Origin of the sequence: Kitasatospora sp. NPDC057940 (assembly GCF_042887425.1) — a bacterium.
Classification (GTDB): domain Bacteria; phylum Actinomycetota; class Actinomycetes; order Streptomycetales; family Streptomycetaceae; genus Kitasatospora.
Window position 1 is genome coordinate 353,348 of the sequence record NZ_JBHVPH010000003.1, and the last position, 56,152, is coordinate 409,499.

48 protein-coding genes, 1 pseudogene and 5 riboswitches (1 of these 54 only partly in view) are annotated in these 56,152 nt (G+C 73.7%); of the genes and pseudogenes, 23 read left to right on the forward strand and 26 right to left on the reverse strand.

Features of this window, described 5'->3' with window-relative positions; translation table 11 throughout:
• From aceA to ACFVTF_RS07445, 3 genes are all read left to right on the forward strand, one after another.
• Positions 1-911: the 3' portion of an isocitrate lyase gene (gene aceA / locus ACFVTF_RS07435; protein ID WP_387810358.1), read on the forward strand. It extends 385 nt beyond the left edge of the window; only the last 911 of its 1,296 coding nucleotides appear in the window; its start codon lies off the left edge, out of view; it ends in the stop codon at positions 909-911.
• A 127-nt stretch (positions 912-1,038) separates the two neighbouring features.
• Positions 1,039-2,649, forward strand: coding sequence for a malate synthase A (gene aceB, locus ACFVTF_RS07440; protein ID WP_387810362.1), 1,611 nt, complete (start codon positions 1,039-1,041; stop codon positions 2,647-2,649).
• 24 nt (positions 2,650-2,673) lie between these two features.
• Complete coding sequence (locus ACFVTF_RS07445) at positions 2,674-3,540, forward strand: 3-hydroxybutyryl-CoA dehydrogenase (RefSeq protein ID WP_387810365.1); 867 nt, start codon at positions 2,674-2,676, stop codon at positions 3,538-3,540.
• Between the two features lie 55 nt (positions 3,541-3,595).
• Here the strand turns inward: ACFVTF_RS07445 and ACFVTF_RS07450 are convergent, their stop codons facing one another.
• Together ACFVTF_RS07450 and ACFVTF_RS07455 are read right to left on the reverse strand one after the other, a co-directional pair.
• On the reverse strand, positions 3,596-4,150 hold the full coding sequence (locus ACFVTF_RS07450) for an NUDIX domain-containing protein (RefSeq protein ID WP_387810368.1): 555 nt from the start codon (positions 4,148-4,150) through the stop codon (positions 3,596-3,598).
• Positions 4,151-4,331: 181 nt separating this feature from the next.
• The gene (locus ACFVTF_RS07455; RefSeq protein WP_387810371.1) at positions 4,332-4,904 is read right to left on the reverse strand and encodes a histidine phosphatase family protein; all 573 of its coding nucleotides are present in this window, start codon (positions 4,902-4,904) and stop codon (positions 4,332-4,334) included.
• Positions 4,905-5,195: 291 nt separating this feature from the next.
• Between ACFVTF_RS07455 and ACFVTF_RS07460 the strand changes: the two genes are divergently transcribed.
• From ACFVTF_RS07460 to ACFVTF_RS07470, 3 genes are all read left to right on the forward strand, one after another.
• Entirely contained in the window at positions 5,196-5,414 is a 219-nt protein-coding gene (locus ACFVTF_RS07460) for a CbtB domain-containing protein (RefSeq protein WP_387810374.1), read from the forward strand.
• A 19-nt stretch (positions 5,415-5,433) separates the two neighbouring features.
• Positions 5,434-6,207, forward strand: a complete 774-nt coding sequence (locus ACFVTF_RS07465; protein ID WP_387810377.1) for a CbtA family protein — start codon at positions 5,434-5,436, stop codon at positions 6,205-6,207.
• Between the two features lie 150 nt (positions 6,208-6,357).
• A complete protein-coding gene (locus ACFVTF_RS07470) occupies positions 6,358-6,648 on the forward strand; it encodes an ArsR/SmtB family transcription factor (protein WP_387810380.1) in 291 nt (96 codons plus the stop codon).
• Positions 6,649-6,650: 2 nt separating this feature from the next.
• On the opposite strand, the gene ACFVTF_RS07475 is transcribed toward ACFVTF_RS07470, so the two are convergent.
• A complete protein-coding gene (locus tag ACFVTF_RS07475; protein WP_387810383.1) occupies positions 6,651-7,421 on the reverse strand; it encodes an adenosylcobinamide amidohydrolase in 771 nt (256 codons plus the stop codon).
• A 227-nt stretch (positions 7,422-7,648) separates the two neighbouring features.
• On the opposite strand from ACFVTF_RS07475, the gene ACFVTF_RS07480 reads away from it, so the two are divergent.
• The 3 genes from ACFVTF_RS07480 to ACFVTF_RS07490 are packed head-to-tail and all read left to right on the forward strand — an operon-like array spanning position 7,649 to position 11,228.
• Entirely contained in the window at positions 7,649-9,154 is a 1,506-nt protein-coding gene (locus ACFVTF_RS07480; RefSeq protein ID WP_387810386.1) for an MmgE/PrpD family protein, read from the forward strand.
• Entirely contained in the window at positions 9,154-10,059 is a 906-nt protein-coding gene (gene prpB / locus ACFVTF_RS07485) for a methylisocitrate lyase (protein WP_387810389.1), read from the forward strand. The genes ACFVTF_RS07480 and prpB overlap by 1 nt, the downstream gene beginning before the upstream one ends.
• A 20-nt stretch (positions 10,060-10,079) precedes the next feature.
• Positions 10,080-11,228, forward strand: a complete 1,149-nt coding sequence (locus ACFVTF_RS07490) for a bifunctional 2-methylcitrate synthase/citrate synthase (RefSeq protein ID WP_387810392.1) — start codon at positions 10,080-10,082, stop codon at positions 11,226-11,228.
• Here the strand turns inward: ACFVTF_RS07490 and ACFVTF_RS07495 are convergent.
• Both ACFVTF_RS07495 and folP read right to left on the reverse strand, forming a co-directional pair.
• Positions 11,174-12,715 (reverse strand): short-chain fatty acyl-CoA regulator family protein, encoded by a 1,542-nt coding sequence (locus tag ACFVTF_RS07495; protein ID WP_387810395.1) that lies wholly within the window; start codon positions 12,713-12,715, stop codon positions 11,174-11,176. The two genes, ACFVTF_RS07490 and ACFVTF_RS07495, sit on opposite strands and share 55 nt — an antisense overlap.
• A 17-nt stretch (positions 12,716-12,732) precedes the next feature.
• Positions 12,733-13,593, reverse strand: coding sequence for a dihydropteroate synthase (gene folP, locus ACFVTF_RS07500; RefSeq protein ID WP_387810398.1), 861 nt, complete (start codon positions 13,591-13,593; stop codon positions 12,733-12,735).
• A gap of 114 nt (positions 13,594-13,707) precedes the next feature.
• Here folP and metF point away from each other — a divergent pair, with 114 nt between their 5' ends.
• Entirely contained in the window at positions 13,708-14,625 is a 918-nt protein-coding gene (gene metF, locus ACFVTF_RS07505; protein WP_387810401.1) for a methylenetetrahydrofolate reductase [NAD(P)H], read from the forward strand.
• Between the two features lie 85 nt (positions 14,626-14,710).
• Here the strand turns inward: metF and metE are convergent, their stop codons facing one another.
• The 6 genes from metE to ACFVTF_RS07535 form a co-directional block, all read right to left on the reverse strand.
• Positions 14,711-17,026, reverse strand: coding sequence for a 5-methyltetrahydropteroyltriglutamate--homocysteine S-methyltransferase (gene metE / locus ACFVTF_RS07510; RefSeq protein ID WP_387810404.1), 2,316 nt, complete (start codon positions 17,024-17,026; stop codon positions 14,711-14,713).
• A gap of 164 nt (positions 17,027-17,190) precedes the next feature.
• Positions 17,191-17,413, reverse strand: a riboswitch (cobalamin riboswitch).
• A gap of 29 nt (positions 17,414-17,442) precedes the next feature.
• Positions 17,443-18,384, reverse strand: coding sequence for an ECF transporter S component (locus tag ACFVTF_RS07515; protein ID WP_387810407.1), 942 nt, complete (start codon positions 18,382-18,384; stop codon positions 17,443-17,445).
• Entirely contained in the window at positions 18,381-20,069 is a 1,689-nt protein-coding gene (locus ACFVTF_RS07520) for an ABC transporter ATP-binding protein (protein ID WP_387810410.1), read from the reverse strand. Before ACFVTF_RS07520 ends, ACFVTF_RS07515 begins: the two co-directional genes overlap by 4 nt.
• On the reverse strand, positions 20,066-21,313 hold the full coding sequence (locus ACFVTF_RS07525) for a CbiQ family ECF transporter T component (RefSeq protein ID WP_387810413.1): 1,248 nt from the start codon (positions 21,311-21,313) through the stop codon (positions 20,066-20,068). Before ACFVTF_RS07525 ends, ACFVTF_RS07520 begins: the two co-directional genes overlap by 4 nt.
• A 10-nt stretch (positions 21,314-21,323) precedes the next feature.
• Positions 21,324-22,538, reverse strand: coding sequence for a hypothetical protein (locus tag ACFVTF_RS07530; RefSeq protein ID WP_387810416.1), 1,215 nt, complete (start codon positions 22,536-22,538; stop codon positions 21,324-21,326).
• A complete protein-coding gene (locus tag ACFVTF_RS07535; protein WP_387810418.1) occupies positions 22,535-25,606 on the reverse strand; it encodes a prenyltransferase/squalene oxidase repeat-containing protein in 3,072 nt (1,023 codons plus the stop codon). The genes ACFVTF_RS07530 and ACFVTF_RS07535 overlap by 4 nt, the downstream gene beginning before the upstream one ends.
• Before the next feature lie 103 nt (positions 25,607-25,709).
• A riboswitch (cobalamin riboswitch) is annotated at positions 25,710-25,840 on the reverse strand.
• 90 nt (positions 25,841-25,930) lie between these two features.
• A riboswitch (cobalamin riboswitch) is annotated at positions 25,931-26,007 on the forward strand.
• 211 nt (positions 26,008-26,218) lie between these two features.
• Here ACFVTF_RS07535 and ACFVTF_RS07540 point away from each other — a divergent pair.
• A complete protein-coding gene (locus tag ACFVTF_RS07540; RefSeq protein WP_387810772.1) occupies positions 26,219-27,583 on the forward strand; it encodes a hypothetical protein in 1,365 nt (454 codons plus the stop codon).
• A 117-nt stretch (positions 27,584-27,700) separates the two neighbouring features.
• On the opposite strand, the gene ACFVTF_RS07545 is transcribed toward ACFVTF_RS07540, so the two are convergent.
• The 3 genes from ACFVTF_RS07545 to ACFVTF_RS07555 form a co-directional block, all read right to left on the reverse strand.
• Complete coding sequence (locus ACFVTF_RS07545; protein WP_331744207.1) at positions 27,701-28,180, reverse strand: flagellar hook-length control protein FliK; 480 nt, start codon at positions 28,178-28,180, stop codon at positions 27,701-27,703.
• A 19-nt stretch (positions 28,181-28,199) separates the two neighbouring features.
• Positions 28,200-29,282 (reverse strand): peptidase, encoded by a 1,083-nt coding sequence (locus tag ACFVTF_RS07550; RefSeq protein ID WP_387810421.1) that lies wholly within the window; start codon positions 29,280-29,282, stop codon positions 28,200-28,202.
• A gap of 99 nt (positions 29,283-29,381) precedes the next feature.
• A riboswitch (cobalamin riboswitch) is annotated at positions 29,382-29,522 on the reverse strand.
• An 86-nt stretch (positions 29,523-29,608) separates the two neighbouring features.
• Complete coding sequence (locus ACFVTF_RS07555; protein ID WP_387810424.1) at positions 29,609-29,968, reverse strand: winged helix-turn-helix transcriptional regulator; 360 nt, start codon at positions 29,966-29,968, stop codon at positions 29,609-29,611.
• Between the two features lie 112 nt (positions 29,969-30,080).
• Between ACFVTF_RS07555 and ACFVTF_RS07560 the strand changes: the two genes are divergently transcribed.
• The 3 genes from ACFVTF_RS07560 to cobF all read left to right on the forward strand — a co-directional run bounded on the left by ACFVTF_RS07560 (position 30,081) and on the right by cobF (position 32,662).
• Entirely contained in the window at positions 30,081-30,905 is an 825-nt protein-coding gene (locus ACFVTF_RS07560; protein WP_387810427.1) for a polysaccharide deacetylase family protein, read from the forward strand.
• A complete protein-coding gene (locus tag ACFVTF_RS07565; RefSeq protein WP_387810430.1) occupies positions 30,902-31,828 on the forward strand; it encodes an NmrA family NAD(P)-binding protein in 927 nt (308 codons plus the stop codon). Before ACFVTF_RS07560 ends, ACFVTF_RS07565 begins: the two co-directional genes overlap by 4 nt.
• 66 nt (positions 31,829-31,894) lie before the next feature.
• On the forward strand, positions 31,895-32,662 hold the full coding sequence (gene cobF / locus ACFVTF_RS07570) for a precorrin-6A synthase (deacetylating) (protein WP_387810433.1): 768 nt from the start codon (positions 31,895-31,897) through the stop codon (positions 32,660-32,662).
• Between the two features lie 46 nt (positions 32,663-32,708).
• Here the strand turns inward: cobF and ACFVTF_RS07575 are convergent, their stop codons facing one another.
• From ACFVTF_RS07575 to ACFVTF_RS07595, 5 genes are all read right to left on the reverse strand, one after another.
• The gene (locus ACFVTF_RS07575) at positions 32,709-33,485 is read right to left on the reverse strand and encodes an enoyl-CoA hydratase (protein WP_387810436.1); all 777 of its coding nucleotides are present in this window, start codon (positions 33,483-33,485) and stop codon (positions 32,709-32,711) included.
• Positions 33,482-34,324 carry a 3-hydroxyisobutyrate dehydrogenase gene (gene mmsB / locus ACFVTF_RS07580; RefSeq protein ID WP_387810439.1) on the reverse strand — a complete coding sequence of 281 codons (843 nt, stop codon included), beginning with the start codon at positions 34,322-34,324 and terminating at the stop codon, positions 33,482-33,484. The genes ACFVTF_RS07575 and mmsB overlap by 4 nt, the downstream gene beginning before the upstream one ends.
• Before the next feature lie 89 nt (positions 34,325-34,413).
• Positions 34,414-35,487, reverse strand: a complete 1,074-nt coding sequence (locus ACFVTF_RS07585) for an enoyl-CoA hydratase/isomerase family protein (RefSeq protein WP_387810442.1) — start codon at positions 35,485-35,487, stop codon at positions 34,414-34,416.
• A complete protein-coding gene (locus tag ACFVTF_RS07590) occupies positions 35,487-36,626 on the reverse strand; it encodes an acyl-CoA dehydrogenase family protein (RefSeq protein WP_387810445.1) in 1,140 nt (379 codons plus the stop codon). Before ACFVTF_RS07590 ends, ACFVTF_RS07585 begins: the two co-directional genes overlap by 1 nt.
• Positions 36,627-36,633: 7 nt before the next feature.
• Positions 36,634-38,133: a CoA-acylating methylmalonate-semialdehyde dehydrogenase gene (locus ACFVTF_RS07595; RefSeq protein ID WP_387810447.1), complete on the reverse strand. Its 1,500-nt coding sequence runs from the start codon at positions 38,131-38,133 to the stop codon at positions 36,634-36,636.
• A 215-nt stretch (positions 38,134-38,348) separates the two neighbouring features.
• A riboswitch (cobalamin riboswitch) is annotated at positions 38,349-38,540 on the reverse strand.
• 250 nt (positions 38,541-38,790) lie between these two features.
• Here ACFVTF_RS07595 and ACFVTF_RS07600 point away from each other — a divergent pair.
• From ACFVTF_RS07600 to ACFVTF_RS07610, 3 genes and pseudogenes are all read left to right on the forward strand, one after another.
• Positions 38,791-39,153 (forward strand): annotated as a pseudogene (locus ACFVTF_RS07600) (BlaI/MecI/CopY family transcriptional regulator); the annotation flags it as partial.
• A 128-nt stretch (positions 39,154-39,281) separates the two neighbouring features.
• The gene (locus tag ACFVTF_RS07605) at positions 39,282-40,229 is read left to right on the forward strand and encodes a M56 family metallopeptidase (RefSeq protein ID WP_387810450.1); all 948 of its coding nucleotides are present in this window, start codon (positions 39,282-39,284) and stop codon (positions 40,227-40,229) included.
• A 211-nt stretch (positions 40,230-40,440) separates the two neighbouring features.
• Positions 40,441-40,971 (forward strand): MarR family winged helix-turn-helix transcriptional regulator, encoded by a 531-nt coding sequence (locus ACFVTF_RS07610; protein WP_387810453.1) that lies wholly within the window; start codon positions 40,441-40,443, stop codon positions 40,969-40,971.
• A gap of 3 nt (positions 40,972-40,974) precedes the next feature.
• Here ACFVTF_RS07610 and ACFVTF_RS07615 read toward each other — a convergent pair whose 3' ends face one another.
• From ACFVTF_RS07615 to ACFVTF_RS07630, 4 genes are read right to left on the reverse strand one after another with little or no spacing between them, the layout of a single operon-like run.
• On the reverse strand, positions 40,975-42,444 hold the full coding sequence (locus ACFVTF_RS07615; protein ID WP_387810456.1) for an ABC transporter ATP-binding protein: 1,470 nt from the start codon (positions 42,442-42,444) through the stop codon (positions 40,975-40,977).
• Positions 42,441-43,292, reverse strand: a complete 852-nt coding sequence (locus ACFVTF_RS07620; protein WP_387810458.1) for an ABC transporter permease — start codon at positions 43,290-43,292, stop codon at positions 42,441-42,443. Before ACFVTF_RS07620 ends, ACFVTF_RS07615 begins: the two co-directional genes overlap by 4 nt.
• Entirely contained in the window at positions 43,289-44,287 is a 999-nt protein-coding gene (locus ACFVTF_RS07625) for an ABC transporter permease (RefSeq protein WP_387810461.1), read from the reverse strand. The genes ACFVTF_RS07620 and ACFVTF_RS07625 overlap by 4 nt, the downstream gene beginning before the upstream one ends.
• Positions 44,284-45,840, reverse strand: a complete 1,557-nt coding sequence (locus tag ACFVTF_RS07630) for an ABC transporter substrate-binding protein (protein ID WP_387810464.1) — start codon at positions 45,838-45,840, stop codon at positions 44,284-44,286. Before ACFVTF_RS07630 ends, ACFVTF_RS07625 begins: the two co-directional genes overlap by 4 nt.
• Before the next feature lie 383 nt (positions 45,841-46,223).
• On the opposite strand from ACFVTF_RS07630, the gene ACFVTF_RS07635 reads away from it, so the two are divergent.
• The 6 genes from ACFVTF_RS07635 (at position 46,224) to ACFVTF_RS07660 (ending at position 53,417) form a co-directional block, all read left to right on the forward strand.
• Positions 46,224-47,204 (forward strand): TauD/TfdA family dioxygenase, encoded by a 981-nt coding sequence (locus tag ACFVTF_RS07635; RefSeq protein WP_387810467.1) that lies wholly within the window; start codon positions 46,224-46,226, stop codon positions 47,202-47,204.
• Positions 47,205-47,280: 76 nt separating this feature from the next.
• Positions 47,281-48,270 (forward strand): ornithine cyclodeaminase family protein, encoded by a 990-nt coding sequence (locus tag ACFVTF_RS07640; protein ID WP_387810470.1) that lies wholly within the window; start codon positions 47,281-47,283, stop codon positions 48,268-48,270.
• The gene (locus ACFVTF_RS07645; protein WP_387810473.1) at positions 48,261-49,604 is read left to right on the forward strand and encodes a Y4yA family PLP-dependent enzyme; all 1,344 of its coding nucleotides are present in this window, start codon (positions 48,261-48,263) and stop codon (positions 49,602-49,604) included. The genes ACFVTF_RS07640 and ACFVTF_RS07645 overlap by 10 nt, the downstream gene beginning before the upstream one ends.
• 38 nt (positions 49,605-49,642) lie before the next feature.
• Positions 49,643-50,674 carry a cysteine synthase family protein gene (locus ACFVTF_RS07650; RefSeq protein WP_387810476.1) on the forward strand — a complete coding sequence of 344 codons (1,032 nt, stop codon included), beginning with the start codon at positions 49,643-49,645 and terminating at the stop codon, positions 50,672-50,674.
• 38 nt (positions 50,675-50,712) lie between these two features.
• Positions 50,713-52,191: an MATE family efflux transporter gene (locus ACFVTF_RS07655; RefSeq protein ID WP_387810775.1), complete on the forward strand. Its 1,479-nt coding sequence runs from the start codon at positions 50,713-50,715 to the stop codon at positions 52,189-52,191.
• Positions 52,192-52,475: 284 nt separating this feature from the next.
• Entirely contained in the window at positions 52,476-53,417 is a 942-nt protein-coding gene (locus ACFVTF_RS07660) for a nitrilase-related carbon-nitrogen hydrolase (protein ID WP_387810479.1), read from the forward strand.
• 115 nt (positions 53,418-53,532) lie between these two features.
• On the opposite strand, the gene ACFVTF_RS07665 is transcribed toward ACFVTF_RS07660, so the two are convergent.
• The 3 genes from ACFVTF_RS07665 to ACFVTF_RS07675 all read right to left on the reverse strand — a co-directional run bounded on the left by ACFVTF_RS07665 (position 53,533) and on the right by ACFVTF_RS07675 (position 55,981).
• Entirely contained in the window at positions 53,533-53,934 is a 402-nt protein-coding gene (locus ACFVTF_RS07665; protein ID WP_387810482.1) for a hypothetical protein, read from the reverse strand.
• 338 nt (positions 53,935-54,272) lie between these two features.
• Positions 54,273-54,971 (reverse strand): hypothetical protein, encoded by a 699-nt coding sequence (locus ACFVTF_RS07670; RefSeq protein WP_387810485.1) that lies wholly within the window; start codon positions 54,969-54,971, stop codon positions 54,273-54,275.
• A 152-nt stretch (positions 54,972-55,123) separates the two neighbouring features.
• On the reverse strand, positions 55,124-55,981 hold the full coding sequence (locus ACFVTF_RS07675) for an alpha/beta fold hydrolase (protein ID WP_387810488.1): 858 nt from the start codon (positions 55,979-55,981) through the stop codon (positions 55,124-55,126).
• Between the last annotated feature and the right edge of the window lie 171 nt (positions 55,982-56,152).

The window sequence follows — 56,152 nt, forward strand, 5'->3', positions numbered from 1 at the left end:
ACGCGCTGCTGCGCGCCGACGGGATCGACGCGGCGGAGGGGACGGACGGCGGGCCGGACTGGCTGGTGCCGATCGTCGCCGACGCGGAGGCCGGCTTCGGCGGTCCGCTGAACGCCTTCGAGCTCACCAAGGGCATGATCGCGGCCGGCGCGGCGGGCATCCACTACGAGGACCAGCTCGCCTCCGAGAAGAAGTGCGGGCACCTGGGCGGCAAGGTGCTCGTGCCCACCGCCCAGCACGTCCGCACCCTCAACTCCGCCCGCCTGGCCGCCGACATCGCCGACGTGCCGACCCTGATCGTGGCCCGCACGGACGCGCTCGCCGCCAACCTGCTGACCAGCGACGTCGACGAGCGCGACGCCCGGTTCTGCACCGGCGAGCGCACCGCCGAGGGCTTCTACCGGGTCGAGCCGGGCATGGCCCCGGTGATCTCGCGCGGCCTCGCGTTCGCCCCGTACGCGGACCTGATCTGGGTGGAGACCGGCACCCCGGACCTCGCCCAGGCCCGGGAGTTCGCCGAGGCGCTCAAGGCCGAGTACCCGGACAAGATGCTCGCCTACAACTGCTCGCCGTCCTTCAACTGGAAGGCGGCCCTGGACGACGACCAGATCGCCAAGTTCCAGCGGGAGTTGGGCGCGATGGGCTACCGCTTCCAGTTCATCACGCTGGCCGGCTTCCACGCGCTGAACCACTCGATGTTCCAGCTCGCCCGCGGCTACGCCGAGCACGGGATGACGGCCTACGTCGACCTCCAGGAGGCCGAGTTCGCGGCCGTGCCGCAGGGCTACACCGCGGTGAAGCACCAGCGCGAGGTCGGCACCGGGTACTTCGACCTGGTCTCCACCGCGCTCAACCCGAACGCCGAGACGCTGGCCCTGACCGGCTCCACCGAGGCCGAGCAGTTCCACTGAGCCGTCCCCGGCGCACTGAGCCCACCCCGGCGGCCTCTGGGGAGAGACCGCCCTTCACCCCGCCGCCCGGGGCCTCGTTGAGGGACGAGGCCCCGGGCGCCCTTCCACCCGCCACCTGGAGAACCGGATGAGCCAGCCCAGCCGCATCGACGTCCTCGGCGAGCACGAGGACCGCTTCGAGGAGATCCTCACCCCCGCCGCCCTGGACTTCGTGGCGCGCCTGCACGGGGCCTTCGCCGGCCGCCGCGCCGAACTCCTCGCCGAGCGCCGCCACCGCGCGACGGCGCTCGCCGCCGGGGGCACCCTGGACTTCCTGCCCGAGACCCGCGCCGTCCGCGAGGACCCGACCTGGCGGGTCGCCGGCGCCGGCCCCGGCCTGGCCGACCGCCGGGTGGAGATCACCGGCCCGCCCGAGCGCCGGATGGCCGTCAACGCGCTCAACTCCGGCGCCAAGGTGTGGCTGGCGGACTTCGAGGACGCCACCTCCCCCACCTGGCACAACCTGCTCTCCGGCCAGCTGAACCTGCTCGACGCGATCGAGCGCCGGATCGACGACACCACCCCGGAGGGCAAGCGGTACCGGATCGGCGACACGCCCGCCACCATCGTCGTGCGCCCGCGCGGCTGGCACCTCGACGAGCACCACCTGCTGATCGACGGCCGCCCGGCGATCGGCGCCCTGGTCGACTTCGGCCTCCACCTCTTCCACTGCGGCCGGCGGCAGATCGAGCGCGGCAGCGGCCCGTACTTCTACCTGCCCAAGCTGGAGAACCACCTCGAAGCCCGGCTGTGGAACGACGTCTTCACCTTCGCCCAGCACGAGTTGGGCATCCCGCACGGAACGATCCGCGCCACCGTGCTGATCGAGACCATCACCGCCGCGTTCGAGATGGACGAGATCCTGTACGAGCTGCGCGAGCACGCCGCCGGCCTCAACGCCGGGCGCTGGGACTACCTGTTCAGCCTGATCAAGAACTTCGCCACGCACGGCCCCCACTACGTCCTGCCCGACCGCGCCACCCTCACCATGACCCAGCCCTTCCTGCGCGCCTACACCGACCTGCTGGTGCGCACCTGCCACCGCCGCGGCGCCCACGCCATCGGCGGCATGGCCGCCGCCATCCCGCAGCGCGACCCCGCCGCCAACGAGGCGGCCCTGACCAAGGTCCGCGCCGACAAGGAGCGCGAGGCCGGCGACGGCTTCGACGGCTCCTGGGTCGCCCACCCCGGCCTCGTCGCCACCTGCCGGGCGGCCTTCGACACCGTCCTCGACGACCGCCCGCACCAGCTCGACCGCACCCGCGAGGACGTCGAGGTCACCGCCGCCGACCTGCTCGGCGTGCACAGGCTGTCCGTCGGCCTGCCGACCGAACAGGGCCTGCGCTCCAACGTCGCCGTCGCCCTGCGCTACCTGACGGCCTGGCTCGACGGCTCCGGGGCCGTCGCCGTCCTCGGCCTGATGGAGGACGTCGCCACCGCCGAGATCGCCCGCTGCCAGATCTGGCAGTGGCAGCACCACTGCTCCCGGCTGACCGGCGGATCGCTCGCCACCCCCGACCTCGTACGGCGGCTGATCGACCGTGAGCGCGCCACCCTGCTCGCCGAAGGCGCCGACCCGGCGCTCGTGGACGACGCCGTACGGATCCTGGAGGAGACCGCCCTCGGCGCCGAACTGCCCGCCTTCCTCACCACCGAGGCCTACGCCCGCCACCTCGTGCGGATCCGCACCGCGGCCTGAGCCGCCCGACCACGGAGGTATCCGATGAACGACATCCGCCGCGTAGCGGTCGTCGGCGCCGGGCAGATGGGCTCCGGCATCGCCGAGGTCTTCGCCCGCGCCGGCCTGGACACCGTCGTCTGCGAGGCCGGCCGAGGCGCCCTGCGCGCCGCCCGGGCCCGGATCGACCGCTCGCTGCACCGCGCCGTCGACCGCGGCCGGATCAACGAGCAGCAGCGCACGGACGCCTGGGCCCACCTACTGTTCGCCGACGACCTGGAAGCGCTCGCCGACCGCCAGCTCGTCGTCGAGGCCGTCGTCGAGGACGAACGGGTCAAGACCGGGGTGCTCGGCACCCTGGACAAGGTGCTCGTCGCCGACGACGCCGTCCTGGCCACCAACACCTCCGCCATCCCGGTCACCCGCCTCGGCATCACCACCGACCGCGCCTCCCACGTCCTCGGCCTGCACTTCTTCAACCCCGCCCCCGTCATGCCGCTCGTCGAACTGGTCGCCTCGCTGCACACCGCCCCGGCCGTCCTCGACCGGGTCGAGGCCTTCACCCGGGACACCCTCGGCAAGCACGTCATCCGCTCCCGCGACCGGGCCGGCTTCGTCGTCAACGCCCTGCTGGTGCCCTACCTGCTCTCCGCCGTCCGGATGGCCGAGGCCGGCCACGCCAGCCCGGCGGACATCGACGCCGGCATGGTCCACGGCTGCGCCCACCCCATGGGCCCGCTCCAACTCGCCGACCTCATCGGCCTGGACACCGTGCAGGCCATCGCCGAGTCCATGTACGAGGAGTACAAGGAACCGCTCTACGCGCCGCCGCCGCTGCTCTCCCGCATGGTCGAGGCCGGACTGCTCGGCCGCAAGAGCGGGCGCGGCTTCCACGTCCACCCCTCGGCCTGACGGCCCCTCCGCGCCCGCCACACCCACCGCCCCGGAGAACGCGCCACCCGCGCGCTCACCGGGGCGCTGTGCTGTCCCGGTCCGCCGCGGGGAGCCGGCCCCCGGCGGGGTTCGCAGGTTTCGCAGCTTCACAGGAACCCGCCGCGAGCAGGCCACGGGCACCGTCGACCGCTGGACGCACCCGCGTGGGAATCATCCCGATGAAGCCGTCCTGGCCGTCCACGAGTGTGGGGCCCACCTCGTCCAGCGGGGCGAAGCGGCAGTCGAAGACCATGCCGTCGTCGGTGCCGACGCCGCCGACGACGTGTCGCCACTCATCGGGTGCTGCCTGGTCGAGCACGGCGTGGAAGAACACCGTGACCCGTTCCACCCCCGTCTCCGGATGCGGCGACTGGTCGACCCCCAGGGCGTGAAGGTCGCGGATCACCGCGATCCCCGTCTCCTCCGAGCATTCACGCCGAGCCGCGCTCTCCAGGTCCTCTCCCGGTTCGACTCCCCCGGCCGGCACCTGGATACCGGCCTCGGGGAAGTCCCGGTGGACGAAGGACAGAAGTTCCAGTCCACTCGCCGTGGGTCTCGTGACGTACACCGCGACTCGTACGCGAGCCATGGTCCTCCTCTTCCGTGAACGTGCTCAGGAGCACAACCCCGATGAGCGGCCGTGCTCGTCGTTGGCCGGTCGGCCACCTCCTGCGCCACCAGCGATGCCAAAACGCCCGCCCACCCGGGTGGGAGCACCGCCAGTAACGAATCAGCCGACGCCCAGGCGGGGCGGTCGCGGCGACGCTGTCTCACCACGGTGCCGGACCCGCCCCGCAGCGCAGGTTCCAGCGCCCTGAGCGACCGGACAGTTCGGTGGCGGACAACGGCCGGACGTCCAGCCGCCAGAAGGCAACCGCAGGAAGGTCGAGCGCATGGACTACGGCAGCCCGAACCACAGCGGGTTCCGCCACGGCCAGGACGCGGCCGGGTTGGTCGGCCAAGGCCTCGAGCCAGCCGCCGACGCGGGCGCACAGGTCGGTGACCGACTCGCCACCGTGCGGGGCGGCCGTCGGGTCGGCGAGCCAGGACGACACCTCCGCCGGCTGGGTCGCGGCAACCTCTTCGAGGCTGAGGCCACGCCAGCTGCCGACGTCGAGGTCGGCCAGCGCCTCCGCAGGTGCAGCGGTGATGCCGAGCGCATCGGCAGTGAACCGGCAGCGGCGGGCAGGGGCCGTGAAGCACCGGGGCGCAGCCGGCAGAGAGCCCGCCGCCGCACGGGCGGCCGCCAGCCCCGCATCGTCCGGTGGAGCGTCGTCGCCGAACCGGACTTCGCGCAGTTCCGATCCGATCGCCGGCGCGACGAAGATCACCCGCACGGTCATCCGATGTCCTCCTGTCCCCTCAACCGGACCGTCGCGCGCACACGTACGGGAATTCACGGCCCGTTCCGCGCCCATCGCGCGCTCGTGAGCCGTTCCCCAGCCCCTTGGCCGGGTGCCTGCGACACGGTACCGTCCCTGCGACAACTCAAGACGACGGTGTGCGGAAGCCCGGTGAGAACCCGGCACGGTCGCGCCACTGTGAAGCCGGCCCCCGGTCGGCGAGTCAGACCCGCCTCCGTCGTCCGTGGTGCTCCATCGAACGGGACGCGTGTTCCCACAAGGAGGTCGGCCATGGCTCACCCCATAGCTCCTGCAGCCCCCGCCGCACCGGCGGTCACCCCCATCTCCGTCAAGGAGATCCTGCCCTGGGCCGTCTTCTTCGGCATCCTGCTGATGGCCCTCATCTACTTCGTCGGCGCCGAGCAGGGCGCCACCTCCCTCATCTCCGGCGAGGACGTGCACGAGTGGGTGCACGACGGTCGCCACCTGCTCGGCTTCCCCTGCCACTGACCAGGGGAAGGCCCTCTCCGTGAACTCCGCAACCGTCAGATCCCTGCTCGTCCGCGGGATGTCGGCCGGCCTCGGTGCCGGCCTGCTCGCCCTGATCGTCGCCTACCTGCTCGGCGAGCCCCGGGTGGACGCCGCGATCGCCTACGAGGACGCCCACGCCGCGGGCGCGCCCGAGATGGAGATCGTCAGCCGCGCCCTCCAGTCCACCGCCGGCCTGGCCACGGGCGTCCTGGTCTACGGCGTCTCGCTCGGCGGCATCGCCGCGCTCGCCTACTGCTTCGCCCTCGGCCGGGTCGGCCGCTTCTCCCCGCGCGCCACGGCTGCCCTGCTGTCCGGCGTCGCGCTGGTCGCGGTCTACGTCGTGCCGTTCCTCAAGTACCCGGCCAACCCGCCCTCGGTGGGCGACCCGGAGACCATCGGCAAGCGCACCACGCTGTACTTCCTGATGATGGCGCTCAGCGTGCTGCTGGCGATCACCGCGGTGATCGTCGGTAAGCGGCTCGCGCCGCGCCTGGGCAACTGGTACGCGACCGTCGTGGCCGTCCTCGGCTTTGCGGTGGCCGCCGGCCTCGCCTACGCCTTCCTGCCGGCGATCAACGAGGTGCCCGAGGACTTCTCGGCCACCCTGCTCTGGCAGTTCCGCGTCGCGGCGCTCGCCATCCAGCTCACCCTCTGGACGTCCTTCGGTCTGCTGTTCGGCCACCTCGCCGAACGGCTGCTCAGCCCGAAGCCGGCCCCGACTGCCTCCATCGCCCAGGAGGCCGCTCCGGAGGCAGCGGCCTCCGCTCACTGAGGCACTGACTTTCCCACCATCACAACGCTGAAGGCCGACCGGGCGACACCACATCGCCCGATCGGCCTTCAGCGCTCCCCAGATGAGGACGGAACACTGGACGCGGAGTTCCAGACCCCACCAGGTCGACCAGCCATCAACGAGATCGCCATGCGCGCCGCTCGCAGAGCCACGCCCGACCGGGAGCGCACGCGAACCCTGTCCGAGAGGTTCGCGCTGCTCGCCGACCCCGGCCGTCTCGCCCTGCTCATCGCGATCCACCACGCCGGGCCGATCTGCGTCACCGATCTCGCCCTCGCGACCGGGATCCGCGACACCACGGTGTCCCAAGCCCTGCGACTGCTGCGCGTCACCGGAGCGGTGTCGGCCACCAGGGAAGGCCGGACCGTCCTCTACGTGCTGCGCGATCCGCACATCGCCCAGCTTCTCGACCGCGTCTGACTTCAGGCAGTGATGCGCCCGGCCGAAAAGACGTTCCCCCTGAAGCAGTCCGGTCGAGGCCCTTGGTGCGGCACGCCCGGCCCCTCTCGACGCCGTATCCGATCACGCTCCGCCCCGTCGAGGACTGCCCGGTGAACCGCTCGGGCCAGCCGGGCGCCCCAGACCGACCGCGGGCCGCCGAAGGAGTCGGCCACCTCGCCGTCGACCGGAGTGCGAACGGCCACGCACACGGCGTCGGACGGTGTTCCGGAGCACGAGTAGCCGGCGTCCAGAAGGGCTTGCACCTTCGCCTCGGTGGCTGTCGCCAGCAGGTTCACCAGCCCCGCGTCCACCACCGGCGCAGGCACGACCGCGAGGATGTTGATCGTCCCCGGGACGTACGGACCGGTCGGTGACTCGGTAGCCGCGGCCCAGGTCGGGACGCCGATGCCGGTCGTCACCAGAGCGACGGCACCGCCTTCCTCACCCCAGGTGCAATCGTCGACCTCCGCTGCGGTCATCAAACCGACACCCGGCCCGCGCAGACCCTCGGCATCCGCCAGCTCCGCCAGGTGCCGCTCCGGGTCCATACGGCTGTAGCCCGGCCGGACCTGGGCGTTCACCACCCAGCCGCGCTCGCCGATCCCGCCGCCCAGCACGGCGCTGCTGACCATCCGCCAGCCCGGACCGGCCTTCCAGACCAACAGGTGACGACACGAGCCGTCCTCCGACCGCGCTGACCGGAGGACAGCGGGTCGCCGGATCTCGGGCACCAGGCTGTTCGCTGTGATCACCTCAGAGGCAGGGGGCGGGCCGGCTCGGTCCAGCGGCGACGTGCGGTGATCACCGGCTGATGAGGCCTTGTGGATCCTAGCCTTCCGAGACCGATCCGCAGGATCCGCAGGTTCACAGGAATCCGCCGTACGGATTCCACCGATTGGCATGCTGGATCATCGGCCGTCCGACCAGCAGGCTCGATCACGCAAGCCCCCAGAGTCGTCACTCACTCCCGAGGAGTCCCGTGATCGAGCACCACGTCCGCGTCCACCCCAGTGCCGACCGCCTGCCGCGTGAGGAGCAGCTCGCCTGGAAGCTGGCCGCCGTCGCGACCAGCACCGAGGAGCTGGACCCGGCCGGCGCGAGCATGGCCGTCAACCGGGTGATCGACAACGCGGCGGTGGCCGTCGCGTCGCTGCTGCGCCGGCCCGTGGCGGTGGCCCGCTCCCAGGCGCTCGCCCACCGCGGCGCGCCGGGCGCCCGGGTGTTCGGCAGCCCGACCCGGGTCTCGCCGGAGTGGGCGGCCTGGGCCAACGGCACGGCGGTGCGCGAGCTGGACTTCCACGACACCTACCTCGCCGCCGACTACTCCCACCCCGGCGACAACATCCCGCCGCTGCTGGCCGTCGCCCAGCACACCGGCCGCAGCGGGGCCGACCTGCTGCGCGGCATCGTCGCCGCCTACGAGGTCCATGTCGCACTGGTGCGGGGCATCTGCCTGCACGCCCACCGGATCGACCACGTCGCGCACCTGAGCGCGGCCACCGCCTGCGGGCTCGGCGCGCTGCTGCGGCTGCCGACCGAGACGGTGTACCAGGCGGTGCAGCAGGCCGTGCACACCACGACGGCCACCCGGCAGTCCCGCAAGGGCGAGATCTCCAGCTGGAAGGCCTTCGCCCCCGCCTTCGCCGGCAAGGCCGCGATCGAGGCGGTGGACCGGGCGATGCGCGGCGAGACCTCCCCGTCCCCCGTCTACGAGGGCGAGGACGGCTTCCTCGCCTGGATGCTCGACGGCCCGCAGTCCGACTACACCGTGCTGCTGCCCGCGCCCGACGAGCCGAGGCGGGCGATCCTGGACACCTACACCAAGGAGCACTCCGCCGAGTACCAGGCCCAGGCGATCATCGACCTGGCCCGGCGGCTGCGCGAGAAGGCCGGACCGCTGGGCGGCGTCCGCTCGGTCGTCCTGCACACCAGCCACCACACCCACCACGTCATCGGCTCCGGCTCGGGCGACCCGCAGAAGTACGACCCGGCCGCGAGCCGGGAGACCCTCGACCACTCGATCCCGTACATCCTCGCCGTCGCCCTGGAGGACGGCGCCTGGCACCACGAGCGCTCCTACGCCCCCGAGCGGGCCCGGCGCCCCGAGACCGTGACGCTCTGGCAGAAGATCACCACGGTCGAGGACCCGGAGTGGACCGCCCGCTACCACGACCCCGACCCGCAGCACCGGGCCTTCGGCGGCCGCGTGGTGATCACCCTGGACGACGGCACGGTGATCGAGGACGAGCTCGGCGTCGCCGACGCCCACCCCGCCGGCGCCCGCCCCTTCGACCGCCCCGCCTACCAGCGGAAGTTCCGCGCCCTCGCCGAGGGCGTCGTCTCCCCCACCGACCAGGACCGCTTCCTGGCAGCCGCCGCCGACCTCGCCGAGCTGAAGGCCGCAGACCTGGACGAGCTCTTCCCCGCCGTCGACACCGAGGCCGTGCGCGCGTTCGACGCACTCCTCCCGAAGGGCCTGTTCTGATGCTGCACACCCGCACCACCCCTGCCCAGCGCCGCCGCGCCCTGCGCGAACGCCTCGCCACCGGGCGGCTGTTGACGATGCCCGGCGCGCTCAACCCGCTCTCCGCCCGGCTCATCCAGGACCTCGGCTTCGAGGCCGCCTACCTCTCCGGCGCCGTCCTCGCCGCCGACCTCGGCCTGCCCGACATCGGCCTGACCACCGCCACCGAGGTCGCCGCCCGCGCCCAGCAGACCACCCGCGTCACCGACCTCCCGGTCCTGATCGACGCCGACACCGGCTTCGGCGAACCCATGAACGCCGCCCGCACCGTCCAGCTGATGGAGGACGCCGGCCTCGCCGGCCTGCACCTGGAGGACCAGGTCAACCCCAAGCGCTGCGGCCACCTCGACGGCAAGGCCGTCGTCCCCCGCGAGGACATGACCCGCCGCCTGCGGGCCGCCGTCGACGCCCGCCGCGACCCCGACTTCCTGCTGATGGCCCGCACCGACGCCCGCTCCGTCGAAGGACTGCGCGCCGCGATCGACCGGGCCAAGGCCTACGTCGACGCCGGAGCCGACGCGATCTTCCCCGAAGCCCTCGCCGACGAGGCCGAGTTCGAGGCCTTCCGCAAGGCCGTCGACGTCCCCCTGCTCGCCAACATGACCGAGTTCGGCAAGTCCCCGCTCCTCGACGCCCGCACCCTCCAGGACCTCGGGTACGAGATCGCGCTCTACCCCGTCACCCTGCTGCGCCTGGCCATGGGCGCGGTGGAGGACGGCCTGCGCACCCTCGCCGCCGAGGGCACCCAGGAGTCGCTGCTGCCGCGCATGCAGCCGCGCTCCCGACTGTACGAACTCCTCGGCTACGAGCAGTACGCGGCCTTCGACTCGGCCGTCTTCGACTTCACCCTCCCACCCGGCGCCTGACCCCGCATCGGAGACCAGCCATGCCCACCACCGCGCCCGGGATCCACCGCGGCCTCGCCGGTGTCGTCGTCGACACCACCGGGATCTCCACCGTCATCCAGGAGACCAACTCCCTCACCTACCGCGGCTACCCCGTCCAGGACCTCGCCGCCCGGCGCTCCTTCGAGGAGGTCGCCTACCTGCTGTGGCACGGCGAACTGCCCGACCCCGGACAGCTGCGGGAGTTCCGGGCCGGCGAGGCCGCCCTGCGCCCGCTCGACCGCACCACCGCCGAACTGCTCGCCAAACTGCCCGAGACCTGCCACCCGATGGACGTACTGCGCACCGCCGTCAGCTTCTTCGGCGCCGAGGACCCCACCGAGGACGACGGCCGCCCCGCGCCCCACCTCGCCAAGTCCCTCACCCTGCTGGCGAAACTGCCCACCGTCGTCGCCGCCGACCAGCGCCGCCGCCGGGGCCTGGCGCCCATCCCGCCGGACGCCGGGCTCGGCTACGCGGAGAACTTCTTCCACATGTGCTTCGGCGCGGTGCCCGCCCCCGAGGTGGTCCGCTGCTTCGAGATCTCCCTCGTCCTGTACGCCGAGCACAGCTTCAACGCCTCCACCTTCACCGCCCGCGTCGTCACCTCCACCCTCTCCGACCTCTACAGCGCCGTCACCGCCGCGATCGGCGCGCTCAAGGGCCCCCTGCACGGCGGCGCCAACGAGGCCGTGATGCACATGCTGGAGGAGATCGACGACCCCGCCCGGGCCGCGCAGTGGCTCGACGAGGCACTCGCCGCCAAGCGGAAGATCATGGGCTTCGGCCACCGCGTCTACCGGCACGGCGACTCCCGCGTCCCGATCATGCAGGCCGCCCTGGACGACCTGGTGGCCCGCAGCGCCGACCCCCGGACGGCCCGGCTGGCCACCCTGCACGCCGCACTGCGCGAGGCGGTGCTGGAACGCAAGGGCATCCACCCCAACCTCGACTACCCCGCCGGCCTCGCCTACCACCTGATGGGCTTCGACACCCCCGTCTTCACACCCGTCTTCGTGATGAGCCGCATCACCGGCTGGACCGCCCACATCACCGAACAGCTCGCCCACAACTCCCTGATCCGCCCGCTCGCCCGCTACGACGGCCCCGGCCAGCGCCCGGTGCCGGGGCTGTCACCGAGCACGGCGTAGGGAACGCGGCTGCGGCGGTCCGGCTCGACCGCCAGGCGCCCGCCCGCCGGCGGGCGGGCGCGCTGGGCGCAGTCACGGCGCTCGCAGATCCGGCAGCCCAGCCCGATCGGGGTGGCCGCTCCTGCGGCGTCGAGCGCGACGCCCTCGGCGTAGACCAGGCGGTGCGCGTGGCGCAGCTCGCAGCCGAGCGCGACGGCGAACTCGCTCCGCGGCGCGCGGTGGCCGAAGCCGCCGTGGGAGACGGTGCGAGCAATCCAGAAGTAGCGCTTCCCGTCCGGCATCTCGGCGACCTGGGTCAGGATCCGGCCGGGCGAGGAGAAGGCCTCGTAGACCGTCCAGAGCGGGCAGGTGCCGCCGAGGCGGGAGAAGTGGAAGTCGGTCGCGGACTGGCGCTTGGAGATGTTGCCCGCCCGGTCGGCGCGCAGGAAGGAGAACGGGACGCCGCGCCGGCCCGGGCGCTGGAGGGTGCTCAGCCGGTGGCAGACCGTCTCGAACCCGACCCCGAAGCGGGCGCCGAGCAGGTCGATGTCGTAGCGCAGTTCCTCGGCGGCCGTGTGGAAGGCGGTGTACGGCATCAGCAGGGCGCCGGCGAAGTAGTTGGCCAGGCCGATCCTGGCCAGGTCGGCGGCCTGAGGTGAGGTGAGGCCGGGCCCGGCCGCCGCCACGAGCGTGTCGAGCAGCGGCCGGTGCTCCAGCAGGGCCAGTTGGGTGGCGAGTTGGAAGGCGCGCTGGCCGTCGGCCAGCCAGGGTGAGAGCCGCAGCGTGCCGGCCGCCGGGTCGTAGCGCCGCAGGTCGCCGGGCCGGTGGTGGTCGAGCTGCCGGCGGTCGGGCCGCAGGTCGCCGGGCCGCTGATGGTCGGGCTGCCCGCGGTCGGGCCGCTGGTGGTCGGCGTCCAGCACCCGCACCCCGTGCCGCTCGCCGAGGCGGGCGGCCAGCGCGGCGGCGGTGCGGCCCGCGGTCGTCGTCGCCAGGCGCTGCGCGGTCCGCTCCGCCGCCTCGTCCAGGGCGGCTATGTGGTTGTGATGGGTGTAGAAGAAGTCCCTGACCTCGTCATGGGGTTCGGCCGGGCGGATGACCGCCCCGGTGCCGGGCTCACCGAGGTCGACGACGCGCGCGAGCGCCTCGCGGTAGCCGCAGTGCAGCGCGACCAGGGCCCGGGCCACCTCCGGGTGGTTCCGGCTCACCTCCGCGATCTCCTCCGTCGGCACGGCTCCGCCGCAGGCCTCGTCCGCGAGCGCGGTGCGCAGGTCGGTGCCGAGGCGTTCCTCCTCGGCCTCGGAGAAGAACTCCGGATCGACCCCGAGCACCTCGGCGATCCGCAGCAGCACGGCGGCGGTCAGCGGCCGCTGGCTGTGCTCGATCTGGTTGAGGTAGCTGGTCGAGATGCCGAGCTCGCGCGCCAGCTCGACCTGGTTCATGCCGTGCTCGCGGCGCAGTCGACGCAGCTTGGCGTGGGCGTAGACCTTCCGCCCGGTCGGACGTGGCATGGCGCGTGCTTCCTCTCTCAGACCCGGTTGCTTCGGATCGCGGCCTCGACCCGGACGGCGTCGGCCGTGTCGCGGACCTCGTGCACCCGCACCGCCCAGGCGCCCTGCGCGGCGGCCAGGACGCTGGCCGCCGCGGTGGCCGCGTCGCGTTCCCGGGCCGGACGGGCCTCGCCCGTCCGCGGGTCGGCCAGCAGCTCGCCCAGGAAGCGCTTGCGCGAGGCCGCCACCAGGAGCGGGCGGCCCAGTACCCGCCAGGCGTCGAGCGACGCCAGCAGCGCCCAGTCGTCCTGCCGGCGTTTGGCGAAGCCGAGGCCCGGGTCCACGATGACCTGGGAGGGGTCGACCCCGGCCGACACCACCGCGTCCATCTGCCGTGCGACCTCACGGATCACCTCGGCCGCGACGTCCTCGTACGCGGCCAGCTCGTCCATGTGGGCGGACTGCCCGCGCCAGTGCATGACGACGAAGGGCACTTTGGCCCTGGCCGCGGCGCGGGCCATGCCCGCATCGGCCCGGCCCCCGCTGACGTCGTTGATGATCCGGGCGCCGGCCTCCACCGCCTCCTCGGCGACCCGGGCCCGCATCGTGTCGATGCTGACCAGGACGCCCTTGTCGGTGAGCGAGCGCACCACCGGCAGGACCCGGCGCAGCTCCTCCTCCTCGGACACCCTGGCCGCTCCCGGCCGGGTCGACTCCCCGCCGACGTCCACGATGTCCGCGCCCTGCTCGGCCAGCAGCAGTCCACGGTCCACCGCGCGCCCCGGGTCCAGCCAGCGGCCGCCGTCCGAGAACGAGTCGGGGGTCACGTTCACGACTCCCATCACCGCGCACCGATCCCATCCGGGCAGTCCCGACAATATCTGCGAAGGTCTTTTCATGCCCCCATTGTGCCGCCCGCCCCACCCGTCCCCCAACTCACACCTCCGAGAGAATTCGTATCACAGAGTGGACACCTGAGGACTACCGACAGCCCGGCTGGTTAACCTCCTGCCATGACACTCGGAATTCCCTCCACGCGCACGGATCGGGCGACGTCCGTCCGAGAACTCCTCGCGACCGGCAGGCTTTCCTATTCCTTCGAATTCATGCCGCCCCGGAGCGCCGAGGCGGAGGTCGGACTGTGGAACGCGATCCGGCGCCTGGAAGCGCTGTCCCCCACCTTCGTCTCGGTGACCTACGGCGCCGGCGGGTCGACGCGGGAGCGGACGGTGAACGTCACCGGCCGCATCGCGCAGGAGACGACCCTCACGCCGACCGCCCACCTGACCGCGGTCGGCCACAGCGTCGCCGAGCTGCGGAACATCCTCGGCCACTACGCCGACCAGGGGGTTCGCAACATCCTGGCGCTGCGCGGCGACCCGCCGGGCGATCCGCTGGGCGCCTGGCACCGCCACCCCGACGGGGTGGAGTACGCCGCCGACCTGGTGCGGCTGATCAAGGAGTCCGGCGACTTCTGCGTCGGCGTGGCCGCCTTCCCGGACCTGCACCCGAGGTCCCCCGACTGGGATTTCGAGATCAGGCACTTCATCGAGAAGTGCCGGGCCGGAGCCGACTACGCCATCACCCAGATGTTCTTCGATGTGGACAGCTACCTCCGTTTCCGGGATCGGCTGGAATCGGCCGGATGCACCGTTCCGGTCATTCCGGAGATCATGCCCGTGACCAGTATCCGGTCACTTCGGAGGATTCCGACACTGACCACCGCCGCCATTCCCGACGAGCTTTCCGAAAGCATGCTGAAGCACCAGGACGATCCGAAGGCCGTCCGGGCGATCGGTATCGATCACGCCACCGGAATGTGCCGCCGCCTGCTCTCCGAGGGAGTTCCCGGGCTGCATTTCATGACCATGAATTTCTCCACGGTGACGACGGAGATCTACCAGAACCTCGGGCTTCCCGGGTCCGGGTGAAACCGGCCGGGCCGCCGTCGGGGCAGCCGCCCCGGCCGGGCGCCGCACAGGATGCGGTGCCCGGCCGGGGCGCGTCACCGGCGGGTCAGCCGGCGAGCTCCGCGCGCAGGTGGCGGGCGGCGCCGACGAGGCTGTCGAGCGAGGCGCGGGTCTCCGTCCAGCCGCGGGTCTTCAGGCCGCAGTCGGGGTTGACCCACAGCCGCTCGGCGGGGATGGCCGCGAGGCCCGCGCGCAGCAGTTCCACGGCCTCCTCGGTGCTGGGGACGCGCGGGGAGTGGATGTCCCAGACGCCCGGGCCGACCTCGCGCGGGTAGCCGGCCCCGGCGAGTTCGCCGGCGACCTCCATGTGCGAGCGGGTGGCCTCCAGCGAGATGACGTCCGCGTCGAGCTCGTCGATCGCCGTCATGATCGCGCCGAACTCGGCGTAGCACATGTGGGTGTGGACCTGGGTGTCGGCGCGGACGCCCGAGGTGGCCAGGCGGAAGGACTCGGTGGCCCACTCCAGGTACGCCGGGCGGTCGGCGGCGCGCAGCGGCAGGGTCTCGCGCAGGGCCGGCTCGTCGACCTGGACGACGGCCGCGCCGGCGGCCTCCAGGTCGGTGACCTCGTCGCGCAGGGCGAGGGCGACCTGGCGGGCGGTGTCGCCGAGCGGCTGGTCGTCGCGGACGAAGGACCAGGCGAGCATCGTGACGGGGCCGGTGAGCATGCCCTTGACCGGGCGGTCGGTGAGGCCCTGCGCGTAGCCGAACCAGTCGACGGTCATCGGGTGCGGGCGGGAGATGTCCCCGGCCAGGACCGGCGGGCGCACGTACCGGGTGCCGTAGGACTGCACCCAGCCGTGCCGGGTGGCGAGGTAGCCGGTGAGCTGTTCGGCGAAGTACTGGACCATGTCGTTGCGCTCGGGCTCGCCGTGCACCAGGACGTCCAGTCCGGCCTTCTCCTGGAAGGCGATGACCTCCCGGACCTCGGTCTCCATCCGCTCCCGGTAGGCCGCCGCGTCGATCCGGCCCGCCGTGAGGTCGGCCCGCGCGACCCGCAGTTCGGAGGTCTGCGGGAACGAGCCGATGGTGGTGGTCGGCAGCAGCGGCAGGCCGAGCCTGGCGCGCTGGGCCTCGGCCCGCTGCGGGTAGGCCTGGGCGCGGCGGGTGTCGTCGGCGGTGACGGCGGCGGTGCGGGCACGCACCGCCGGGTCGTGGGTGATCGGGGAGTTGGCGCGCGAGGCGAGGTCGGCGCGGTTGGCGGCGAGGTCGGCGGCGATCGCCCCCGTGCCCTCGCGCAGGCCCCGGGCCAGCAGCGACACCTCCCTGGCCTTCTGCTTGGCGAAGGCGAGCCAGCGCAGGATCTGCGGGTCGACGTCGCGTTCGGCGGCGGCGTCCAGCGGCACGTGCAGCAGGGAGCAGGACGGGGCGACGTCGACCCGCTCGGCCAGGCCCAGCAGGGTCGCCAGGGTGGCCAGCGACTTCTCCAGGTCGTTGATCCAGATGTTGCGGCCGTCGACCACCCCGGCGACCAGCCGCTTGCCGGGCAGCCCGCCGACGGCGGCCAGATCGTCCAGGTTCGCCGCGGCGGGCCCCGTGAAGTCCAGCGCCAGGCCCTCGACCGGGGCCTTGGCCAGCACCGGCAGGGCCTCGCCCAGGCGGTCGAAGTAGCTCGCGACCAGCAGCTTCGGACGGTCCGCCAGGCCGCCCAGCTCACGGTAGGCGCGGGCGGCGGTGTTCAGCTCGGCCGGGGTGCGGTCCTGCACCAGCGCGGGCTCGTCCAGCTGCACCCACTCGGCGCCGGCCGCCTTCAGGTCCGCCAGCAGCTGCGCGTAGACGGGCAGCAGCCGGTCCAGCAGGGTGATCGGCTGGAAGTCCTCGGCGACACCGGGGGCGGGCTTGGCGAGCAGCAGGTAGGTGAGGGGGCCGACGAGCACGGGGCGTGCGGTGTGGCCGAGCGCCAGCGCCTCCCGGAACTCCCCGACGGCCTTGGCCGGGTCCGCGGTGAAGACGGTGTCCGGGCCGAGTTCGGGCACCAGGTAGTGGTAGTTGGTGTCGAACCACTTGGTCATCTCCAGCGGCGCGACCTCCTGGGTGCCGCGCGCCATGGCGAAGTAGCCGTCCAGCGCGTCCGCCTCGACGGCCGCCCGGTGGCGGGCCGGGATCGCGCCGACGGCGACCGTGGTGTCCAGTACGTGGTCGTAGAACGAGAAGTCGCCGGTGGGTACTTCCAGGACCCCGGCCCGGGCGAGCTGTGCCCAGTTCTCCCGGCGCAGGCCGACCGCCGTCTCCCGCAGGGCGTCGGCGGTGACCGTGCCCTTCCAGTAGCCCTCGATGGCCTTCTTCAGCTCCCGGCCCTGGCCCTGCCGGGGGTAGCCGTACACGGTGGCCCTGGTTGCCGCGGCTGCGGACTTCGTGGTCAAGGGACTCTCCTTCGCGAGTCTGGCTCCTCAAGCACCCGGGGACGGGACGAGGACGCGAAGGGATGACGAACCGGACGGCGGCTCACGTCGATGCGCGTGCCGGACCCGCCTGGTATGGTCGCCGACCCGCCCACGAGGTCACCGGGATATCCGCACGCGGAACGGTCCGCGGGCGGGCAACGGGCAGGTCTTCGGACTCGTGGGCGCACCGGGCCTGTCGGCGTCCGGTACCTACTGGCCATCGCTTCCCAGACCCGTCCCGGGTCCAGTGCGTATGACGGCGGTCGTTCCCACTCACCGCTGCGGGGCAGTCCCGGATTCCCACCGGGTTCCCTCTTGCGACGTCCTGCCTGGCGGGCAGGACGAACCAGCTGCGTCGCCAGCTTAGGGGCAAACCGCCGGGGCCGACGCGGAATTCACGGAAGCCGTCCGGATGGTGAGACTCCCTCGCCGTTCGCGGTGCCGTTCACGGAGCCGATGGCGGTGCCGACGGCGGTGCCGTTCGCGGTGCCGTTCGCGGCGGCTCGTCGACCGTCCGAGGCGTCCGAGGCGTCCGGGGCGTCCGGGGCGTCCGGGGCTTCGAAGCGCACCGTGGGCTCGAAGTTGGCGCGGCGGGCCGCGCGTCGGAAGACGGTGAGGACGGCCGGGCCGACGACGAGCACGGCGGTGAAGGTGGTGACGGCCCGGCCGGTGTCCCAGCCGAGCGAGGTGGCGAGGTCGAAGAGCAGGTAGCGGTGCCACTGCTCGGTGAAGGGCAGGCCGGGCAGGTAGGCGATGGAACTGTTCGGGTCGGTGGAGAACGGCCAGAAGGAGAGGTTGAGGAGGAAGCCGAAGAGGTACCCGGAGAACGCCCCGTACGCGGCCAGCATCGCCACCTCCCAGCGCCGCCGCCGGGTCCTCGGCAGGAGCCCGGCGAGCATGCCGACGAACGCGCAGCCGAACATCTGGTACGGCATCCAGGGGCCGACGCCGCCGGTGAGCAGCGCGGAGGCGAACAGCGAGGTGCAGCCGAGGGTGAACCCGAAGCCCGGGCCGAAGACCCGGCCGGCCAGGACGAGGATGAAGAAGACCGTCTCCACCCCGGCGGTGCCGGCGCCGAGCGGGCGCAGCCCGGCGTTGACGGCGGACAGGACGCCGAGCATGGCGAGGGCCTTGGCGTCGATGCCGCCGGCCGCGATCTCGGCGATGACGACGGCGAGCACCAGGACCAGCAGGGCGCCGAAGATCAGCGGCGGGGCGTAGGAGGAGCCGAACTTTCCGGGGGCGACGACGAACGGCCAGGTGAAGGCGACCAGGCCGATGAAGGCGGCCAGGGCCGCGACGACGCGGGCCCGGCCGGGGATCCGGACGGCGCTCACCGGGCGGCCTCGGCGGGTTCCAGGGCCTCGGCCACCTGCCGGGTGGTCAGGTAGGGCAGCGGGGCGAGGATCTTGGCGGTCTGGGGGGCGAAGGTGGGCGAGGCGACGATGACCTCGGCGGTGGGGCCGTCGGCGACGATCTCACCCTCGGCCATCACCACCACCCGGTCGGCCGCGGCGGCGACGAACTCGACGTCGTGGGTGGAGACGACGACCGTACGGCCTTCGGCGGCGAGGGCGTCGACGATGCCGGTGAGTGCTTCCTTCGCGTGGTAGTCGAGCCCTCGGGTGGGTTCGTCCAGCAGCACCACCCTTGGCGCGGCGGCCAGTTGGATCGCCAGGACCAGGGCCAGCTTCTGGCCCTCGGAGAGGTCCCGGGGGTGGGTGCCGTCGGGGATCCCGGGGGCGAGTCGGTCGAGGATCTGCCGCGCGGTCGGGCCGGCTGAGGTCGGGCCGGCCGTGGTCGGGCTGGCCGTGGTCGGGCCGGCGGCACTTCGGGCCTCCAGGTCGCTCTGGGCGAGTTCCTGGGCGACCGTCTCCAGGTACAGCAGGTCGGTCGGGGTCTGCGGGACGAGCCCGACGAGCTGCCGGGCCCTGGTCGCGGAGAGCCGCTTGGGGTCCGCGGCCCGCCCGCCGTCGGCTCCGAGCACCTGCACGCTGCCGCCCTGCCGAGGGCCGGAGCCCTGGAGCGCCCACAGGAGCGAGGACTTGCCCGAGCCATTGCGCCCCATCAGCGCCGTGACCTCGCCGGCCCGCAGCTCCAGCCCGACCTCCCGGACGGCGGTCACCGGCCCGTACCGGACGACCACCCCCCGGGCGTCCAGCACCCGTTCCCCCGCCACCGCTGCCCGGCGCGGCGGAGGAACGGGCACGTCGTTCAGCCGCTCCCGCAGCGGGGCGGCGGCACGCCGGGCGTCCCGGACGGAGAGCGGCAGCGGCCGCCACCCGGCCAGCCGCCCGAGGCCGACGACGGGCGGCGCGATCGCGGTGTGCCGGAAGACCTCGGCGGGCGGCCCGTGCACGACCGTGCCGTCGCCGGGCAGGTAGGCGACGCGGTCGGCGTACTGGACGACCCGCTCCAGGCGGTGTTCGGCGAGCAGGACGGTGACGCCGAGGTCGTGGACCAGGCGGGTGATGGCCGCGAGCACCTCCTCGGCGGCGGTCGGGTCGAGCGCCGAGGTCGGTTCGTCCAGGACCAGGACGCGGGGGTGCGTGGTGAGCACCGAGCCGATGGCGACGCGCTGTTGCTGGCCGCCGGAGAGCTCGTGCAGGGCGCGGTGGCGCAGGTCGGCGAGGCCGAGCAGGTCGAGGGTCTCCTCGACGCGCTTGCGCATCACCTCCGGCGAGACGGCCAACTGCTCCATGACGTAGGCCAGTTCCTCCTCCACCGTGTCGGTGGTGAAGCCGGCCAGCGGGTCCTGCCCCACCACGCCGACCACGTCGGCGAGTTCGCGCGGCGGGTGGTGCGCGGTGTCCCGGCCGTCCACGGTGACCCTGCCGCACAGGGTGCCGCCGGTGAAGTGCGGCACGAGGCCGTTGACGGCGCCGAGCAGGGTCGACTTGCCGACGCCGGTGCGGCCGACCACCAGGCAGAGCTCGCCCTCCGGGATGTGCAGGTCGACATCGCGCAGGACGGGGGTGGTCTCGCCGTCGTACACCACGCCGACCTGGTCGAATCGGATCACGTGCTCACCTCGGGGGTCGTGCGGTCGGTGCTGGTGACGCGAGTGCTGGTGGCGGGCTCCGGGGTGCGTCCGGGCTCCGGGGTACGGCCGGGCGGCGGCGCGATGACCCCGGCGGCGCCGGCCAGCAGCAGGGCGAGCACCGGGACGAGCGGCAGGCTCGGCCAACTGAGCGGGTAGAGCGAGGGGTTGAGGTCGGTGGCGGCATAGCCGACGGTGGCGAACAGCAGGACGGCGGCGGTCACCCCGCAGCCCGCGACGCCCCACTCGGCGGCCCGCCAGCGGTCCGGCCGGTAGGTGGTGCGCCGTACGCGCCGGCCGCCGAGGATCAGCCCCGCCACGCAGAGCAGGGCGCCCGCGAGGAAGGCGGGAAGCCCCAGGGCGGCGGGGGCGGTTCCGTCCAGGAGCCCGTACACCCCGGCGCACAGGCCGCACATGCCGAGCAGCATCAGGGCGCCGGTGACGCGGCGGGAGCGGCGGCTCGCGGTGCCGGAGCGGCCGTACCCGCGCGAGTCCATCGCGGCGGCCAGGTGCAGCGAACGCTCCAGCGCGTCCTCCAGCACCGGGACGACGATGCTGCGCAGCGCACGGATGCCCTTCCGCTGCCCGGCGCGCAACCGCCGTGCCCGGGCGACGCGTTGGACGCTCTGCACCAGCTGCGGGGCGACGCTGAGCGACACCGTCACGGCGACGCCCAGCTCGTACAGGGCGCCGGGCAGGACGCGCAGGGCGCGCTTGGGGTTGGCGAGGGTGTTGGCGGCGCCGATGCAGCAGATCAGGCAGGCCAGGCGCAGCCCGTCGAAGGCGGCGGAGAGGGTCGCCTCCAGGGAGACCGGCCCGCCGATCTGGATGCCCGCGTACCAGGCGGGGGTGGGCAGGTGCGGGAGCGAGAAGAGCAGGTGGTCGTGCGGGGTGATGCCGGTGGCGAAGACGCACCGGAACACCACCCGGATCGCCACCACGGTCAGGGCCAGCCACAGGTAGTAGGTGAACCCGCGCGCCCACGGGGCCTCGGTCCGGCGGGCGGTGACCACGTAGCCGAGCACGGCGAGGACGAGCAGGAGCAGCAGCGGGTTGGTGGTGCGGCTGGCCGCCGTCGCCAGGGCCAGCGCCCAGGTCCACCAGGCCAGCGGGTGCAGGTTCCGGGGGCTGCGCCGGCTACCGGCGTCGCGTCCGGGGGCGGGCTTCGGCTTCGGGGTGGGCTTCGGTCTGGGCTTCGGGGGGCCGGCGGCGTGCTGGTCGGGCATGGTCACCGGATCACTCGGCCCGGCGGCGGCGCCGTCGCGCGACGACCACGGTGGCCGCGCCCAGCACCCCCACGAGGGCGGTCGCGATGACGGCGGGGACCATCGACCCGGAGTCGTGCGGGGCGTCGGCCACCGGGTTGGCGTCCACCACGCCGCCGGGCACGGCGGGGGTGGGCGTCGGCGCGTCCGCTGCCTCGACCGTCTGCGGGGTCGGCTGATCGCTCGGGGTGTCGGTCGGCGGCGCGGTGGACGGCTCGACCGGCACCGGTGTGGCGGGCTCGGGCGTCGACGCGGGCGCTCCGGGCGGGGTGATGCCGTCCTCGGGGGTGGCGGCGGCGCCGGGCCCCGGGGTGGTGGCGGGCGTGGGCGGACGGGCTCCGCCCGCCGGGGGCTTGGCGGGGGCCGGGGCCCGGCCCGATCCGGTGCCACCGGCCGTGCCGGTGCCGCCGGTGCCGCCGCTGTTGCTGCCGGTTCCGCCTGTGTTTCCGGTGCTGCCAGTGCTGCCGGTGCTGCCGGTGCTGCCGCTCGAACCGGTACCGGTGCCGTTGCCGCCGGTCGTGCCCGTGCCGCCCGTTGACCCGCCGCCGGAGACGGCGGAACCGCCGGAGCCTCCCGTGGTGCCCTGGCCGGGGTCGGCGGGCTGCCCGCCGGGGCTGTCGTTGTGCGCGCGAACGCTGTCCGGCGAGAAGCCCGGCCGCCCCTCGGTGCCCTCGACGTTGGTGCCGCCGAAGATCCAGAGGTCGACGCTGCCGGGCTTCGGCTGGTAGCTCATCGCGCCGAGCTGGCTGTAGGACCACTCGTTCTGCCCCGGATCGGCGTGCCAGTACGACCAGTAGGCCGTGGCCGGGGGCGTCAGGACGCACTTCTCCTGGTCCGGGGCCGGGAACTGCTTGCCGCCCTGGAAGCCGCTGTAGCCGATCCGGCAGATGAACGCCGGACCGTCGTGGCCGGTTCCGGTGGTCTTCCAGCCGCCCTGGTTGAGCAGGGTGAAGCCGGTGGTCGGGGTGGTCCCGCAGGAGCGCAGCAGCGGGCCGCCCCACTTGCTGAAGTCCACGGCGAGCACCACGCCGGAGGTGGTGGTGCACTGGTCGATCGGCAGCGGCGCCGCGGACGCCGGGGCGGTGCCCACGGCGACGCCGCCGAACGCGAGGGCGAAGGTCAGGGCCGCCGCCCCGGACAGCCGGCCGAGCCGGCCACCGAGCCGACCACCGAGTCCCCGGCTCACCGGTGACGCCCCGGGGCGGCCGCGGTGCGGCGCCGGGCGACGAGGACGGCCGCTGCGCCGAGCGCGGTCAGCGCACCCGCGCCCGCCGTCAGCGCCAGGGCCTGGGTACCGGTGCCGGCCAGGCTGCCGGAACCGGTCTGCGCCGCCACACCACCGGCGGGGGCGACGGCGCCACCGCCATCGCCTCCGGCCGGAGCGTCGATGCCGCCGGCCGACCAGGTGGTCGAACCGTCGCCGGTCGAGGAAGCGGCGGTGTCCGAGGGCCCAGCCGTCGTGGGCGAGCCCGTCGGGCTCGGCGTGCCCGTGGGCGCGTTGGTCGGCGTGTTCGTGGGCGTGTTCGTGGGCGTGCCGGTCGGGGTGCTGGTCGGCGTACCGGTGGGCGTGCTCGTGGGAGTACCGGTGGGCGTGCTCGTCGGCGTGCCCGTCGGGGTCGCCGTCCCGGTGGACGTCGGGGTCGGCGTCGGCGTCGACGTTCCCCCGAGGTCCCGGAACAGCGTGCCGAAGGAGATCCCGGTGGCACCGCCGAGCACCTGCGTGGACGCGCGGACGTCCGAGCCCGGCTGCCCGGCGGAGGCCACGTTGAACCCGCCGTCGCCGTTCTGCTGGCCCGCGAGGAAGTCGCGCGCCTTGGCGATCTGGGCGCCGTACGTGGACTGGCGCAGCGTCATGCCCTGGATGGCGAGCGCGGCCGAGTTGGTCGAGTCGCCGGCCGCGCCCGGGAAGCCGCCGTCGGGCAGCTGCCGCGCGGCGAGCCAGCCGAGGCCCTTGTCCACCGCCCCCGCGGCCTCGTCGCCCGGTACGAGGGCGAGGGCCATGACGGCCATCGCCGTGCTGTCCACGTCGGAGTCGCCGGTGGCGGGGATCAGGCTCGGCCAGGAGCCGTCCGGGTGCTGGAGGCCCTTCAGGTAGGCGATCGCGGGAGCGGCGTTCGTCGAGTCCCCGGCCCGGAGCTGGGCCATGATGCCGAGCCCCTGGGAGAACACCGAGGTGGCGTAGGTGTAGTTGCCGGGCGCCGCGCAGCCGGTGTTCTGGTCGGCCTTGGTGCACACGAGGGCGGCCAGGGCGGCGATCAGGTCGTGGCCGCCGAAGGCGCGCGGGTTGCGGCCGACCGCCTCGGCGAGCAGCGCCTCCTTCCCGATCGAGCCGCCGCCCGCGTACTCGGTGCCGATGCCGGTCCAGTCGTTGACGGTGCGCTCGCCGGCGTCCTTGCCCGGCTGGTCCAGGAAGTCGACGATCCTGCGCAGCGCGGCGTCGTCGGTGCCGGTGGCCGCGAGGGCGTAGGCGCCGTCGATGGTGAGGCCGAAGTCGGCGAAGGCCGGGAAGCCCTCGTAGTAGCGGCCGTTGATCAGGCGGGACGGGTCGGTGAGGTAGGCGCTGCCCTTGGCGGCGTCGGGGGCCCTCCCGGCGGGCAGGGTCGGCGGCGTGCCGGCGGGCGTGGTGGGCGTCGTCGGGGTGGTGGCGGGCGTGGTGACGGGAGTGGTGGCGGGCGTCGTCGGCGGCGTGCCGACGTCCGGGTTGTGCCGGACGCTGGTGAGGTCGGTGCCGGTCAGGGCCAGGATCGCCTGCTCGGTGGCCGCCGGGTCCGGGTCGGTGGTCGACGCGTCGGGGCCGAAGCCGCCGTCCGTGCCCTGCCGGGCGGCGAGCCAGGCCGTGGCGGCGGTTCGGCGGGTGTCCTGCCCGGTGGCCCTGAACGCCTGGGCCGCGCTCGCGGTGCTGATGGTGTCGCCGGGGGCGCCGAGGTACGGGAGGAGGGATCCGTCGGCCTGCTGTCCGGCCGCGAGCTGGTCCGAAGCCTTCTTCGCGGCCGTCTCGTACCCGGGCGCCGCACGCAGGGCGAGCGCCGCGAGGCCGGTGGTGAGCGGGTCGGACTCGCAGTGCTCGCCGGCGACGATCATCGATCCGGCCACCCCGCCGTCGGCGCACTGGAGCGCCGTGAAGCGGGCGAGCGTCGGGGCGGGTGGCGTGACGCCGGCGCGCTGGAGGGCGATGACGCCGAGGGACTGGACCCACGGCGAGGCCGCGCCGAGGAAGTCCCCGGCGGCGGTGCACTTGCCGTTCTCCCCCGCCGCCGCGCAGACGTGGCCGGTGAGCGCGGCGATCAGGTCCCGGCCGCCGAAGGCCTGGGGATCGCCACCGGTGCTCTCGGCGACGAGGGCCAGCAGTGCGGCGGCCCTCGCATCGGGCCGGCCGGCCGGACCGTCGGGATACAGGAAGGCGTCGGTGTGGGCGGCGAGGAAGGCGACCGTCCTGCGCAGCGCCGGGTCCTGCGTGCCGGCGGCGGCGAGGGCGATGGCGGTGAGGGCGGTCCGGGGGTAGTCCGGCCCCTCGACGGCCCAGTTCTCCATGTGGTCGCCGCCGACGAGCTGACGGGCCAGCCAGGCCGCGGCGGCCGCCGGGTCACCGGTGGCGGACGGCCCGGTCGGGGTCGGGGTCGGAGTCGACGTCGGACTCGGGGTCGCCGAGGGCGACAGCGAGGCGGACGGCGAAGCCGACGAGCCGCCGCTCTTCGCCCTCACGGAGTCCGGTGTGAAGCCCGGTGCCCCGCTGGTGCCGCCGATGTCGGTGCCGCCGTACACCCAGGCCTCGACCTCGCCGGGCCTGGGCTTCTGCGTCCCGGCGCCGAACCGGCTGTAGGACCAGGCCTGTTGGCCGGGTTCGGCGATCCAGTACGACCAGTACGCGGTGGCCTGCGGGGTGTTGACGCAGGGTTCCTCGGCCGGCGTCGGGTACTGGGTACCGCTGTTGAAGGTCCCGGTTCCGAGGCGGCAGATGAAGGCGGGTCCGTCGTGCTCGGTTCCGGTGGTGGTGAAGCCGGCGGCGTGCAGCAGGTTCATCCCGGTCGTGGGGTGGGCGTCGCAGCCCCGGACGACGCCGCCGCCCCAGTGGGTGAAGTCGACGGCGACGATCGCGCCCGTCGTCGCCGTGCACTGCTCGATCGGGTCGGCGGCCGCGGTGCCGGGGCGCCCGAACAGGACGCTTCCGCAGGCGGCGACCGCGACAGCACCGGCGACCACCAAGGAGGCGAGGTCCCGGTTCCTGTGACGTGTGCGACTGCTGCTGACCCTCACGACGACTCCCTGGTCGGTCGACGCAGGACGCAACGGCGCAGCCGACGGCCCCCTGGGCAGGGGCCGTCCGGACCGCGTCGTAGTCCGCGACGACGCAAGTGCTCTGTGAACAGGCCCCCGATCCAGGCATTCCGGCTCACCCACCACAGGTGGGTCCACGGTTGCGGGTCAGCGCCGGAGTTGGACCGGCTTCCCCTGAATGCCGAGGGCAAAAAATCGGTTCATCAGACCACGCCGGTCGAAGGGGAGTCAACGGGTCGTCATATCGACTACGTCACCTCGTGGGCCGGTGCGCCGTGCGGTAGCGTCCGCGGTGGCCGAGCGGGGGAACCCGGTGCGAATCCGGGGCTGACGCGCAGCGGTGTGGGGTGGCGATCGCGCCGCCCTGAGCCCGAATGCCCACCCGGCCACGCACCATGGCGAAAGCCGGCCCACGCGATCCGGGCGGCGACCGCTCCGGCAGTCGCGCGCCCTCCAACGGACGCCGGAGCTCCGGGGCAGGGTCGGCGCCCGCCACCCCAAGGAGCCTGTCCCGTGTCCCTCCTCGCCCCCTCGCGGACCACCCCCTCGCGGACCACCCCTGCCCGCGCCGCCTCCGCCGCCACCGTCGCTCTGACGGCCGGCGCACTCCTGCTCTCCGCCGTCCCCGCCCACGCGACGGCCAGCCCGACCCAGATAGCCACCTCGAAGAGCACCGGCGTCACCTACCTGAAGTCGCTCCAGGCCGCCGACGGCAGCTACGTCACCGGCGGCGGGCTCTCCAACGAGTGGGCGTTCAGCGCACTCGCGGCCGCCGGCACGGCCGCCGCGGACGTCACCCCCGGCGGCGACCCCACCAAGAACGCCCGCCTGGTGTACCGCGGCCAACTCGCCGCCCCCGGCTGGCCGAGCGCCTCGCCGGTCGTCACGGACTACGAGCGCGGCATCCTCAACGCCTACGCCGCCGGCATCGACCCCGCCCGGGTCGGCCCGGGCCGCAACCTCGTCGCCGACCTCGCCGCCTACTGGCAGACCGCCGAACCCGGCTACTACGGCCCGTCCGCCAACTTCAACGGCACCGTCTTCGGCCTCCTCGCCCTCGCGGGCGCCAGGACCCAGGCCGGTGGCCCGCGCGTCCCGCAGCCGCTGCTCGACGCCTCCGTCACGGCGGTGCGCGCCAACCAGCACAACGACGGCGGCTGGAACTTCAGCAAGGCCGCCGGCGACCCGAACGCCCTCGCCCAGGGCAGCGACATCGACATGACCGGCGCCGCCATGGCCTCGCTCTGCACCGGGGGCGTCCCCGCCACCGACCCGGCGATCGTCGCCGCCAAGAACTTCCTCAAGGGCAAGCTCACCGCCTCCGGCGCCTTCAGCGCCATGTTCGGCGTCAACACCGACTCCAACGGCTGGGCCGTCTCCGGCCTCAACGCCTGCGGCATCAACCCTCAGGGCGCCGACTTCACCAGCGGCACCGGCAAGAGCCCCGTCGACTTCCTGATCGCCCAGCAGTTCAAGCCCGGCGGCGGCTTCAAGTACCTGCCCACCGACACCGCCCCGTCCCCCTACGCCTCCGTCGACGGCCTGCGCGCCGTCGCCGGCGCCGGCTTCACCGCCACCCCGCCGGCCCCGACCACCGCCGGCGAGCCCGCCTGGGCCACCACCAGCGCCTTCGTCCCCGGCACCGCCGCCAGGCTCGCGCTGGTCGTCGACGACGGCACCGGCGCGCCCAAGGTCTGCGCCGTCACCCTCACCCCGACCGCCACCACCGCGACCCTCGGCGACGTCCTCGACGCCGCCGGATCCGCGACCCCCGCCGGCTGCGTCACCGCCGTCGCCCCGTCCTCCGGCACCGGCGCCGTCACCGCGATCAACGGCACCACCAACAGCGGCTCCGCCACCTGGCAGGTCAGCCTGGACGGCACCACCGCCACCGCCGCCACCCGGGCCACCACCGTCCACCTCGGCGACACCGTCTCGCTCCGCTACGGCAACTGATCCGGGGTCCTGCTCGGACACCCCGTCCCGAGCGGCGTCCGCACCGTCCGAAGCCTGAAGCGCCGGTGCCCCGGCCCCCCTTCCGGAGGGGCCGGGGCACCGGGGGGTCGCCGGAGGTCAGGGCGCGGTGACGCCCGGCTGGGCGCCGGCGCCGAAGGACCAGCCCTCGACGTCGCCGGGTGCCGGGTTGTAGCTGCCCGCGCCCAGGTTGCTGTACGACCAGGGGCCGCCGTGCTGGGCGTGCCAGTACGACCAGTAGGCGCTGCCGGTGGGGTTGGTGCAGGTCGTCGGCAGGGCGTTGATGGTGCAGACGAAGCCCGGGTAGCGCGGGTGGAAGGTGTACGCGAACCCGGCGCCGGTCAGCGCGGCCAGGCCGCTGGCCGGGTCGCCGGGTGCGCAGCCGGTCTGGATGCCGCCGCCGACGGCGGTGAAGTCGACCACGACGGTGACACCGGTGGTGCCGTCGCAGGCGGCGGCCTGCGCCTTCGGGGCCTGGACGGCGGAGACGCCGAGCAGGCCGGCGGTGAGGGCAGCGGCGGCGGCGATCGAGCCGAGGGTGCGGCGGGCCGGGCGCGCGGGCGCCGGGGTGTCGGTCATCGGAGCTCTCCTCGCGGGGTCAGCGGGTGGTCGCCGGGCAGGCCGGCACGGGCGCGTCCGGGCGGGCACCGGCGGCGGAGAGGGTGGCCAGCGGGGTGCCGGCCAGGCCGAGGACGGCCTGCGCGGTGGCCCGGGCGCCGGTGGCCGGGTTGAAGCCGGTCGCGTCGTAGGCGACCGCCCCGCGCACCGCCGGGTCGGTGGCGCAGCCCTGCTGGAGCTTGACCAGGCTGCTCCAGCCCTTGAGGCCGGCCACGAAGCGTCCGCCGGCCAGCAGCGCCTGCGTGGCGAGGCCGGTGGTGTTGGCGTTGGACGCGGCGGCCCCGGCGGCCGAGAAGCCGCCGTCGGCGTTCTGGTGGGCGGTCAGCCAGCCGAGCCCGGCCTCGGCCTTGGCGGTGCGGCCGGTGGCGGCGAGGGCCTGGGCGGCGAGCGCGGTGGCGTCCGGGTCGCTGGTGCAGGCGGCCTGGCCGAAGGCGATCGGGTAACCGCCGTCCGCGCACTGGCTGTTGGCGAGGAAGTCGACGGCCGCGGCCGGGGCGCCACCGGTCGTGCGGTGCAGGGCGATCAGGGCCAGGGACTGGCCGAAGGCGTTGCTGTAGTCGCCCCACTGCGAGCGGTCGGAGAACCGGCCCTCGGCGGTCTGGAGCGAGCGCAGCCGGGCCGGCAGGTCGACGCCGCCGAAGGCCGTCTGGTTCCCGCCGCGCACCTCGACGGCGAGCAGCAGCTTGGCGGTCGCCCCGGCGTAGGCCTCGGTGGTGCCGTCTCCGAGGTAGCCGCTGATGATCTCGGGCTTGGCCAGCCAGACGGTGGCCTTCGCGGCGGCCTGGTCGGAGCTGCGCGAGGCGGCGAAGGCCAGTACGGCATCGATGGTCAGGCCCTGGTCGGGGTAGGCCGTCCCGTTGAAGACGGACTCGAAGTGGTCGCCGTCGACGAGCTGACGGGCCAGCCAGCCGCCCGCGGCGGCGTCGGGGCGGATCGTCGAGGACGAGGTCGCGGCGGTCGCGGCGGCAGGCGCGGCGTGGGCGGCAGCGGCCGCCGGGAGGACGGTGGCGAGGGCGAGCGCGGGTATCGCGAGGAGGCGCAGGGGGCGTCGGAACGAGGACACGGTGGGCCTTTCCGGGCCCGCACGCAGGGGCCCGGAGGACGGCGGCGACAAGCCGGGCAGCCCTCGGAGCTCCGGCCCGCAGACCACGACGGGAGGAGGGGACGACACACCTCCGCCGCCGGGTACTCGGGCTCGCCACCGACGTGGAGTCGGCGGCCTACCGTTGCGGGTCAGCGCCGGATTCGGACCGGACTTCCCCCAGCGGCGGAGTCACAACATGACGGCTCATCATGGCGATACGGAAAAGATCCGGTCAAGGGTTCGCGCGTCACATCACGGTGGTCCGCACCCGGCTTCGCGACGCGCTCCTCCTGACCGAGACACCGTCAGTGCGACCGGCCCGCTTGGGACTCCTGGAATTCCAGCACGGCCGCGCCGTGCTCGTGAGCCCACTGAGTCAGCACGGCGATCGGCTTCACCAGCGTCCGGCCCAGGTCCGTCAGCGCGTACTCGACCTTCCCGGTCCCGGCGTGGCGGTCGATCAGGCCGTACCCCTGCAACCGGCGCAGCGTCTGGGTCAGCACCTTCCGCGAGATTCCGCCGATCAGGTCGACCAGCTGGCCGTGTCTGCACGGTTCCCGGCTCAACGCGAACAGCACGGCCACCGCCCACTTGTCGGCGATGATCTCGATCGCCAGCCGAGCCGGGCAGTCGGCGAGGAAGACACTGCCGGAGTACTCACGCATGACCCGACGGTAGCCCGCCGCCAGGAACCCGGAGGTACCTACCGCCTCACTAGCGTCCACTGCGGAAGCCGTCGAGCCGTCGATCAGGGGAACAGGGGAACAGGGGAACCGTATGAGGGCAGAGACCGAATGGCCGGGCGGGCGGAAGGTCGTCGCGCTGGTCACCGTCGCGCTGGAGCTGTGGTCACCAGGGCACTGGCCCGCCTACGCGCCGATGGCCGCGGCGTGGCCGCTGTCCGGCATCGACGACACGCACAGCACCTCCTGGGCGGACTACGGCGTCACCACCGGCATCCGGCGGCTGCTCGACGTCCTGGGTGACCTGCCTGCCACCGTCGGCGTCAGTGGACTGGTGGCCGAGCGGCACCCCGAGACCGTCGAGGCCGTGCACGAGGCGGGTCACGAGATCGCCGCACACTCCTGGGCCCAGGACGTGGTGCCCGCGCTGCTCGACGTCGATGCCGAGCGGGCCAACGTCCGTCGCTGCACCGAAATCCTTCACCGGGTCACCGGTGTTCGCCCGACGGGGTGGATGAGCCCGCGCGCCACCGGTTCGCGGCACACGGTCGACCTGCTCGCCGAGGCCGGCTACCGCTGGACCGGCGACCACGGCGACCACGACCTCCCGCAGGTCCTGTCCACCGTTCACGGTCCTCTGGTCTCCCTCATGCACAGCGACCACTCCGACGTCCGCGACGCCGCGGCCGGCCCGTACGCCTACCGCGACCTTCACCGTGAGCTGCTGAACCAGCTGCTCGCCGCCCCCGGCCCGGGCGTCTTCCACCTGACCATCCACGCCCACGTCGGAGGCCGACCGCTCCTCGCGGGCATGGTCGGCCAGATCCTCGACCACATCCGCGAGTCCGGCGACGTCTGGGTCGCCACCCACGCCCAGCTGGCCGAACACGTCCTGACACACCAGGGAGGAACCCCATGACCCACGTCCTCGTCATCGGCGGCACCGGGGCCATGGGCAGCCACGTGGTCCGCCGCCTGCTGGCCACCACCGACGCCACCGTCACCGTCCCCACCCGCCACCCGGAGTCCGCCCGCGCCACCGGACTCGCCGCCACCGCGCCCGACCGCGTGCGACTGGTCCGCTCCGACCCGGCGGCGCTCGAGGTCCTGATCGGGCAGGCGGACCACGTGTTCGCCAACACCGACTTCTTCGCGACGGGCAGCGCGGTGGGTGAGTACCGGCAGGGGCTGCACTTGCTGGCCGCCGCCGAGCGGGCCGGCGTGGAGCGCTTCATCTGGTCCTCGTTGGACAGCGCGGTGTCCCTGACCGGCCACCCCGTCCCGCATTTCGACAGCAAGGCCGCCGTCGCCGCCCACATCGGCCTGATGCGGTCGGAGGAGATGCTCCGCGAGGAGACCGACGGCTGGTACACGGACCACGTCTCGGTGCTGACCACGGCGCCGTACTTCGAGAACCTGCGGGACCGGCTCTCCCCCCGGCCGGACGGCAGGGGCGGCCTGGTCTTCAGGCTCCCCCTCGGCGCCGCCCACTACCCGCTCGTCGCCCTCGACGACATCGCCTGGTTCGCCTGCCACATGTTCGACAACTGGCAGTCCTGGGGCGCCCGCGACCTCGCGGTGATCGGCGACAGCCTCACCGGCGACGAGATCGCCGCCACCTTCGCCCAGGTCACGGGCACCCCCAGCACCTACGTCCCGATGCCGCACGACGACCTGCGCACCGCCGCCCCCGGCTTCAGCCACGACTACGCGGCGATGTTCCGGTTCTTCGCCGACCGTGACCTCTACGCCCGAGACCGGGACATCGACCTCCTGCGCCGCCTGCACCCCGACGTGATGACCTTCGAGGACTGGCTGCACCACACCGGATGGACGGGATGACCATCGCGACGCGCCCCTCCCGGCTGCCAGCGTGATCAGGGCGTCCCGGACGGCAGAATTCCTCCCATGCGGAACAAGCGGAGCATTCTCGTCATCGGCATCGGCGCGGGCGACCCCGACCACCTCACTCTGCAGGCGGTCAAGGCACTCGCCCGCACGGATGTCTTCTTCATCCTCGGCAAGAACGAGGAACGGCAGGACCTGATCCAGCTACGGCACCGGATGCTGACCGAGCACGGGCGGCCCGGGCACCGCGTGGTGGAGGTGCCGGACGCGGAGCGGGACCGGACCACCCCCGCGTACGCGGCCGCCGTGGACGACTGGCGCGTCCGCCGTTCCGATCTGGTCGAGCGGTTGGCCGTCGAGCACCTCGGTGAGGGCGAGACGGGCGCGTTCCTGGTGTGGGGGGATCCGAGCCTCTACGACAGCGTCATCGCCGTGGTGGAGGACGTACGGGCCCGCAGCGCCGTCGCGTTCGACTACGAGGTGATCCCGGGCATCAGCAGCGTCTCCGCACTCGCCGCCCGCCACCGCACCACGCTGACCCGGGTGGGCCGCCCCGTGCAGATCACCACCGGCCGCCGGCTGGCCGAGGGCTTCCCCGAGGGTGTGGACGACGTCGTGGTGATGCTCGACGGCCGCGCCGCCTTCGCCGGGATCGACCCCGAGGGGCTGGAGATCCACTACGGCGCCTACCTCGGCACCCCCGACGAGATCCTCGTCGCCGGCCCGCTCGCCGAAGTCGCCCCGCGGATCCGCGAGCTGCGCGAGTCGGCCCGCGAGCGCAAGGGCTGGATCATGGACACCTACCTGCTGCGACGCTCCGGGAGCTGACCGGCGTGCGCCGCCCCGGACGAGGGGCGGCGCACCGGGCGGACTGTCAGCGGTTGCGGAACTCCGGCGGGCGCTTCTCGGCGAACGCCGCCATGCCCTCCTTCTGGTCCGCCGTCGCGAACGTCGCGTGGAACAGACGCCGTTCGAAGCGGACGCCCTCGGCGAGCGTGGTCTCGTACGAGCGGTTGACGCTCTCCTTGAGCATGACCGCCGCCGGGGTGGACATCGCCGCGATCGTCCCGGCCACCGCCAGGGCCTCGGCCAGCAGTTGGTCCGCCGGGACGATCCGGGAGACCAGGCCGGCCCGCTCGGCCTCCTCGGCGCCCATCATCCGGCCGGTCAGGCAGAGTTCCATCGCCTTCGCCTTGCCGACCGCCCGGGTCAGCCGCTGCGAGCCGCCGATGCCCGGGATCACGCCGAGCTTGATCTCCGGCTGCCCGAACTTCGCGGTGTCCGCCGCCAGGAGGACGTCGCACAGCATCGCCAGCTCGCAGCCGCCGCCCAGCGCGTAGCCCGCCACCGCCGCGACCACGGGCTTGCGCAGCGCGGCGAAGCGGTCCCAGGCGGCGAACCAGTCGCCGAGGTAGGCGTCGACGAAGTCGAGCGACTGCATCTCCTTGATGTCGGCGCCGGCCGCGAAGGCCTTCTCCGAGCCGGTGATCACCAGCGCGCCGATCTCCTGGTCACGGTCGAACTCGGTTGCCGCCTGCACGACTTCGTTCATCAGCAGGGTGTTGAGCGCGTTGAGCGCCTTGGGCCGGTCGAGCGTGATCAGCCCCACCCGGCCCTTGCGCTCGACCAGGATCGTCTCGTAGCCGGTCACTTGCCGTCCTCCCTCAGGGTGGTGATGATCGCCGAGAAGTCCAGGCCGGCGCCACCGTCGGCCTGCGCGAAGTCCGCGTACAGCTGTGCCGCCCTGCGTCCGAGGTCCGTGGGCAGGCCCGCGGCGTCGGCGGCCCCGGCGGCGAGGCCGAGGTCCTTGGCCATCAGGGCGGCGGCGAACCCGGCCGCGTAGTCGCGGTTGGCCGGGCTGGTGGGCACCGGCCCGGGGACGGGGCAGTTGGTGGTGAGCGCCCAGCACTGGCCGGAGGCGGTCGAGGCGACGTCGTAGAGGGCCTGGTGGCTGAGCCCGAGGCTCTCCCCGAGCACGAAGGCCTCGCTGACCGCGATCATCGAGATGCCCAGGATCATGTTGTTGCAGATCTTCGCGGCCTGCCCCGCTCCGGGGGATCCGCAGTGCACGACCTTGCGGCCCATCGCCTCCAGCACGGGTCGGGCCGCCTCGAAGTCCGGCTCGGCGGCTCCGACCATGAAGGTGAGGCTGGCGGCCGTGGCACCGATGACCCCGCCGGAGACCGGCGCGTCCACGGCCCGGTGCCCGGCGTTCACGGCCAGGTCGTGCGCCGCCCGGGCGTCCGCGACGTCGATCGTGGAGCAGTCGACGAAGAGCGTTCCCGGGCGGGCGGCGGGGAGCAGGTCGGCGTAGGCGGCCAGCACGTGCCGGCCGGCCGGCAGCATGCTGATGACGACGTCGGCCTCCCGCACCGCCTCGGCCGCGGACGGCGCCGGACGGACGCCGCCCTGCTCCGCCCGCCGCAGCGCCTCGGGTGCCAGGTCGTAGCCGGTCACGGTGTGCCCGGCCTCGGCGAGGTTGGCGGCCATCGGGCCGCCCATGTTGCCGAGTCCGATGAATCCGATGACTGCGTTGGATCCGTTGACTGCGTTGGATCCGTTGACTCCGTTGGGGTGGGTCACCAGCGCTCCAGGGGTGTGGTGGGGGCCAGGCCGAGTTCCCGGTCGCCGAGCGGGGCGAAGTAGCGGGCCACCGCGGCCGGCCCGACGGCGCTCAGCGTCGACGGGTTCCACCGCGGGGAACGGTCCTTGTCGATGACCTGGGCGCGGATCCCCTCGGCCAGGTCCAGCGTGGAGAGCGCCGCGCAGGAGGTCCGGTACTCCTGGTCGAGGACGGCCTCCAGCGGGCCGAGGGTGCGGGCCCGGCGCAGCGCCGCCAGGGTGGCCTTCACGGCGGCGGGCGAGTTGGCGGCGATCCGGTCCGCGGCCTTCTTGGCCTCCGGTTCGCCGCTGTCCCGCAGGCGGTCGAGGATCTCCTCCACGGTGTCGGCCCCGTAGCAGTGGTCGATCCAGGCCCGCCGGCCGTCCAGCACGCCGGCCGGTACGGGCCCGACGTTCCGTTCGAGGGCGTCGTGCACGGGGAGTTCGGCCAGGTCGTCCAGCAGCGCGGGCAGCCGCTCGGCCGGGGCGAAGTGGTCGGCGAGGCCGCAGAGCAGCGCGTCACCGGCGTCGACGGAACCGGCGGTCAGGGCCAGGTGGGTGCCCAACTCGCCGGGCGCGAGGGCGAGCAGGTAGGTGCCGCCGACGTCGGGGACGAAGCCGATGCCGGCCTCGGGCATGGCGACGCGCGTGGTCTCGGTGACGATCCGGACGCTGCCGTGGGCGGAGACCCCGACGCCGCCGCCCATCACGATGCCGCTCATGAGCGCGACGTAGGGCTTGGGGTAGCGGGCGATGCGGGCGTTGAGGCGGTACTCGTCGCGCCAGAACTCCTCCACCGCGCCCGGGTCCGCGCCGGTGGCGGCGCGGTGGATGGCGACGATGTCGCCGCCGGCGCAGAAGGCCCGCTCACCGGCGCCGGTGATGACCACGGTGTGGACCCGCTCGTCCTCCTCCCACGCGTCCAGGGCGTCGGAGATCCTCCGCACCATGGCGTGGGTGAGGGCGTTCAGGGCCGCGGGGCGGTTGAGGACGATCAGGCCGGCCCGGCCCTCGCGGTGGACCAGGACCTCGTCGAGGTCGTTCCCGGCCATCACGCGGCCCCGGTCAGGCCGCGGGCGACGATGACGCGCATGATCTCGTTGGTTCCTTCCAGGATCTGGTGCACCCGCAGGTCGCGGACGATCTTCTCGATGCCGTACTCGGCCAGGTAGCCGTAGCCGCCGTGCAGTTGGAGCGCCTGGTTGGCCACCTCGAAGCCGGTGTCGGTGGCGTGCCGCTTGGCCATCGCGCACAGCTGCGGCGCCCTCGGGTCCCCCCGGTCCAGGGCCGAGGCGGCCCGCCAGAGCAGCGACCTGGCGGCCTCCAGCTCCGTGGCCATGTCGGCGAGCCGGAACTGCAGTGCCTGGGCGTGCAGCAGCCGGGCGCCGAACGCCTCGCGGTCCGCCAGGTAGCCGGTGGCCCGCTCCAGGGCCTCCTGCGCTCCGCCGAGGGAGCAGGCGGCGATGCCGAGCCGGCCGCCGTTCAGCCCGTTCATGGCGATCCGGAAGCCCTCGCCCTCGGCTCCGAGGAGGCGGTCGGCCGGGAGCCGGACGCCGTCCAGCCGCACCTGGCGGGTGGGCTGGGCGTTCCAGCCCATCTTCTTCTCGTCGGGCCCGAACGAGACGCCGGGGTCGTCGCGTTCGACGACGAACGCGGACACCCCGCCGGCCCCCGGCCCGCCGGTGCGGGCCATCACCAGGTAGACCTGGGAGACGCCGGCGCCCGAGATGAACTGCTTGACGCCGTCGAGGACCCAGTGGTCCCCGTCCCGGCGGGCGCGGGTGGTCAGTGCCGCCGCGTCCGAGCCCGCGCCGGGCTCGGTGAGGCAGTAGCTGGCGGGGGTCGCCATGGCGCTGAGGCCCGGCAGCCACCGCGCGCGCTGGGCGTCGCCGCCGTAGCGGTCGATCATCCAGGCGACCATGTTGTGGATGGACAGGTAGGCGGCGATGGACGGGCAGCCGGTGGCCAGCGCCTCGAACACGAGCACGCCGTCGGCACGGCTGAGTCCGGAGCCGCCGGACTCCTCGCGTACGTAGACACCGGCCAGGCCGACGTCCGCCGCCTTGCGCAGCACGTCCACCGGGAAGTGCTTGGCCTGGTCCCACGCGACCGCGTTCGGCGCCAGGTGTTCGCGGGCGAAGGCCCGGGTGGTCGCCGCGATGGCGAGCTGGTCCTCGGTGAGGTCGTGCACGGCGTCCTCAGCCCATCGTCGGGATGGTGAAGCTCGCGCCCTCCTTGACCCCGGAGGGCCAGCGCGAGGTGACGGTGCGGGTGCGGGTGTAGAAGCGGATCGAGTCCGGCCCGTGCTGGTTGAGGTCGCCGAACCCGGAGCGCTTCCAGCCACCGAAGGTGTGGTACGCGACCGGCACGGGGATCGGCACGTTGACGCCGACCATGCCGGTGTTCACCCGGCGGGCGAAGTCCCGGGCCGTGTCGCCGTCCCGGGTGTAGATGGCCACGCCGTTGCCGAACTCGTGCTCGCTGGGCAGGCGCAGCGCCTCCTCGTAGTCGGCGGCGCGGAGCACGGTCAGGACGGGGCCGAAGATCTCCTCCCGGTAGATCCGCATGTCGGGCGTCACCCGGTCGAACAGCGAGGCGCCGAGGAAGTAGCCGCCCTCGTGGCCCTCCAGCCGGAAGTCCCGCCCGTCGACCACGAGTTCGGCGCCCTCCTCGACCCCGAGGTCCAGGTAGCCGCGGACCCGCTCCAGCGCGTCGGCGCCGACCAGCGGGCCGAAGTCCGCCGCCGGGTCGTCCGAGCGCCCGACCTTCAACGCGGCGATCCGCTCGACCAGTTTGGCCACCAGGGCGTCGGCGGTCTCCTCCCCCACGGGGACGGCCACCGAGATCGCCATGCAGCGCTCGCCGGCCGAGCCGTAGCCGGCGCCGATCAGGGCGTCCGCGGCCTGGTCGAGGTCGGCGTCCGGCATCACGATCAGGTGGTTCTTGGCGCCGCCGAAGCACTGCGCCCGCTTCCCGTGCGCGGCGGCGGTGGCGTAGACGTACTGGGCGATCGGCGTGGAGCCGACGAACCCGACCGCCTGCACCCGCGGGTCCTCCAGCAGGGTGTCCACGGCCTCCTTGCCGCCGTTGACGACGTTCAGCACGCCCGGCGGCAGCCCGGCCTCCAGGAACAGTTCGGCCAGGCGCAGCGGCACCGAGGGGTCGCGCTCCGAGGGCTTGAGGACGAAGGCGTTGCCGCAGGCGAGGGCGGGTGCGGCCTTCCAGAGCGGGATCATCGCCGGGAAGTTGAACGGCGTGATGCCGGCGACCACGCCGAGCGGCTGGCGCATCGAGTACACGTCGATGCCGGTGCCCGCGTTGTCGCTGAACTCGCCCTTCAGCAGGTGCGGGATGCCGGCGGCGAACTCCACGACCTCCAGGCCGCGTTGGATGTCGCCGTGGGCATCGGCCACGGTCTTGCCGTGCTCGGCGGACAGCAGCCGGGCCAGCTCGTCCTTCTCCTGCTCGACGAGTTGGAGGAAGCGCAGCAGGACGCGGGCCCGCCGCTGCGGGTTCCACGCGGCCCACGCGGGCTGGGCCTGCGCGGCGTCGGCGATCACCGCCTCGACCTCGGCCCGGCCCGCCAGCGGCACCCGGGCCTGCACCCGGCCGGTGTTGGGGTCGTACACGTCGCCGAAGCGACCGGAGGTGCCGGCGGTGGGCTTGCCGGCGACGAAGTGGGTCAGTTCTCGGACCATCGGGTTCCTTCTCTCGACAGGGTGGGGAGAGGAGGAGGATCGGAGGCCGCCGCCCGTCGGCGGGCACACGGTGGTGCGCCCCTCGGCACGGGCGTACGGCGGCAGCACGGAACGTCAGGGCGTGGACGCCCCGGCGGCCGTGGGCACGGGACGACCAGGAGCAGCAGTGGAGCGGGAGCAGCCCGGAGTCATGCGTGTCGTCTCCATCCTCGTGGAAAACACGGAACACCCGCGGCCGGTATCCTGACTCCCGGATCACCGCACGCCCCCAGGCCTTCCCGGCTGGCTGCCAGTGGCCTTCGTCTGCGAGGACGAACTCCCCGGTCACAGTGGCGGGACCGTGCCGGACTCACACCGGCTTCCCTGACACCGCGGACCTGTCCTCGACCATATAGTTGGACGTCCTAGTAAGTCCAGAGGCCCGCACGCGCGTTGCGCCATCGGGTTCCCGCCGCGCCGAGCACCACGCGACCGGGCGGCGCCCGCGATCAGGCACCCGGCAGCGCCGCGCCACGAGCCCGTAAAGTTAGCTGAGGCACACCTAAGCAACACAGGTCGAGCCCATCTTCGCCATACCGGCGCGGGCGGGCCTCGGCCGCCGGCCGCCGTCGGCACCGGGGGTGTGCCTGCCGGGAGTGTCGGGACAGGGAGAACGATGTGAGGGACGGTCGGGACGCCAGGCGTCCGCACGGGGAGCTGGTCGCGGACGTGCTGGCGGTGCTGTGGGCGGCCGGCGAGCCGCTGACCGCCCAGCAGGTCAAGGAGGCGCTGGACCACGGGCTGGCCCGCACCACCGTGGCGACGATCCTCACCCGCCTGCACGAGAAGGGCACCCTGGTCCGCAGCCGCCCCGCGCGGTCCTTCGCCTACGCCCCGGTGGAGGACGCCGCCGGACTGGCGGCCGGGCGCATGCGCCGGGAGTTGGAGAAGGAACCCCGGCGGGACCTCGTGCTGAAGCGGTTCGTCTCCTCCCTGTCCGAGGACGACGAGGACGTCCTGCGCAGCCTGCTCCTCGAAGCCCGAGCCGATGCCCAGGCCGGGGCCCGGACCGATGCCGGGGCCACAACCGCGACCACGACCACGACCACGACCACGACCGCGACCGCGACCGCGACGGACTCCGGCAGGCCCGAGCGCGAGGACGACGCATGGGCCTGATCCTGGCGATCGTCGCCCTGGCCCTGCTGCTCCCCTGGGCCGCGGCGCCCGCCGCACGCCGCCTGGCCCTGCTGCTCCCTCCGCGCGAGGCCTCGCTCGCACTCACGGGCGGAGCCGTCCTGCTGGCGGGCGGCACCGTCGCGGCACTCGTCGGGCTGTTCCACGTCCCGTTCCTGGCGGGCCTGGAGCACCTGCCGCTGTCCGGCGTCGTCGCCCGGTGGCCGGCCGTGGTGCCGGTGTCCTGCGCCGCCGGGGCCGCGCTGGCCGTCCAGGCCGTACGGCTGACGCTGCGCTGGCGCGGGCACCGCGTGCTCCTCGCCCGCGCCTGGGGCCTGACGGCCGATGCGACGAGCGACGGCGACCTGCTCGTGGTCGCGGGCGAGGAGGCCGAGGCCTTCGCCCTGCCAGGCCACCGGGGGCGCCCCGGCCGCGTCGTCGTCTCGACCGGCATGCTGCGCGCGCTGGGGCCGGAGGAGCGCGCGGTGCTCCTCGCCCACGAGCGCGCCCACCTGCGCGGGCGCCACCACCTGCTGTCCGCCGCCGCCGACCTCTCCGCCGCCGTGCACCCGGCGCTGGCCCGGCTGCGGGTCGACCTCGACTACCACCTGGAACGCTGGGCCGACGAGCAGGCCGCCGCCGCGGTCACCGACCGGCGCACCGCCGCGACCGCCATCGCCCGGGCGGCCCTGGCCGGATCACCGCCCGCCCGCCGGGGCGCCGGGCCCCTGCTGTCCGTGAACACCGGCCCCGTGCCCCAGCGCGTCCGGGCCCTCCTGGGCCCCGAACCCGCCCGCCCGACCGGCCGCAGGGCGCACGCCGCCGTCGCCCTGGTCGCCGCCGTCACGCTCGCGGCCCTGCTCGGCGCGGCCTTGGCCTACGGGCTGCACGAGTACGTCGAGTACGCGGCCCGGGCCCTGAGGGATCACGGCACGGTTTGACGACATCGATGTAGACCAACCGTGCGGGTCCGGGTATGGTGAGGCTCGGCTGACCCGTGCGGGCCTTGGCGCTGCCGCCCTCCGGCGATCAGCAGCCGCGTCCACTCCGGCCCGCGTCCACTCCGGCCCGCGGGCTCGGCGTCCCCGCGCGGGTGCCGCCAGCATGGCCCCGGACCGAGAACACGGCGGCCACCGGACGATGGGACCTGGTGTGTACGACGGGAGGACGGGCTCGACGAGCCCCTTCGAACAGACCGTCTACCTCCTGTCGACGGCCGGCCGGGCGGTCGACCGGCTGCTGGCCGACCGGCTCGACGCGAGGGGAATGGGCCCGGCCCATCAGGCGATGCTGTCCGCACTCGCCCAGTTGGGGCCGCACGGGCGCCGCGACCTCACCGAGCACGCCGCCGCCGCAACCGGGACCGACTCCGCCCAGGCCCTGGACGACCTCCTGTCCGCAGGCCTGGTGCACTCCATGGTCGTCCAGATCGGCGGGCGGCAGGAGGTGCTGACGATCACCCCGGCCGGGCAGGCGGCGCTGGACGTGCTGCACGACGACGCGTCCGCCGTCCAGGGCGACCTGCTCGCCTCGTTGACGAAGGGCCAGCGCGCCGAACTCAACTCCCTGCTGCGGCGGGTGTGCACGGCGGCCGCCCGCGGCGCGGGACGCCGCGCACCCTCGCGGCCGGGCCCCGGCTGGGTGCTCACCGGCGGACAGCGCCGGCGGTGGGTCGCCGAGTAGGAGTCAGCGGACGCCGGCGGGCTGCTGCGCCGCGAGCGGTGCGGGGTGGGGGCCCGCGAGCGGCAGGACGTGGTCGGCGCGGCCGGTGACGAGGGGGAGGTCGTGGCTGACGAGGACCACCGCCAGGCCCCGGCTGGTGCGCAGGTCGTCGAGGAGGTCCATGAGCGCGGCGGTGGTGTCGGTGTCGAGGGCGGAGGTGACCTCGTCGCAGAGCAGGACGTCGGGTTCGGCGGCCAGGGCGCGGGCGAGGGAGACGCGCTGGCGTTGGCCGCCGGAGAGTTCGTGGGGGTGGCGGGTCGCGTAGTGCGGGGGCAGGCCGACGGCGGTGAGCAGGTCGGCGACGCGCTCCTCGCACCGGGCGGAGGGGAGGCCGAAGTGCAGCTTCAGCGGCCGGGTGAGGGTGGCCCCGACGGTGTGGGCCGGGTTGAGGGCGCCGAGGGGGTTCTGGGGGACGAGCTGGATGCGGCGGCGCTGGTCGCGACTGCGGCGCCGGTAGGACGGGGCCAGGTGTTCGCCGTGGAGGACGACGCTGCCGGACTCGGGCCGGTGCAGGCCGGCCAGGGTGCGCAGCAGCGTGCTCTTGCCGCATCCGGACGGGCCGGTGATCCCGGTCAGCGTGCCGGGCATCAGGACGAGGTCGAGGGCGGCGAAGACGCGGTGGCGGGTGCGGACCGCGCCGAAGCCGGCGCTGAGCGCCTTCACCTCCACGACGGGCGAGGTTCCGGAGGCGGCCCGGGGACGAACCCGTGCGGCCGGCACGGCCGCAGCCGGCGCCGCAGCAGGGGCCGGGGCCGCCGCAGGGCGGTCGGGCCACAGGGCCAGGACGTCGTCGGCGCAGCGGGCGACGAAGTCGGGGTCGTGGCTGGTGAGCGCGATGGCGAGGCCGTCGGACTCGGCGATCTCGCGCAGCAGGTCGGCGATGTCGTCGCGCAGGGCCGGGTCGAGGCCGGCGGTGGGTTCGTCGAGGAGGAGGATCTCGGGCCGTCGGGCGAGGGCGCGGGCGAGGGCGACACGCCGCTGCTGACCGCCGGACAGGCCCGCGGGGCGGCGGTGTTCGAGGCGCTCGTCGGCCGGCAGGCGGACCGCGCGCAGCAGGTCGGGCACGGAGGTTCGGCGGCGGTCGGCGGCGGTCTCGGTCAGGAGGCGGTCGACGCGCATGCGCGGGTTGAGGCCGGAGCCGGGGTCCTGGCCGACGAAGGCGAGCTTGTGGCGGCGAAGGCGGCGCAGGTCCTCGGGCGGGAGGGCGAGGATGTCGTGGCCGAGGACGTCGACGGTGCCGGTGGTGACGCGGGCGCCCGGCGGGAGGGCTCCGGCGAGGGCGCGCAGGAGGGTGGTCTTGCCGGCGCCGGAGGGGCCGGTGACGGCGGTGACCCGGCCCGGGGTGAGGGTGAGGGTGGCGCCGGTGAGCAGGGGCGTGTCCGCGAGGGCGATGGACAGGCCCGTGGCGCGGGCGGCGGGGGCGGCGGTGCTCACAGCGGGGTCTCCGGGGTCGGCCGGGCGGGGGCGAGGGCTTCGGCGGCGAGGTTGACACTGATGGCGAGCAGCCCGATGGCCAGGCACGGCGCGCCGACCGCCCAGGGGTTGAGGGTGATCCCGGCGGCGTTCTCGCGGATCATCAACGCCCAGTCGGCTTCCGGGGGTTGGGGGCCGAGCTGGAGGAAGGCGGCGACCGAGACGATGTAGACGCCTTCGACGAAGCGCAGGCCGAACAGGGCGAGGAGGGTGGAGCGCAGGTTGGGCAGCACCTCGCGGACCGTCAGGTGCCACAGGCGTTCGCCGCCGACGGCCGCGGCCTCGACGTAGCCGGTGGCGGCGATGGGGGCGGCTGCCGCGGCGACGATGCGCACGGCGTAGGGGATGCCCAGGAGGGTGGCGGCGGCCGCGACGGCCAGGCGCCCGCCGGCGGGCCAGGCCAGGGCGATGAGCATGATGGCGAGGACGGAGGGCAGGAGGATCGTCAGGTCGGCGGCGCGTTCGATCCACCGGCCGAGCCGGGGCCGCAGGACGGCGAGGATGCCGAGGACGGTGGCCGCCGCCGTGACGACCAGGGCGATGGCCACGGCCGTGGCGATCAGGGGTGCGCCGCCGGTCAGCAGGCGGCTGAGGACGTCGCGGCCGAGCTGGTCACCGCCGAGCGGCGCGTCGCCGCCTGATCCGGCGTAGGGGATGGTGACGGGGGTGTCGATGGGGTGCGGGGCGAGGAGCGGCCCGGCGAGGGCGAGGAGGACGAGCAGGAGCGCCGGGACGGCGCGGACGAGCACGCGCCCGCTGCGCCGGGTGGCGGGCGCGGGGGCCGCTGCGGTCGGGGCATCGGCGGTCATCGGCGCTCCTCTCCGAGGGCGGTGGTGCGGATGAGGTCGGCCAGCAGCAGGAGCAGGCTGATGGCGGCGCCGGCCGCGGCCACGACTCCGGCGACGAGCGGGGTGTCGCGGTCGGCGATGGCCCCGGCCAGGACGGCGCCGATGCCGGGGTAGTTGAAGAGGGTCTCGACGACGACGGTGCCGCCCAGCAGCATGCCGGCGGAGGTGGCGATGCCGACGGCGATGGCGGACAGGGCGCCGGGGAGCATGTGGTGGCTGAGGACGCGTCGGCGCGCGAGGCCGTCGAGGACGGCGGCCTGGACGTGCGGCAGCGCCGCCTGGTCGGCGAGCGCGCCGCGCACGATGCGGGTGTTCCAGCCGATCTGGGGGATGGCCAGCGAGAGCACCGGCAGGACGAGCATGGTCCAGGACTCGGGGGCTCCGTCGGGGCCGGTGAGCGTGACGGCGGGCAGCCAGCCGGTCCACTGGGACAGCAGGAGCAGGAGGGCGACGGAGACGACGAACTCCGGGAGGGCGAACGCGGCGGTGGAGGCGGCGTCGATGGCGCGGTCGGTGCGTCCGCCGGGGCGCAGGGCGGCCCAACTCCCGAGCGCGAGGGCGCCGACGGTGCTCAGGGCGAGGGCGATGGTGCCCAGGAGCAGGGTGTTGGGGAAGGGGCCGGCGAGGATGTCGGTGACGTGCTGGCCGCGCGCGGTGACGCCGAGGTCGCCGGTGGGCAGGCCGGTCATCCAGTCCCAGAAGCGTTCGACCACCGGGCGGTCGAGCCCGAGGGCGCTGCGGCGGGCGGCGAGGTCGGCGGCGGTGACCCCGCGGTCGGCGGTCGCGCCGGCGGCGTCGCCCGGGAGCAGTTCGACGGCCGCGAAGACGCCGGCGAGCAGGACGACGAGCAGGGCCAGACGCCGGGCCGCCTGACGGGCGACCCGGCCCGCACCGGGGAGGATGCGGGCCGGGGCGCCCTGCGGCGCGCGGGCGCCGGCCGGCTGAAGCGTGGTCAACGCGCCAGCCAGGTCTTCTCGAGCTGGACGCGGCCGTAGCCGGGGAGCCTGGGCAGGTCGCGCACGGCGGCTCCGGCGAGGTCGATGCCGTCGGCCATGCCCCACAGCAGGTAGCCGGACTCGGCGAACTCGATCTCCTGGAGCCGGTGCAGCAGCTTGTCGCGCGCGGCGGCGTCGGCGGTGCCCATGGCCGTGCGGTAGGCCTCGTCGAACGCGGGGTCCTTGAAGCCGGACTCGTTCTGGCCGGCGTCGGAGAGCATCGTCTTGGAGGCGAAGAAGACGACCGAGTCGTTGGTGCCCCAGTACGTGGTGTAGAGCGGCGCCTTGAGCCAGGTGGCGTCCCAGAAGACCTTGGAGTCCTGCTTCACGACGTTGATCTTCACGCCGGCCTCGCGGACCTGGGTGGCGAACAGGGTCGCGGACTCGGCGAGGCCGGAGACGTCCTCGGTGGTGATCAGGTCGTAGGTCCGGGAGGTGTCGAACCCGGCGTCGGAGAGCAGTTGCTTGGCCTTGGCGAGGTCGCGCCCCCGCTGCGGTATGTCCTTGGCGAAGGCCGGGTCGCCGGTGCCGAGGATGTCGTTGGCGACGCTGCCGTAGCCGGAGAGGACCTGCTTGACCATGGCGTCGCGGTCGACCGCCAGCTTCAGGGCCTCGCGCACCCGTGCGTCGGCGAACGGGCCGTCGGCGGTGCGCATGACGACGGGCATCGCCATGTCGTTGGGGCGGCGCAGGATCTGGACGTCCTTGCGGGCCTCGGCGGTGCGGGCGGCGACGGCGCCGACGTTGGAGGCGAGGTCGATCTGCCCGGCGAGCAGGGCGTTGGCCATGGCCTGCGGGCTCTCGAACAGGCGCACCTCGACGGCGTCGAGCAGCACCTTGCCGCCGTACCAGTTGTCGTTGCGCACCAGCCGGGCGTTGCCGTCGCGGTACCAGTCGAGCTTGAACGGGCCGGTGCCGGGGGCGCCGGCTATCGCGTCGTCCTTGGTGTCCTTCTTCAGGACGAAGGTGGTCAGGCGGGTCTGCAGCGGCAGGTCCGCGTTGGGGTAGTCGGAGACCAGGACGACGGTCTTCTCGTCCTCGGCCCTGATGCCCTCGGGCTGGATGCCGGGCAGCCGGCTCTTGCCCGCCGGGGTGTTGCGCAGGCGCTGCAGCGACCAGACCACGTCGGCGGCGGTGACCGGGGTGCCGTCGTGGAACGTCGCGCCGTCGGCGATCGTGAAGCGCCAGGTCTTCAGGTCCTCCGACGGCTTCCAGGAGGCCAGCCGCGGGACGGTGTTGGCGGTGGATCCGGGAACGGCCAGCGTGTCGTAGATCAGACTGATGATCAGGTAGTCGCTCTCGTTGGCCTGCGTGCCGTGCGGGTCGCGGGTGATCGCGGAGGCCTTGCCGAGAGCGCCGACCTTGAGCGTCCCCCCGGCACGGGGCTGCGAGGACGCCGCGCCCGCGGACGCGGCGTCCTTGGATCCGCCCGCGCCACCGCCGCAGGCGGCGAGCGCGCCGGCCGCCCCGACACCGGCACCGGCCCACAGCAGCTGTCGTCTGGTGACGCCCACGTTCGTTCCTCGATTCGGGTTGAGCTCGATTTGCTTAGGCTTACCTACCCTAAGTTTGAGACGGCTCGCAAGCCGCCCGGCGGAGCGCACCGGCCCGCAGGGCGTGCGCCCCCCTGCCGCAAACAACAATCCGAGCAGCGGAGTTGACCCCGCGCGGCACGTGCGCCGCCGCCTCGAACTGAGACTACGTAAATGTAGACATCCGATCGGGTAAGGCTTGCCTTACCTCAAAGTCGTTGTTACGTTTCCTGTCGTCCGGCCGTCCGAGCCGACCCGGACCCCACGCCTCACGCGCTGCTCCCGCCCGCCGTCCCGCACCGGCGCGGTGATGCCGCGTGCCCGCAACACCTTTCTCCCCGCCCCTGCCGACGGAAGGCCCCGCCGTGCCCACCTGCCCTGCCCCGGTACGCCGTCTCGACCCCGCCGCCACCGAGGAACTGACCGCCACCGCCGCCAAGTTGCTGGACTTCCACGGCTCTGCGACCAGTCCCCACCTGCTGGCCGGCCTGCCCGTGATGTGCGCCCAGCTCAGCCCCGGACTCCGGCACGCGCTGCGGCCCGTGGACACCGCCGACGGCCTGTTCGTGCTGCGCGGACTGCACCCCGACGACGCGGAGCTGGGCCCGACACCCGGCCACTGGTCGACCGTCGGGGACGCGGGCGCGCTGTGGGACGTGGTCCTGCTGCTCGTCTCCACGCTGATGGGGACCCCGATCGCCTGGGACGGCCAGCAGGACGGCCGGTTCGTGCACAACATCGTTCCCTCGCCCGGCCACGAGAGCGAGCAGACCGGCGCCTCCAGCTCCGTCCTGCTCACCCCGCACACCGAGGACGCCTTCCACCCCGGCCGCGCCCACCTGCTCCTGCTGTGCTGCATGCGCAACCACGACAACATCGCCACCACCGCGGCCAGCATCCGCCTCACCGAACTCGCCGACGAGGACGTCGCCCGGCTCAAGCGGCCGACCGTGCCGATCCTGCCCGACGACGCCTACGAGCAGGCCCAGCAGTTCACCGGCCGACCCGCACCGGTGCCCACCCTCTACGCGGCACCCGAGGGCCTGACCATGCGCTTCGACCCCGCCTACACGCCGGTCGAGGACGCCGACGAGACCTGGCGCGCGGCCTACCGGCGCCTGGAGGACGAACTCGCCCGCGTCTCGGTGGCGGTGAGCCTGGAGCCGGGCGACGTGCTGGTCGTCGACAACGACATCGTCGTCCACGGCCGCGTCCCCTTCCGGGCGCGCTACGACGGCACCGACCGCTGGCTCAAGCGCGCCTCCGTGCGCGTCGAGGGCCGCCCCACCCGCCCGGCCGCCGAACACGACGAACACGGCTACGGCCAGGCCGCCCTGACCGCCTGACCTGCCCTCATGCCTTACTGACCTGCCGACTTGCCGACTTCCAGATGCCGCCTCACCCATCCGAAAGGGCACCCCCGTGGACCGGGACGACACCACCCTGCGCGTACTCTCCACCAGCGACCTCGCCGGCCTGGACATCAGCCTGACCGACGTCGTCGACACCGTCGAACAGGCCTACCGCACCCTGGCCGCGGGCCAGTCCGACAACCCGCGCAAACTCACCGTCAAGCCCGCCGACGGCCACTCCGTCTCCTACGCCATGCTCGGCCGCGACGGGGCGCGCAACGTCGTCGCCATCAAGACCTCGTACAAGCACGGCCTCGACAAGGGCCGCGAGGAGCAGCACTACTACACGACGCTGACCGTCTACGACGACGTCACCGGCCTACCGGTCGCCATGATGGACTGCTCGCGCATCGGCTCCCTCCGCACCCCCGCCGTCTCCGCCCTGCTGGCCCGCGAGTGCGCCTCCCCCGACGCCTCCACGGCGCTGGTGATCGGCACGGGCACCCAGGGCCGCCTCGCGCTGCCGTTCCTGCTCACCACCCTGCCCAAGCTGGAGCGGCTGCTGCTGGCCGGCACCCACCCCGACGGCATAGCCGCCGTCCGCCAGGAGCTGGAGCGCCACTTCCCCGGCCGCGAGCTGGAGTTGGCCACCGACCTGAAGCGCGCCGCGCACGACGCGGACGTCATCGTCGCCACCGCCGGCGCTCACACCTCCGCCGCCGTCGAGGCCGACTGGCTGAGGCCCGGCGCGACCGCGATCCTCGTCGGCCACGGCCTCGCCCCGTCCACACTGCACCGGGCCGACCGCGTCATCGCCACCAGCGAGGCCCAGATGCGCGTCACCGGCACCGACATGGCCGACGCCGACGGCAACCTGCCCGCCGTCGACGTGGAGCTGCCCGTCGTCATCTCCGGCGTCTCCCAGGCCCGTACCGCACCCGGCCAGCGGATCTTCGCCTACAACAGCGGCCTGGTCGTCACCGACATCGCACTGGGCCACCGCTTCGCCCAGCTCGCCGCCGACCAGGACCTCGGCACCGAGGTCGCGCTGTGGCGCTGACCCTTCCCGCCCACCCCGATCCCCTCCACGACGGGCTCGCGGCCGGAGACCTCCTGCACGACCTCTCCCACGCCTTCGGCGGACCGTTCCACTTCGTGCTGCCCGAACGCTTCGACGCCAACCTGGCTGCCTTCCGGGCCGCGCTCGACGAAGCGGAGGTCGAGGGCACGGTGTACTTCGCGAAGAAGGCCAACAAGGCCGCCGCGTTCGTCGAACGCTGCGCCCACGCGGGAGCCGGCGTGGACGTCGCCAGCCACGGCGAGCTGCGCGAAGCCCTCGGCCACGGTGTGCGCGGCGAGGACATCGTCGTCACCGGGCCCGCCAAAGCCGAGCCGCTGCTGCGCGTCGCGGCCCTCCAGGGCGCGCTGATAGCCGTCGACTCCCTCGACGAACTGAGCCGCGTCCTGCACCTGGACGTCCCCCGGCCCGTCCGCATCCTGCTGCGCCGCTTCCCGCCCACCCGGACCGGCAGCCGCTTCGGCCTCACCGACGACCAGCTCGACACCGCGCTGCGGCGCTGCGCCGCGGCGAAGGAGCGGGTCCGGATGGAGGGCTTCAGCTTCCACCTGTCCGGCTACGACGTGCAGCCCCGCACCGACCTCGCCGGAGAACTCGTCGAACTCTGCCTCAAGGCAAGGCTCCTGGGGCTGCAGGCCGACCGGATCAGCATCGGCGGCGGCTTCGCCGTCGACTACGTGCCCGCCGAGGCCTGGCACACCTTCCTCGCCGAGCAGGGGCCCGACGACTACCACGCCCGCAAGTCCTTCAGCACCAGCGACTTCTACCCCTACCACTCGCCCGTCGCCGGGGCCGACGCCCTGCGGGCCGTCCTCGCCGCCCGCCCCCACGGCACGGGTGACCCGCTGGCCCGGCGGCTGCGGGAGGCCGGCGTGATGCTGCTGCTGGAACCCGGACGCGCCCTGCTGGCCGGGGCCGGATCCTCGGTGTTCGCCGTCCAGGGCGTCAAGGACCGCCCCGGGTACGGGATCGTCACCGTCGACGGCAGCAGCCTGAGCCTTTCCGAGCAGTGGTTCAACAGCGAGTACCTGCCCGACCCCCTGCTCCTCACCCCGCACCCCGACCAGGACGCCGCGGAGTACCGGGCGTGCGTGGGCGGGGCCAGCTGCCTCGACTCCGACCTGCTCACCTGGCGCAAGATCGCCTTCCCCCGCCGCCCCCGGGTCGGCGACCTGCTCGTCTATCCCAACACCGCCGGCTACCAGATGGACTCGAACGAGTCGCCCTTCCACGACCTCCCCCTGCCGGCCAAGGTCGTCATCCACCACGAGAACGGCCGGCTGCGCTGGCGCCTCGACCGCCGCCCGGCCCTGTGACCCCACGCCACCCCGCTCCCGAGAAAGCGCTCCCTGCCATGACCGACGCCCTCCACCGCCCCCCGGTGGTCACCCGGATGACCGACCTCATCGGCTACACCCCGCTGTTCGAGCTCGCCCGCGCCGACAACGGCGCCCGCCTCCTGCTGAAGCTGGAGATGTTCAACCCCACCGGCAGCGCCAAGATCCGCATGGCCCGGCAGATGGTCCTCGACGCCGAGGAGCGCGGCCTGCTGCGCGCGGGCGGCCACATCATCGAGTCCACCTCCGGCAACACCGGCCTCGGGCTGGCCGTCGTCGCCGCCGAGCGCGGCCACCGCTTCACCGCCGTCGTCGACAACCACGCCGCCGCCGACAAGCTGCGCGGCATGAAGGCGATGGGCACCGAGCTCGTGTACGTCGACGCCGACACCGACGGCGAGGAGCTCCACACCGCCGCCCGCGAGGAACTGGCCGAGGAGATGGCCCGCGGCAAGGACAACACGTTCTTCACCGAGCAGCACAACAACCCCAGCAACGCGGTGGGCTACTTCGCGGTCGGCCGGGAGATCGCCCAGGCCCTCGACAACCGGGTCGACGTGCTGATCGGCGCAGTCGGCACCGGCGGCGGCCTGTGCGGCACCGCCCGCGAGCTCAGGAAGTACGTGCCCGGGGTCTCGGTCGTCGGTGTCGAGCCGCAGGGCTCCATCGCCTTCGGCCCGCCCGCCCACGACTACTACCAGTCCGGCACCGGTACCCCCGAAGGGGCGAGCATCGGCCTGCTCGTCGACTACGACCTCATCGACGAGGGCGTCAAGGTCGGCGACGTCGAGGCCTTCGCCACCGCCCGCGTCGTCGCCCGCCGCACCGGCCTGCTCATCGGCGGCTCCGCCGGCGGCGTCGTCCACGACGCCCTGGCCCGCCTGACGACCCTTCCGCCGGACGCCGTCATGGTCGCGTTCATCAACGACGGCGGCGAGAAGTACATGGATACCGTCTTCAACGACGACTGGATGACCGCCCGCAACCTCATCGACGAAGCTGTGGAGGCCGAGATCGACGAGTCCCTCTCCAAACTCCGCAGGCCCTGACTTCCAGAGACGTGACATTCAGAGACGTGACACCCACCATGCAGCAGCAGCTGACCACCCTGGCGCGCGACAGCCGCGCCCTCACCGCCCTCGCCGTACCGCTCGCCCTCACCCAGCTCGCCCAGGTCGCCCTCACCACCACCGACACGATCATGATGGGCGTCCTGGGCACCGAGGCGCTGGCCGCCGGCGGCCTCGCCCTGGTGATCTTCAACCAGCTCCGCACCATGGGCGTCGGGCTGGTCACCTCCGTCGGCAACCAGGTGGCAGCGGCAGCGGCCCGCGCCGAGCGCGGTGCCGAGGCGGCCGGCACCGAGAAGGCCGGAGCCGAGGAGGCCGACACCGAAGCGGACGCCGCCGCCGAACCGGCCACCGCCGCCGACCACGAGGTCCGGGGCCTGGTGCGTGCCGCGATGGCCGTCGCCACCCTCGCCGGCCTGGCCGGCGCCGTCCTGATGGTCCTCATCGGTCAGGCCGCCACCTGGCTCGGCCAGGACGCCACCGTCGCCCACCGCGCCCAGGGCATGCTCGCCGCCCTCGCCCCCGGCCTCGTGCCCTGCCTCTGGTTCCAGGCCGTCCGCCAGTTCACCGTCGGCATGCGCCGCCCCCAGGCCCTGCTGCAGATCACCCTCACCTCCGTCGCCGTCAACGCCGCCCTCAACTGGGCCTTCATCCACGGCACCTGGGGCCTGCCCCGGCTCGGCCTCACCGGCATCGGCGTCGCCACCAGCAGCGTCTACCTGCTGTCCTTCCTCGCCCTCTACGCCTCCGCCCGCCGCGACCCGCAGCTCGCCCCCCTGCTCAGCCTCGACTTCTGGCGCGCCGATCCGGCAACCGTCCGCCGCCTGCTCGGCCTGGGCACCCCCATCGCGGCCACCTACGGCTCCGAGGCCGGGTTCTTCTCCGTCACCGCCCTGCTCGCCGGCAGCTTCGGCCCGGCGGCGCTCGCCGCCCACACCGCCGTCAACCAGCTCGTCTACATCGTCTTCCAGGTCGCCGTCGGCCTCTCCCACGCGGCCTCCATCAACGTCAGCCGCGAACTCGCCCTCGGCGAGCACGCCGCCGCCCGCCGCATCAAGAACACCGCACTCGCCTGCGGCGCCGCCGTCACCGCCCTCGTCGGCATCGTCTACCTCACCGTCCCGGACCTCGTCCTGCGCCCCTACTTCGACCCGGACGCGCCCGCCGACCAGCAGGGCCTGACCATCGCGACCAGCCTCCTCGTCCTGGTGGCCGTCCTGCAGATCGTCGACTGCGCCCAGAACATCGGCGTCGGACTGCTCCGCGGCCTCGACGACACCAGGAGCGGCTTCCGCATCACCCTCATCGGCTACTGGGCCGTCGGTCTGCCCTGTGCCTGGTTCCTCGCCTACCCCCTCGGCGGCGAGATCCGCGGCCTCTGGTTCGGGCTGCTCCTCGGCCTCGCCACCACCGCCGCCCTCCTCCTGCGCCGCTACAGCCGCGCCCTCACCGCGAAGGCCGCCGCGGCGCCCGACGCCGTCGCCGCCGGGGCCTGACCCGCCCGCCGGAGGTGCCGGGGCACGACCCACCCCGCCCTCCGGCGGCACGTGCTGTTCCTTCGCGGGCCCCCACCCCTTGCCGGAACGTTCCGGCGTGGCTAGATTCTTCACCACGCCAGCAAAGCTGACTGAACTTTCAGTTACATCGCAGGGCCGCGCCAGCACCAGAGAACAGAAGGAACACCCATGACCACGTCCACCACCACCGGCCGCACGGCCGCCGGAGGCCCCGCCTCCCGCACCTGCCGGACGCCCCGCCGGCAGACGAGGACGGTCCGCCCGTGACCTCGTACGCCGTCCTCACCTCCTTCGGCTCCCCGCTCGGCTCCCCCGGCCGCACCAGGCCGGCCGAACGCGCACCGCTGCGCGTCGGGCTCGTGCAGATGCGCTGGTACGCCGACCCGGCCGAGCACGACGCCCGGCTTCGCGAGGGCGTGGCACTCGCCGCCGCGCAGGGCGCGACGATGGTGTGCCTGCCCGAGCTGACCCGCAGCCCCTACTTCTGCAACACCGACGACCCGATGGGCGAGGGCGCCGCCCGCTACCTGGAGGACGTCGAGACCGGGCCCACCACCCGCCTCGCCGCCGAACTCGCCACCGAACTCGGCATCAGCGTCCACGCCTCCCTGTACGAGCGCACCGAGGACGGCGGCCTCGGCTACAACACGGCCGTCTGCGTGGACCGCGACGGCACCCTCGTCGCCAGGACCCGGAAGAACCACATCCCGGCCTTCCCCGGCTACCGCGAGGACCTGTGCTTCCGCCCCGGCGACAGCGGGTTCCCCGTCCTGGCCCACCAGGGCGCCGCCTTCGGCTTCCCCACCTGCTGGGACGAGTGGTTCCCCGAACTCGCCCGCGCCTACGCGCTCGGCGGCGCCGAAGTCCTCGTCCACCCCACCGCCATCGGCTCCGAGGTCGACCTCCCGGACTTCGACACCCGGCCCATGTGGGAGCACGCCATCAGCGCCAACGGCCTCGCCAACGCGCTGTTCATGATCGTGCCCAACCGGATCGGGACGGAGGGCCGGTCCACCTTCTACGGCTCGTCGTTCATCTCCGACCCGTACGGCCGGATCCTGCTCCGCGCCCCGCGCGACCGGCCCGCCGTCCTCGTCGCGGACCTCGACCTCGACCAGTGCCGGGACTGGCGGGAGTTCGGCCTGCTGCGCACCCGCCGCCCCGAGCTGTACGCCCCGCTGACCGCGGCGAGCCCCGACGCCTGACCGGACGCCCCGGCGCATCCACGCCGGGGCGTCCCACCGCCACGAGTCGACGCGGCCAGGACTGCTGCCAACTACCCTTTCCAGCAGCGTAGTTGACGCGCCCGCCGCACCGACCTCAGGTGGTGGCCGTCGGAGCGGGCGAAGCCGCGCCGGTGGACGGCGGGGCCTGGCAGGGCAGGACGACCATCACACTCACACCCTGACCGGGCTTCGACACGCCCGCCGAAACGGTGTAGCCGTCGGACTCGCGGACGGCATCGAACTCCCCGGTGGGCGAGGTGGACTGAGCGTCCGAACCGGACGCCGACGAGGTGATCTTGAAGCCCTCGCCCGCCAGCTTCTCCCGCAGCCCCCGCAGCACCTCGGGACGCTGGTCGTCCGTGGCCTTCAACAGGTTCCCCGAACTGAGCTGGTACGCCTCGCCCTCATCGGCGATACCCAACCCCCGCCCCTTGCACCTGTAGTAGCCGATGAGCTTGCCCCACGGATCCCGCTCAAGGCCCGTCAGCTCGCGCACGTGGTCCTGGACCCGATCCGCCCGGGCCAACGCCTCCTCCCGGGACTCGACACGTGTGGGCTCACTCGCCGTCTCCCGCCCTCCGCCCGGCGACCCCACGGATGAGCACGAGCCGAGCACCAGGGCGCCCGACACCATCAGCACAGTCGCGCAGGCCACCCGTGCCGCCGCCCCGGCCGGCACGGCCGTCGATCTCTTCAACAAGTGCAGTACTCTCCCCCGCTAAAAAGTGTGCGTTCTGCCATCCGGATGCTACGGCACCACCGAGCAGGCTCCGCATGTGCCGAAGCACGACAGCCGACACCAAGGCCGCGCGCGGGGCCACCTGCCAAGCGCCGCTAGGAGAAGGACGTGTGCAGGTACCTGACGGTCGGCATCGCGATCAGCCAGGCCGCGACGGCGAGGCCGATGGTCACCGGGAAGGGCCACTGCACCAGCGTGAGGACGACGACACCCATGGCGGTCACCAGAACCATCCCCATGAGCAGGACCGGCGAGCTGTTCCAGAACTCTGGGTTCCGGCCGGGCAGTCCGTAGGCGGTCACCACCGTGCCCACGGCGATCAGCAGCGTGGCTCCCGCCAGACCGAGCCAACCGCGCCAGGACAGGGTCAGGGTGCTCACCTCGTGCCCGTCGTGGGCGATCCGGACCACCATGCCCTTCCAGATCTTCAGGTCCACGGCGGTGCCGGCCTCCACGTGCCGGTAGAGGGACTCGTCGACCTCGTACTTCTGGGCGGAGCCCGCCTCGCGCGCGATGTTCAGGTAGTAGCTGTTCCCGTCGTCGGCGGAGAAGGACAGCCACTTCCTGGTGACCTGGCCGCTCTCCAGCAGCAGGCAGCCGGCGTCCGGCCCGGGCGTCGGAGCGTCGCACACGGGGGCGGTGCGGGAGGCGCCGCGCTCCTCGAAGGTGCCGACGAACAGGACGAAGCCGAGGACGACCAGCGGCAGGCCCGCGAGGACGATCAGGGTGCGCGCGGTACGGGAGTCCCGCCACCGCCGCTTCGGCTTGCTCGGATTCGCCGCCCAGCCGTCCATCGGATCCCCACCCGTCCTACCGCGTCCGTGTGTGACGCACCCCGGTGACCCCCCGGGCCGCACGCCGGATGATGCCAGGGATACCCGGCGGGCGCGAGGGAGTTCACCGGGGGCCCTGCCGGCAGGGCAGCCGCGCCCGCCCGGACGCACGGTCAGCCCCAGAACTCCCGCAGGGCCGCGTTGACGGCGGCGGGCTCCTGGGTGTGCGGGTAGTAACCGGGCACCCGTAGGAGGCGGGCCCCGAGGGAGTCCGTGAGGGACTCGGCCACGGCCATGAGGGGGAGCCCCACGTGCTCGCGGTACACGGCCGGCGCGCGCTCCCAGGTTCCGCAGATCACCAGGGTCGGCAGGGCGGCGCCCCGGACCGCCTCCAACGGGATCTCCGCCTCCCAGACGGGCCGCTCCCCCATGGAGGTGGCGACGGCACGGAGCCGGCGCGACGTGGGCTCGGGCATGGCCATCCCCAACCCCTCGGTGGACTCACGGAGATACTGCTCCGGCGTGACGCCGTCCGGGATTCCCGGGGCGCCGTCGCGCACCCGGTCGAGGAGGTCGGCGACGACTGGGTGGTGTGCGGCGGCAGTGAAGGCGGAGGGCTGGAGGAGGGCGAGGGAGCGGACGAGGTCGGGTCGGCGCGCGGCGGCGATGAGCACGGCGACGGCGCCGTTCCCGTGCCCCACCAGGTGGGCGCCGCCGGGCCCCACGGCCAAGGCCCCGTCGCCGAGAACCTCCACGATGTCCTCGGCGTCGACCTCGAAGTCGCTGCGCGCGGTGTCCGGGCTGTCGCCGTAGCCCCGGCGATCCATCAGGAGGAGCCGCCGGCTGTCCGCGAGGGGCCGCTGCCCGGCGAACCCGTACGCGGAGTCGCTGCCCCAGGTGAAGATGTTGTGGACGAAGAGGACGGGGGCGGCAGCAGCCGCCGGAGTCACAGGGGTCACCGAAGCTGTCGGGGCCCGGCCTCCCCCGACCCGGTCGCGGTCATCCCAGACGGTCACGTGCACGGCTGCCACAGGTCGTCCTCCCGAAGTCAATGACATCAACTCCCTTGAGACTAGACCTCGATCCACGGCCGATGCCCGTGCATGAACCCGCTCTTCACCGACGACTGCGCTCCGACGCTCCAGGCGGAGCGGGAACACCACGCTCCCGCCTTCGGCACTTTCTCCACCGGCGGCCGTCCA

What these genes read in the sequence shown, in the direction of transcription:
- aceB (WP_387810362.1), top strand. Translation starts at nt 1,039, where the DNA reads ATGAGCCAGCCCAGCCGCATCGACGTCCTCGGCGAGCACGAGGACCGC.
- ACFVTF_RS07445 (WP_387810365.1), top strand. Translation starts at nt 2,674, where the DNA reads ATGAACGACATCCGCCGCGTAGCGGTCGTCGGCGCCGGGCAGATGGGC.
- ACFVTF_RS07450 (WP_387810368.1), bottom strand. Translation starts at nt 4,150, where the DNA reads ATGGCTCGCGTACGAGTCGCGGTGTACGTCACGAGACCCACGGCGAGT.
- ACFVTF_RS07455 (WP_387810371.1), bottom strand. Translation starts at nt 4,904, where the DNA reads ATGACCGTGCGGGTGATCTTCGTCGCGCCGGCGATCGGATCGGAACTG.
- ACFVTF_RS07460 (WP_387810374.1), top strand. Translation starts at nt 5,196, where the DNA reads ATGGCTCACCCCATAGCTCCTGCAGCCCCCGCCGCACCGGCGGTCACC.
- ACFVTF_RS07470 (WP_387810380.1), top strand. Translation starts at nt 6,358, where the DNA reads ATGCGCGCCGCTCGCAGAGCCACGCCCGACCGGGAGCGCACGCGAACC.
- prpB (WP_387810389.1), top strand. Translation starts at nt 9,154, where the DNA reads ATGCTGCACACCCGCACCACCCCTGCCCAGCGCCGCCGCGCCCTGCGC.
- ACFVTF_RS07490 (WP_387810392.1), top strand. Translation starts at nt 10,080, where the DNA reads ATGCCCACCACCGCGCCCGGGATCCACCGCGGCCTCGCCGGTGTCGTC.
- ACFVTF_RS07495 (WP_387810395.1), bottom strand. Translation starts at nt 12,715, where the DNA reads ATGCCACGTCCGACCGGGCGGAAGGTCTACGCCCACGCCAAGCTGCGT.
- folP (WP_387810398.1), bottom strand. Translation starts at nt 13,593, where the DNA reads ATGAAAAGACCTTCGCAGATATTGTCGGGACTGCCCGGATGGGATCGG.
- metF (WP_387810401.1), top strand. Translation starts at nt 13,708, where the DNA reads ATGACACTCGGAATTCCCTCCACGCGCACGGATCGGGCGACGTCCGTC.
- ACFVTF_RS07525 (WP_387810413.1), bottom strand. Translation starts at nt 21,313, where the DNA reads ATGCCCGACCAGCACGCCGCCGGCCCCCCGAAGCCCAGACCGAAGCCC.
- ACFVTF_RS07545 (WP_331744207.1), bottom strand. Translation starts at nt 28,180, where the DNA reads ATGACCGACACCCCGGCGCCCGCGCGCCCGGCCCGCCGCACCCTCGGC.
- ACFVTF_RS07555 (WP_387810424.1), bottom strand. Translation starts at nt 29,968, where the DNA reads ATGCGTGAGTACTCCGGCAGTGTCTTCCTCGCCGACTGCCCGGCTCGG.
- ACFVTF_RS07560 (WP_387810427.1), top strand. Translation starts at nt 30,081, where the DNA reads ATGAGGGCAGAGACCGAATGGCCGGGCGGGCGGAAGGTCGTCGCGCTG.
- ACFVTF_RS07565 (WP_387810430.1), top strand. Translation starts at nt 30,902, where the DNA reads ATGACCCACGTCCTCGTCATCGGCGGCACCGGGGCCATGGGCAGCCAC.
- cobF (WP_387810433.1), top strand. Translation starts at nt 31,895, where the DNA reads ATGCGGAACAAGCGGAGCATTCTCGTCATCGGCATCGGCGCGGGCGAC.
- mmsB (WP_387810439.1), bottom strand. Translation starts at nt 34,324, where the DNA reads ATGGCCGCCAACCTCGCCGAGGCCGGGCACACCGTGACCGGCTACGAC.
- ACFVTF_RS07585 (WP_387810442.1), bottom strand. Translation starts at nt 35,487, where the DNA reads ATGGCCGGGAACGACCTCGACGAGGTCCTGGTCCACCGCGAGGGCCGG.
- ACFVTF_RS07595 (WP_387810447.1), bottom strand. Translation starts at nt 38,133, where the DNA reads ATGGTCCGAGAACTGACCCACTTCGTCGCCGGCAAGCCCACCGCCGGC.
- ACFVTF_RS07605 (WP_387810450.1), top strand. Translation starts at nt 39,282, where the DNA reads ATGGGCCTGATCCTGGCGATCGTCGCCCTGGCCCTGCTGCTCCCCTGG.
- ACFVTF_RS07620 (WP_387810458.1), bottom strand. Translation starts at nt 43,292, where the DNA reads ATGACCGCCGATGCCCCGACCGCAGCGGCCCCCGCGCCCGCCACCCGG.
- ACFVTF_RS07650 (WP_387810476.1), top strand. Translation starts at nt 49,643, where the DNA reads ATGACCGACGCCCTCCACCGCCCCCCGGTGGTCACCCGGATGACCGAC.
- ACFVTF_RS07655 (WP_387810775.1), top strand. Translation starts at nt 50,713, where the DNA reads ATGCAGCAGCAGCTGACCACCCTGGCGCGCGACAGCCGCGCCCTCACC.
- ACFVTF_RS07670 (WP_387810485.1), bottom strand. Translation starts at nt 54,971, where the DNA reads ATGGACGGCTGGGCGGCGAATCCGAGCAAGCCGAAGCGGCGGTGGCGG.